Source organism: Bartonella acomydis (genome assembly GCF_039543025.1).
GTDB lineage: Bacteria > Pseudomonadota > Alphaproteobacteria > Rhizobiales > Rhizobiaceae > Bartonella > Bartonella acomydis.
Genome location: NZ_BAABIY010000012.1, coordinates 1 through 57,671 on the forward strand (window position 1 = coordinate 1; position 57,671 = coordinate 57,671).

The window sequence follows — 57,671 nt, forward strand, 5'->3', positions numbered from 1 at the left end:
TTTTAGAGAGATTTGAGAAGAATTTAGTGACAGCAGAAGAAAAAACGGTCTCTGTTTCACAACATCGCAAAAGGGTTTCTGAATATAAGGCGGTCCTTACATTATAGGATCATTTTCTCATATTTTTGCCAATATACATAACACCAACATACATAACAAATGCGATCTAACTTTATGAAGAATGGTAAATCGATCGTGTTGGCAAATTTCACTAATGCTTCGCTTTGTAAGCGGCAAACCGTGCAAAAGGTCCTTCTGCAAACAAAACATTAAATGTTTTTGCAAACCACCCACCACAAACCATCCACAGACACATAGCCAACTCAAAATTTCACTGCTCGTTTGTTTTTGGCAATCGGGAAAAAATTCACCTTTAAGATGTCACTCAGCCTCACCTTGTGTGAAGCTTTTTTTTATGGAGGAAATTGTGCGAAAAATATCACAAAACGGACTAGCACTCATGAAACAATGGGAAGGATTGCGTTTGAGTGCTTATAAAGACGCCATCGGTATATGGACAATTGGTTATGGACATACAAACAGTGCCGGAAAACCCTTTGTTCACAAAGGTATGGCAATCACTGAACAACAGGCGGAAGATCTTCTTCGCCAAGATTTAAAACAATTTGAAGATGCCGTGGAACAAGCGGTTCAAGTTGCCTTAACGGATGAACAATTCGCGGCATTGGTTTCCTTTTGTTATAATGTAGGAACAACAGCTTTTTGTAACTCAACCCTGTTAAAAAAACTCAATGCCGGTGAATATGAAGCCATACCAACCGAACTCCAGAAATGGACCAAAGCCGGTGGTAAGCGCTTGCAGGGTCTTGTCCACCGGCGTGCAGCAGAAGCAGGGTTGTGGGCGAAAGGCGCTTATGTTTCCTCAAACTACCAAACCGTGGAAAGCAAAGAGCCAACGGGACTTTTCAAAGCAGAAGCATTGGCACCCATTATTGGCTCTTTTTCAGGTCTTGGCGGCTTGTTAGCAGGCAATGGTCCAGTACAATGGGCACTTGCCACCATTATGGTTTTAGCGGCAAGTGCTGGTCTTTTCTTTGTCGCCAAACGTTTTCAGGAGCACCGCTTATGATCTTATGGATGAAAAAAAATTTACTGCTACCAGGTGCGGCTCTTGCCGCTTTTTTTATGGCTTTAGCAAGAGCTTTCAGCTTTGGCAAAAAGGCAGAACAGCAAAAGCAAACAGAAAAAACGCTAAAGACAGCAATAACACGGCTGGAGGTGGAAAATGAAGTTAATCAGAAAAATGATGCTGATGTGCGTACTGAGCTCTCTGACTGGTTGCGTGACCCATAAATATACTTCTTCTTGCATTGGTTGGTTCCCCATTTATCTAGACAAGAGAGATGTTCAGGTCATCAGTTCAAACTTAGCAAGAGAAATCTTAAAGCATAATAAACAGGGTGAACGTTTATGTGGGTGGAAACATGATGAGAAAAAAAACTGAAGAACACACAGAGCTTACAGAAACGGAAAAAGCCATGCTTCAAGAAATGATCATTGCCTATCAAAGTGTGAAAATGATGTCGCGTCTGATGAAGTGGATAGTTTTTTTTCTTTTTTTGCTTCTCCTCGATTTTGCCCGCCTTATGGATGCGCTAGATAATGTTTTCGCACATCTCAAACATTGGTTTTCAAAGCATTAACAATAAATTTTATTGCACTTGGCAATAATTGTGGTTTTTAAAACGCCTGAAAATTGATTTATGAGCGCTTGATTGAAAGCCAATATGTTTTTAATATAGCTATGAGTAGAGTAGTTGCCCTTGTTTCTGGTGTGAGGGCTTCCCAAGAGAAAATAACGATTGGCAGGGGAGATTTCTGAAATGCTAAAATTTGTTACTGTTGTCTCTTTTATTGACAGCTGGCTGTGCTTCTATAAGTGATCGTTCATCGAATTATATTGATCGAAATCTTACAAATGGTGAAGCGAAATTAATTGCCAACGATTTTGTTCGCAATCTCAAAACTTCTTTACCGCTAGCCACAACGATACTTACTTGTAAAAAAAGTAACACAGAAGACAACTTTACACCTTTATTTATCACTCTATTGCAACAGAATGGATATGACTTGATCTCTACAGATCAAGCCCCAAACAGCAAAACAGAGCTATAAATTTAACTTATAAAAGAATGCTAATAGATATAATGTCCTCTGTTTATTATGATGAGGCTGGGGTAACACGTTATTATGTACGTACTTATAACAGATAAAACTCGTTTTCCAGTTTGTCCCAAAGGGATAGACAATGGGGAAATATTGCGATTGAATGAATCCGTAAAGTTTACATATTCAGCCAATAATGACCTTTCATCGAGGTTACCATTTCAATGTTATGGTGACAAACAAAGAGCATTTTCCTGATCATGAATAGTATAACGATAAAGCCATTGAGCACTCCCCTCTTTACGCTTATGAAGGAGTAAGCCGGCACCATCGTTATATTTTCCAGCCCTCAATGTTGCGGCAGCCCTAGCATTAAGATAGTTCAGAAAAGCCAGTTTTAGTCCCTCTTCTATAGTTTTTACCCACACACCAGCCCCACTTTTGACATGCAAGCAAGTGATATTAATTGATACAATATGAGAGGGGTTGTGATGAAAAAACCTTACTATATTTAGGGCTATGATTCAAGTTGAAAAAGATGATTTATCATTATAAATCAATGTTTTGTAGATTTTTGCTTATCCTTCATTTTATCTGTCTCATAGAAAAGATAGAGAATATCTATGCACATTTCAAACAGTGGTTTTCAAAAAATTCGCCGTTTATGCATGATTCGATGAAAAACATTCTTTAAAGCAAGAAAGAGCTTAAGCAAGATATTAAGAAAAGGCGTTAAAAGCGCAAGCCATTTATTTTGCTCCATGACACCACGCACAAAAAAGCTTGAGAAAACTTTTCATGATCTGCAGAAATAAAATTTGTATAGTGTTTTATTTTTTCTATTTATATAGATTTTCGGATTAAAACATGTATAATAAAATATCTATTTAAACAAATAAGGGGTTTATATGAATACAAAATGTTTAATTAAAATGTTTGTTGCGACTTTGATAGCAACCTCTAGCGTACAAGCAGCTGATACTATAATGCCTCCTCAAAAAACAAACTCAAGAGTTACACCGATTATTGCTGCAAGGAATTTTTCTTGGACGGGTCTTTATTTTGGAGGACAAATTGGTAATTTTTCAAGTAAAGACTCTTTAAATTACTCTGAAGATGCAACTGCTGGTAAATGGGGTTGGGTTGATAAAGATTTATTACCTAAACCTTCAGGATTTGTCTTGGGTCTTTATGGAGGCTCTAATGTTGAGCTAGGAAAAAACTTTGTTATCGGTGTTGATACGGATATGATATGGTCTGGCAAAGCACGTAAAAAAGATACAAAAACCGATGACGGAGAAGAAATTGCAAATGACAATGATCTAAATTCTATTAACGCGGTCTTTAAAGAAGCTGATATTCCCATTAAGAAGCCTGGTGCTGGTGATGAAACCATCCCCAATATTGGTGATATTGTTGTAAGCAGTGTTACCTTGAAAGAGAAATGGGCTGGTGCAGCACGTGTACGTCTTGGTTTTGCTTCTGATCACGTTATGCCCTATATATCAGGTGGTATTGCCTATGCACAACTGCAATATATTATGTCGCTTTTAGCAAAGTCCCAAGAAGACCAGTTTGTCTTTGCTTCTGGCGATGTATTGAATGAAGCAAAAACGATGATTGGTTATACAATTGGTGGTGGTCTTGATTTTGCCGTAACCAATCATCTTATTTTCCGGACAGAATATCGCTATTCAGATTTTGGTAAGAAGAAGTTTGGTGAGGATAAACTTGAAATTCACCATAAAACGAATAATTTCCGCGTTGGTTTGGCTTATAAATTCTAATTTATGGCAAAACTGCGTTATAAAAAACCCGCTTTGCTGCGGGTTTTTTTATCTATCTGATTACTAAACACCATCCCTCAAGGTGTATAAAGAGATCAATGGATAAAATTTACAGACAAATTTGCACAGTTTTATGGAAAGATAAGCGCCATAGCCTTTTCATTTTTCAGTACAATATTTCCTTATCCCCCTATCCATAGAATAAGCCTATTAAAAATATCACATTGTTTTTTTGAAAAATTGTTTTTATAAATTTTTTTGTCATCAAAAAAATCTGCTTTGGCAAGAAGAGGTTTTAATCACTTCCCAATGGTAGGGTTGTTATGCTTCTCTCCCCTTTGATAAGCTTAAGCAAAAAGCATAAAAACGTAAGGAGAATAACAAAATCTCTTTTTTTCGTTCTGATTGCTTTAAAAAACCGTTTTTACACAATTTTTCAACACGCACAGCTCTACCTCAATGGCAGCACCCCTCCACAAAGCGGCAGAAGGAGCAAATTATTTCACTGCGCTCTTTTTCTTGCTATAGAGGGCGCAGATTTTTCTCGCCAAATGTCAAAAAGAAAGCAATTTTATCCATGACACTTCACCATCATGCAATTTCCGAAAAATGAATTATCTTTACAAATCGATATATGAATTAACTTAAAAAACATTTTTGCTCTCCCCACATTTCAAAAGCAAATCTTGAGCAAATTCTGTTTTGACAATGTTCATTCAATTTTGCTTTTATTCCTCAAAGCAGCGCCAAAAATAGAAAGGTTGTTTTTTCTGTTAACAATTGGAGAGTTCAAAGCCATGGGGATAGCTCCCATCACATTGATGTTTGAACGCTGTTAAGTTCTATATTTGCGTACCTCTCAAAAGAACAGCGCATGAACTAACAAGGCATTGTTTTAATATCGCTGTGCTGTCCTCACGGATTGAAAAGCAATAGAGAGGAAAGAATTAAAAGTGGTACAGTTTTGAAAAGCCATAAAAAAAGCCCCATCGGCCTATTTATCTTTAGGCAAGTTTTTTGACAGATAATGCGGATCATCTATCACGGATTCTTGTTTTCCTCATTACTTTTTAAACCACCTTTTGCATTGCGCTTTTAAGGAGGGCTTCAGATATGAAAATTGTATAGAGAAAACAATGCGTTGTAAATGAAAGATGAGTAATTACAATACCAAAATCAAATAATCTTATAGAAAAGGAATATTGTAGAAAATCGAAAAGTGGTGCGGGTGGTCGGACTCGAACCGACACTCCTCTCGGAACCAGATTTTGAGTCTGGCGCGTCTACCAGTTCCACCACACCCGCACATTATAAATAAGGGATAGAACTACCTAATTACTTTACTGCACTATATGAAGAAGGACAGATTCGTCAACAACAGATTTTTTGTTTTTTAAGAATCTATATGATTTTGAGCTGATTCATTGTATAGAGTTTTCTTCTCTAGAAGATTTTGATTATTTGTTTGATTGGATTTAGAGCAGACAATTTGTAAAGTCTTTACTGATTAGATTTATGAAAGCCCTCATGATATTGAACAGATTAAAGCTTTGGACCATTTCTTTAGCGAATCGGCGTACAGCGCCCTATTGGCTTGGATTTATTGCCTTTATTGAAAGTTCTGTTTTTCCAATTCCAGTAGATATTTTATATATACCCATGGGGCTTGTCCATCCCAAGCGGGTTTATCGTTATGCTTTTATTGCAATGTTTGGTTCTGTTTTAGGAGGTATTGCCGGTTGGTTTATTGGTCACTTTGCCTATGACATTCTTGCCAAACCGATTTTAGAATTCTACGGTAAAGTTGAAAGTTTTGAAGCGCTTAAAAACACTGCAACATTACAATTTTTGGTTATTTTATTAATCACTTCAGGTTTTTTACACCTTCCCCCCATCAAGATTATCACCATTTTAGCAGGGGTCATGGGTATCAATCTTGGGCTTTTTATTGTCACCTGTTTTTTTGCGCGTGGTGCGCGCTTTTATCTTCTCGCATGGCTGATTCAGCGTTTTGGAAAACAAGCTATGGATTTTCTTTACCGGCATTTCAAATGGATTGTCTTGATTGGTTTTTTAAGTCTTCTACTTATTTATGGAATTTTTATCATGTTTGTAAAAAAACACCTCTTATTTTAAGGAACAGCCGCAATGGTAAACACTTTGTCTTCTCAGCACATTTTGCACAAACACATTCGTTGTGAGCCAAGTAGGAAAGAACAAAGTTTATGGGCTTTTTTTCTGGCTTTTTGCCTATCGAGTACGATAGGCCTGGCACTTGCTTTTGAATATATTGGTGGCTATCTTCCGTGTGATTTATGCCTGATTGAACGTTTACCCTATTATGGTGCATTACCCTTTTTGCTTTTAGCAGGGGTTGGGGCATGGTTTTTCCGTATGTCTTCTTGGATACAACTGTTATTTTTTTGTGTTTTTATTTTCATGTCAATCAGTCTCGTTTTAGCAGTTTACCATACAGGTGTTGAATATGGCTTTTGGCCAGCGCCTCCCAGCTGTGGTTTAAGTGCAATAAGCAGAACCACAGATGTCAACCAGCTCTTTAACCAATTAAACAACATCCACCCTCCCGCTTGCTCTGAAGCCAGTTTTCGCTTTCTTTTTCTTTCATTTGCTGGTTGGAATGTCGTTAGCAGTTTCTTTTACATGCTTACCAGTTTGTACATTGCTTCAAAAGGGCTGCTTTCAAACTATAAGACATAAAATCACTCACCCTCCATAGCGCATGGTTTTTCTTAAAATATCCCATAGTGCATAGCCCCCCTCTTGCGTTAAAACCCCAAAGAGTATAAAGATTGCCCTTTTAAGCACGTTCACGAACATTGTCTCCTCTTCCAAGCTTCTCTCTACTTTTCAACGCCCCACTTTTCAATAAATGAAACAGCCTTCTGTTTATTGTAAAATATCCCTATGCTTTCTTTGATGACCCATTTGCAGCTTTCATGTTGTTATCAATGTTTCCCTCCTTTGGCGAGAGAAACAACAAACACAATGAATAGCTATATTTTATGTTTTGCTTCTCTGTACTTATAGGCAATATTTTGATAGAAGGCGGCAGTGGAAAATCTATCGGATAATGGTGAGGGGACCAATAAATATTGAATGGTCAACCATGCCTGAGGATAAAAACACAACGCCTCCCACTCCCTCGCTTACTCCTGTAAATATCTTTCACCTTAAAGCACCGCATATTATGATGGAACATAATCATAGTGCATGGCGGGAACACGGGAAATTAGGAGATATAAATGCTCCTCATCCCCCCTCATATCAAACCTCGCATCAAATCGGCTCCCCGCATCAGACAGGTTTTTTGGTGCGATTTCCCTCATGATTCCATCTTACCTGAATTTTGGAAAAAACGTCCTATTTTAGTGCTCTCTAAAAATGCGAAACTCTATGGAAATGTTACGGTTTTACCATTTTCAACAAAATTCCAATCGAATAATCGAGCAGCTTATACCCTATAATCTCCGATAGAAAATAAAAAGGCATAGATTATCTGCAATGATATCACAACCGTTTCGGTAAGTCGTCTCAGTTGTTCCCATAGTGTTCCAAGACTATCGAAGCAAGAATTTCATTAAATTGTTGCTCTTATGCATAAAATATTTGTCCCGTTTTCACCACTGACTTAATTAAAAAAATAAGCGTATATAGAGAGGCATATACAGCACCAGTAATAGTGGCCACTTCCCCGCAAGGGGAGATAGGAACGAAAGGAGTGGATGCCCACTCCTTTCGTTATTTAACAGCTCCCTTTGATTAAAAAACATCTTTTGGATATTTCTTGAAATATCTTCATACTTACGTGTGATTGCTTCTCACCTTGTATATTTTCTGTTTAAAAGCATCTTTAAATTGAATGCGTAAAACAACCTCTCTGCTGTTAAGCGCATCCCCTTCATCATCCCCTCAACACGAGCACCAACAAAACTTCCCACAGCACACCTCATACCATCACACCAGCCTCACGCACCACCACAGCTCCCGATAGCCAACGCCACATCTCCCCCATCCCCTTTCATTTCCCTCTTCATCAGTGCCACAATTCCCTAGCACCATTCCTTGGCAAAATTCCCAGTATTTCCCTTTTTGGCCGTGTGTTTTCATTGCCTCACACAGTCACGTTTTTCTTGCCAGCTTATTTTGTCTTTATCATCTAAACAGATTTTACTTTCTTGACACTGCAACCTTTTCCCATCAGCGTTGTTCTTTACGTCTCACTGTCTTTTTACAATTTTTTAATTTTAGATTGACATTCACTTTTTTTCTCTTATATCTTTAGAACTATTCTAAAGTGCAAAGGAACAGAAAATGTTGAGATCGTTTTTTTCATTTGTACAACGCAAAGCTCTGTCCTTTCGTTCAGCACAAACAATGGCTATTCGAGCGCTCAAAGCAAAAAAACGCCATGCCACTCTTTATTTAAAATATGCTAAAGCTTTAGCGCCTTATTCTTCCAAGCAAGCCGCAATTTTTACAGCAATGGGCATACGAGAGCTTGAAAATTATAAGCAGCTTTTGTGTCTTTCCTGTAGCAATCGTGGAGGAATGATAGATTCAGCCTGTACGCATCCTACTCTTGCAACAAGTATAACAAGCAAAAAGTTTTATATCAGTTCTCGACCACAGAGCAATTCGCGAAGCAAAACAACAAATCAAACCACGAAAAAGCCCTCGAAAACGCACAGACAGCTGCTTTTAACGTGGATTCAACCTGGTCTTGCCGGCTTAATGGATGGCTCTGTTTCCACCCTTGCCCCCATTTTTGCCGCAGCTTTTGCAACCGGTGACACGCATCAAACCTTTCTGATAGGGCTCTCAGCTTCCGTAGGAGCGGGACTATCAATGGGTTTTACAGAAGCAGCCCATGATGATGGGAAATTATCGGGTCGTGGTTCTCCCTTTAAAAGGGGTCTTGCCAGCGGCATTATGACAACAATAGGGGGATTAGGACACGCACTTCCCTATTTAATCAACTCTTTTTATGTCGCAACGGTGATCGCCTTTATTATTGTTTTTTTCGAGCTATGGGCCATTGTGTGGATTCAAAATAAATTCATGTCAACTCCTTTTTGGCGAGCATCTTTGCAAGTTATCATTGGTGGTGCTCTCGTTTTTGCCACGGGCATTCTTATCGGCAATATTTAAAAGCAGTACTGAAACAACTAGCATGCAACAAACAAACTTCTCATCGTTAATTTTTTTATTATTGCGCTTTAAAACAGCTTACCCTGCTCTTTTGACAAAAACGCAGAGGAAAGATTTTCATTTTTGCTATAAATCTGCTGCATTCTCTGAACTCAATATTCAATAAATTGGTATAAAAAGAATCGCTTTTGGGGACAACCTCTCTCCATAGATGTGTATTGACTTGTGTTACGGACAACATTTGCTAAAGTCATCTATATTCTTGATCTTTCTTCATAGTTTGGAAATATATTTACCATGCCCCACAGCCCAACCAATGCGCCTTTTAACAACCAAGGGAATTCTCCCTCCTCTGCCTTTTCTGGAACCTCACAACCGGTGACTTTATCTGTTGAGATCCTTGCACACGGACAAGGCTTAGAACTCCCACACTATGCCACAACTGGTTCTGCTGGTCTTGATCTACGCGCCGCACTTGCTGAAGAAGAAACGGTTGTCCTTGCACCTGGGCAACGTACCCTTATTCCCACGGGTCTTATTTTTCACCTTTCGCCTGGGTTTGAAGCACAAATACGTCCACGCTCAGGTTTAGCCTTAAAACACGGCATTACATGTTTAAATGCGCCAGGCACCATTGATAGTGATTACCGTGGTGAAGTGAAAGTTCTGCTTATCAATTGTGGTCAAGAAGACTTCTCCATTGAACGCGGCATGCGCATTGCCCAAACGGTCATCGCACCGGTTGTGCAAGTAAATGTCTGTGCCATCGAACCAGATCACAAAGAGAGCACAAGCAACGCGGGAGAGCGCGGCACCGGTGGTTTTGGTTCCACAGGTCACGACTAAACCGCATATTGCGAGAGAAAAAGGACATTTTTTCACAAAAGTGACAGAGATTGATTCCAACGGAGTTTACTTTTTACGCAAGATCTAAAAGCACAATGCATCCATGCACCAACATTTAAGCCACACATCATCACATGCTAGCGCCTAAAACACTAAACCGTGATAAGAAAAACATAAAAACAAAATTCGCTGCATAAGCTGCATAAATTGCGAGAAAGGCATGATCCATAAAACAGCACAGCACTAAGCCGGTTATCGTGCTGGTTGTTTAGAGAAAACTTTGCGCAATGGGATGAGCAAAACACAGGGTCGTTTGACTTTTCCAATTTCCATATAAACAGAAACAAAACTCTTTATAACCAGTATCTTTACTCTAGGGCTTTTGATTCTATGGGAGCAACCGTTTCCATGACAGCACTCTTGGTGTTTACCACATCATTTGTTGTCATCCCACCATCCGTAACAGGCATTCGGGTAGCTTTCTCTCCTGTATTATGACTTGTCGTACCTTTTGCAGCAACATGAACAGATTTTTGCAATCCCATCAGGCCAACTTTGCTATAGCCGGCTGCTCGGATTTGATTGAGCAAATCCACCACAGAGCCATAATCGATTTCGCTATCGGCTTTGAGCAAAATTTTTATTTCTCGATTTTGCTTTGTTTCCTTGAGCAGAGATTCCACAAAAGTTGTTTGGCTTACAAGCTGATCGCCGACATAAAGCGCATGATCTTTTTGCAGAGTGACATAAAGGGGCTCGTCAGGTTGAGGCGTGAGAGGCGCTTGGGTTATAGCAGGAAGTTGCACAGGGATAACCGATGTTGCCAAAGGTGCAGCAACCATAAAAACAATAAGCAACACCAAAACCACATCAATAAAAGGAGTCACATTGATCTCGCTGTGCAATCCACTTTTATCGAGATCAAAATCATCATTCAAACCTGCTTTCATTTTTTATGACTTTTCTGTTGTCTCTGTTTATCGAGTTCACGGCTTAAGAGTCTTTCAAGTGCAGCGGCAATATCGCCCAAATCATTGCGATAACCACTCAAAGCACGCATCAAGCTATTATACATCACCACAGCGGGAATCGCCACAAAAAGCCCGATAGCTGTTGCCAGCAAAGCTTCGGCAATTCCAGGTGCCACCACATCAAGCCTCGTAGTTTGGGACTGAGCAATACCGATAAAAGAATTCATGATTCCCCAAACGGTGGCAAATAGCCCCACAAAGGGAGCAATAGCGCCAATGGTCGCAAGAACAGCGCTTCCATAGGCAACACGGCGCACAGCAGCCAGCAAACAGCGTGACAACAGCGAATGAACGCGCTCTTTTACACCTTCATTCATATCGCGAATATCACGTGCAACCTCACCATCGTCATTGATTTCTTCATAAAAGAAGGGAAATTCATCCGCAACGCTGTGTGCCCCCTTTCCTCCCTGTTGTATTTCCAGCCTTGCACTTGTTCTTTCATAAGCGCTTCCACCAACTCCTTCACTACCGCCAAAATAAACCTGTTGTGTAGACAGATAGACCTCTTTGAGAACTTCCTTCAGAAAAACCACACCAGCTCCTTTGCTTTGTTTCAAACTAGCAGCCAAACGTGTAAGGGTCTGAGCCTTAAGAATTAATTGAAGTTCGTAGCGCACCCTTCGTTTTGCAAGAGTAATTTCGATAATTTTAACAAAAGCAATAGTCCAAGAAACAAGGGAAGCAAGCAACAACAAAACAATCACGGCTTTCACGACAAAATCAGCCGCCATAAACATAGCAAAGGGGGAAAGATCATGCACAGCCAATCCAGCAGATGCAGTCTCTAAGGGTACGGTCTCAGATTCCATTTTTGTCTCACACAGGTCGTGGTTTTCACTTTTTTGTCTTACAGCTGTGTCATCAGCCCCCGTAGCATCATTTTCCCACAACGCCCCGTCCCTGTTAACGTCACTCTGTATTTTTCTTAAAAAATAAAACTTGATAAATCAAGTATAGTTTTATTTCAAAAGCTTTCTCTTTCAAGAGGCATTTTTGAAGAAATTTTCCTTACAAATTTACAAAGCAAATTTACAAAAATTTTATCAGACAAAACAGATTATGTCGCAAAACACCTTAAATAACAAGATGCAGACTGCCTTAAATTTTGATGTCTCATGATAATTTCGCTTCAAACATCATCATGGTGTAGATTTATTTTTTCATAAGCGTAAAGATAGCGCTACACAAGGGTTTTGGCATTATCTTCCTCACGAACCAAACCAATAACCTATAACCAAATAAGATTTATTGTCTCAAAAATACTTTTAAATTGCATAAAAGAGAGGGAACTAAAAAAAGCCTTTGGCGTTATCAAAGCAGTGAAATTTTTACTCTAAAGCAAATGATCACTATGAACACACAAATACTGAGGAATGATGAAATCAAGAGAGGGAAAAGCACCATGGCAAATCATAAAACACCAAAAGATAACAAAATAGCGTCAGAAAAAAATCTCCAAGGACAGTTAGACAAGTTACACAATGAAATTTCAGGAATCACGGAAACATTAACAGATCTTGGTGCAAGCAAATTGAGTGCTGCCAAAAACAAAGCAGAAAAATTGTACAATTCCGCCAAAGAAAACAGCGAAGATATCATGTCTCAAGCCAAAGAAAAGATTGGTGAACTTGAACAAACCATGAATGAATGCGTTCGTAAAAATCCTGGCAAAAGCGTTTTGTTTTCGGCAGGTATTGGTTTTATTCTTGCACAATTATTACGTCGTTAAACAATGCATAAATTTATCGCTCCCCTTTTAAACCATCTTATCGGTGGTGGTTTAAAAAGCACGGTTAAGCAAGTTCGCCTTCAAGCAATTTGCTATGGATTTATGGGCATTTCATTATTTATGTCGCTGCTTTTTCTCTGTATCATTGGTTTTATTGCCCTCTGTTTTGTCATGAAACCGATTGCTGCAGCCAGTGTAATGTTTATTTTTTGGCTTTTTTTTGCAGGCATAGCATATTTCATGAGCCGCATTCTCAATGCGTATCAAAGCTATGAACAACAAAAAAAATCAGAAGAGCAGCGCCATAGACTTATGACCGATGCCACAGTTTCCAGTCTTGTGTTTTTAAGCAAACGTCTTCCTTTTGCCAAATTGAGCATTCCAGTTCTTGGACTTGTAAGCTATTTTTTGTGGAAAAAAGATAAAAAAGACCACCTTTCAGATTAAGATATGCAATTGTGCATCTCTAACCCTCCGCGCGGTGTTTTCTCTCTTCAAGGAAAGAAAACACCTTTTGTTTTGTTGTTTTCCTTCTGTATTCTAGATGTGTTTTGGAACAATCTTAATTTGTCTTGTTTTCATGAAGCAAAGGGGCGCACTTTTCACACATTCTATCATTTTCATTATTCCCCTTCCCGATCACTTGCAAAGACAACAGCTTGGCAAAGCCAATGCGAAAGAAGCAGCAAAACAATTCATTCCCTGCCTTGTCCAAGAAGAGTCCCTCTCATGACTATATTGACTGCCTACTCGCCCGGCTACTTCAATAGCTTCCTCCTTTAAGGAGCAGATTCTTTTATCAGAAACAGCTTTTACCCACTTTTGACCCATTCGTTGGTAGAATTTGTCTTTTTATCGGAGCTTGCTTTGTATCTTTGTCAGATGTTATAAAATCCTCCCTGCAGAGCATAAAAAAACCCGCAAACGCGAAGATTTCTAACCGTATCAGCCCCTTTTTGCAATACAATATGCCCTCAGCACAGAGGGGAACTTAAATGCGATTTACGACACTTTATCAAAGCAGAATAATACATATTGATACAATCCAAGAGAATCGGTTAGAGAGCCCTATTATCATAATGAAGGTTCAAATGAAGAAATTATTATCCATAACGCTTGATGTAATATTGATAGCTTTTTTTCGATATCCACATTATCAAGATATACGCGCGTAGAGAATTTAGAACAGTACGATAAGCTTTACGAAGAATATGTGCGTAAAAATTATCAAACTCAAAAATACCAGCAGAAATTAGCAAAAGCAAAAGAATCGATAGAATATATAAAGTCGTTCATGGGAAGTACTGTAGGCATCCCCCCACGACGAGAGTCCATTTTGGAGGTATTTAATAACATTGCCAAGCAATCCTCCAGAGTTTAATATTTTAAAACATTATCACATCGTGCTTGTTTTTTGTGGAAGCTTTGCTGATTTATGACAAAGTGACAAAACTATGCCCACACTTACCTTTAACGACTTACAAACAAGACTTAAAGATTTTAAATCTCACGGGATGAAATACTACAATAATTGGGATTATATAGAAAACCTTTTCTTCAAGGCAAAATTTGAAACACACTTTAATGATCCAATGTTTGAGTATGCAGAACAATTCCTAGATTCTCCAAATGGCATTAGCAGAAAAGAACAAACTATTCGTACAGAGCAAATGATAATAGAAAATGAGCTCACTCGTTTTAGAAACACAACTTTACTATGTGCTACTGCAAAGGATGTATATCGTGAAATGATGCCCCAAGAAAATGTAAGACCACCCGTGAGATATAGCACTTTTGAAAAATGGCAGCGATATTTAACAAGTTTTTAAACGAACGGTTAAAATGCCTCTCAAAGTGTATTAAGAACTCTTTCTCATGAATTCACAAGAGGGGATCAAGTTTGATCTTCTATAACGAGATATTGTACGCTCGCAGAGAGGTTATACTGTCTAGAGAGGCATTGTGTTTTCTTTCTTGCTTTTTACGCAGATTTATAATGATGTGAGACTCCTCAAGGCACTGTTAAAAATGATTTTTCTTTGAATTTGTCGATACATCATCATAAAGAGCACGAAAACAATTCTAATGCTTCACATTTCCTCGCAACCGGCATCCCCAGGCGCGTCATGATGCGTGATAACTTCACTTATCTCCTGCACTGCAGTATCCAAAATTTCTCGTGCATCACCTTCTGCCATAATGCGAATAACCGGCTCGGTTCCAGAAGCACGGATCACCAATCGTGTATCTTTTCCCAAACGCTGTGTTGCTTGATCTATGACCATTTTGACGGGATTCTTTTTCAGCACATTTTTGTTTTTAACGGTTATATTTTTAAAAATTTGTGGCACAGGTTCAAACCGCTTACACAATTGACTCATAGGGCTTTGACTTTCCTGCATACAAGCCAAGACCTGCAAAGCAGCCACCAATCCATCACCGGTTGTACCAAAATCACTCAAGATAATATGCCCAGAAGCCTCACCACCAACATTATATCCTTTTTGACGCATAGCCTCGACCACATAGCGATCTCCCACATTTGTCCGCACAAGATCCAAACTTTTGCTCTTCAAAAAGCGTTCCAACCCAAGATTTGACATAATGGTTGTGACCACTCCGTTACATTGCAAACATCCTCTTTTATGCCAATTTTCAGCAATGACCGCGATCAACTGATCGCCATCAATGGTTTGTGCTTTTTCATCCACCAAAAGAACACGATCGCCATCCCCATCAAGGGCAATTCCCACATCAGCGCGCACTTCATGTACTTTTTGTTTTAAGGAAGCCAAATCAGTTGATCCACATTTTTGATTAATATTGGTACCATTTGGTGTATCATGAATGGCAAACACCTCAGCGCCCAATTCCCATAGAGCGCGTGGCGCGGCTTTATAAGCAGCACCATTGGCACAATCGACAACGATGCGCAAAGCATCCAAACGAACATCCCGTGGCAAGGTTCGTTTAGCATATTCGATATAACGATAAATATCGCCCTCAACCCGTTTTGCATAACCAATTTCAGCAGCACTGGCTAAAGATTTCGCAAGATCGGTATCGATCAATTGTTCAATTTTTGCTTCCACATCATCGGAAAGCTTAAAACCATCAGGACCAAAAAGTTTAATGCCATTATCATAGAAAGGATTGTGAGAAGCAGAAATCATCACCCCAAGATCCGCGCGCAGAGAACGACAAAGCATCGCCACCGCCGGTGTTGGCACAGGTCCCAACAAAAAAGCCTCCATGCCAGCAGCTGTAAATCCTGAAACCAAAGCATTTTCCAACATATAGCCAGATAACCGGGTGTCCTTACCAATCACCACACGGCGTGATTGGCGTTGTGAACGAAACAAAACCCCTACAGCCATCCCCACTTTCATAGCAAAATCTGGTGTCATGGGAAAAGCATTGGCTTTCCCCCGAATGCCATCTGTACCAAAATATTTTTGTACCATACCTTTTCCTTTATATACGGTTTTTCTCTTGCTGTCCGCTCAAAGCAGAATCCATAAAACTGCAAGTCCCCCATGTGATAAGGTGGCTTACCCGTCCTTCTTTTTGAAATTTTCAAAAAAAATATCTCTACCCAAAATCTATCCTCTAGAACAAATTTCTGTTTCTAGTCATAAGGCACACCCACTCCATCACTTAATCCTCCATTCTGCCTATCCAGCAATATTATCTTCACAGACTTTACACATCCCCTCCCCCACTTTCAATAAAACCAAACAACAACGCTCAAGGCTCTGCTTTCACACCACAAGGGCATACGCACCAAACCTCTCCACACACAGTAAGCACATCATCACCAACGCACTAGCCCTCATTTTTTTCCCCAACCCTCATCGTTTTCCTCATTGTTTGAAAAAGGCGCAAGTCTTAACCTGCGCCTTTTTTAAAAAATTATTTAAAAGCTTTCCCAAAACATCGTCACTCAAGCATCACCAGAAGGCTTATGTTTTCCTTTATCACGCCCTGTAGCACTAGACTTTTTTTCAACCTTAGCTTTACTGGCAGAATGTGTTGCTGCCTTAGTGGTACTTTTTGCGCTTCGCGTTTTTTTTTCCATATCATGAGACTGCGTAACTTGAGACGCAGTCTTACCAGTCTCAGCATCACCGGAAGTTTTTTTCTTTCCAACTTGTGCTTCTTTTTTACTTATCCGTGTTTTATCGGAAGTGATTTTATCAGTCTCTGCTTTATCAACTCTCGCTTCACCAACATCTGCATTCACAACAGTTGATGTATGAGACTCTGCCTTTATTGTTCCCGTCTTAGGCACAGAAGAAGTACGTGGAGAAGCGGTTTCATCTTTTTGGGTTCGTGAAGGCGGCTTTCCAGCAATGACTTCGTTAATTTCAGCTCCCGTTAAAGTTTCATATTCCAATAAACCTTGCGCTAAAGCGAACCATTCTTGTCTTTTTGTTTTTAGAATATTGGTAGCATTTTTATAAGCATCATCAATCAGTTTACGCACTTCCATATCGATCATGCGTGCAGTTTCCTCAGAGACATTTTGTGTTCGTGCCACGGAATGTCCTAAAAAGACCTCATCCTGATTATCACCATAGGCGACATGACCCAGCAGATCAGAAAACCCCCACCGTGTAATCATGGCACGTGCTAATTTTGTTGCTTGTTCAATATCGGAAGAAGCGCCCGATGTGATATTTTCCTTGCCAAATTTTAATTCTTCAGCGACGCGTCCTCCCATCATAATGGCCAGACGAGAAATCATCCAACGATAGCTCATGGAATAACGATCACCTTCAGGCAATTGCATCACCATTCCCAAAGCTCTTCCTCTTGGCACGATTGTTGCCTTATGAACAGGGTCGGCAACAGGCACATTGAGAGCCACGATAGCGTGTCCTGCTTCGTGATAGGCGGTGAGTTCTTTTTCTTCTTGTGTCATAGCGGTTGAACGACGTTCAGCCCCCATCATCACCTTATCTTTAGCATCTTCGAACTCTTGCATTGTCACGACTCGTTTATTGCGGCTAGCTGCCATAAGAGCCGCTTCATTGACAAGATTCATCAAATCAGCACCAGAAAAGCCTGGCGTTCCTCTTGCCAAAATTTTTAAGTCAACATTAGGGGCTAAAGGCACGTTACGGACATGCACTTTTAAGATCTGTTCACGCCCAGAAACATCAGGGTTTGGCACCACCACTTGCCGATCAAAACGCCCTGGCCTTAACAAAGCCGGATCGAGCACATCAGGACGGTTTGTTGCAGCAATAAGAATAATACTTTCATTGGGTTCAAAACCATCCATTTCGACAAGCAGCTGATTTAAGGTCTGTTCACGCTCATCATTTCCGCCTCCAAGTCCCGCCCCACGATGGCGTCCCACAGCATCGATTTCATCGATAAAGATAATACATGGGGCATTTTTTTTCGCCTGTTCGAACATATCGCGTACACGGCTTGCCCCCACACCGACAAACATTTCAACAAAATCTGACCCTGAAATGGTAAAGAATGGCACATTAGCCTCACCAGCCACCGAGCGTGCCAGCAAAGTTTTCCCTGTTCCTGGAGGGCCAACAAGCAAAACACCACGTGGAATACGCCCACCTAAGCGTTGAAATTTTTGTGGTTCCCGTAAAAAATCGACAATTTCTTGCAGATCCTGCTTTGCTTCTTCCACGCCGGCCACATCTTGAAAAGTCACACGGCCCTGTGCTTCGTTAAGCAATTTTGCTTTTGATTTGCCAAATCCCATTGCGCCGCGAGATCCATTTTGCATTTGCCGCATAAAGAAGACCCACGCCCCAACGATAATAATAACAGGCAGCAAGGAAAAGAGCAGATTAAGGAAGATATTATTGCCAGAGCTTTCAGGGATAGCTTTAACATTCACATTTTTGTTTTCCAACTTTTGTATCAAACCTGGATCTCGTGGAGCATAAGTTGAAATGACTCTATGTTCAATGGTTTGTCCTGTTAATTTTTGCCCTTGAATGGTCACAGATTTCAGCTCGTTATTCTCGACCTTTTGTAAAAATTCGGAATAGGAAATCTCTCCCCCTCCAGAACGCTGACTATCTCCATTAAAGAGAGAAAAGGACACAATCAAAATTAAGGCAATGACTCCCCAAATGAGGAGAGAGCGGTAATTGGAATTCATATTCAGTCCACTTAAATTAAATATATATTTTCATATTTCCCCTTAACATATAACCTTGTCTGTCCCTTGCCAAGGGATGAGAGAATGTTTATTGTCTTTTAGAGTGATTTTTCTTTATCTTTTCACCTCAATATTAAAAAAAGGTTCCACAATATTTACAAAAGCGGCATCTTCACGCAAAAAAATCCACTCAAAAGGCGCCATAATGCGTTTCACGATAATATTTTGTTGAAAAACAGCAGAGGTCATCAATTCTGGAATATCATATCCCTGCTCATTTGAGAGCATCAACAAGGATTGCAAAGAGGAAAAATGAGGTTTTTCGAGAGCAAAAGGACTGTTTTTTAAGAAAGATTTTAGCTGTTTTAAACCTGCTGCTCCAACCTTTATAGCACTGGCACCGCAATTGGTAATCTGATAGCGTCCATCCCATAAAAAAGTTATTCCTGGCTCAACAACGGCCTCTTTCATATTTCGCGATTCACGCCAAAGAGCGATTCCACTGCAATTACACTCAATAACAGATCCCGCATAAGTAAAACGCCGCTTTTCTAATGAATGGAAACGAAGTTTTTGCACAAGAGTGATTAATTTTTGCCCAGAAAGCAAATAAGCCCCCCCTCCCATCAACACGGCAAAGAGCCCTACAACGAACGGAAAACCGGGATGCTGCTGCAAGAATGGTACAGGTTTTGCAATAAAACAACGTCCATATTCCACCATAATATCCAGAGCCAAAATCAAATCGGCAATCATTTGAGCCTGTTGACGACGCTTTCCTGTTGCTTCACTTATTTTTTGAGCAATATCAGCAAAATTTTTGGAATGAAGAGATTGACGCACACGCACGCGTTCAAAATTGCAATTTTCATTGCTTGGATCATCAATCCACCTCTCTCCCTTAAAGCGTAAATAAGCACGCAATGTTTGACGATTAACTAAAAGCAGCGGCCGAATCAAACGTATTTTTCGACGCAACACCGCCTCGCGTGCCATACAAGATAATCCACGCGCAGACATTAGCCCATGTTTTTTTTCAGCAATAACATCGTTGTTTTGCGCAAAATTTTCTCCAGCTTCTGTATAATAAACTCCATCACGCATATACTCAAAGGTCTCGCCCCGTAAAGCACTGGCAGGCTCCCACGCACAACTCTCATCATACTCACCCGCGAAGGTCTCTCCTTGCAAATTCTTACTCTTCTTGAGACGCCAAGAACGCATCTGATAGGTTTCTACCTGATCATTGAGCGTATGCCCTGTCATAATAAGCGTTGCACCTTGTTTTTGCGCCTCTTTAAATAAGAGATCATAGCGTGCAATACGAGCACTTGAAACGATATGTGTCTTTGGTTTTTCCCCCTCCCATCGCACAGTAACATGTTGAATGCGATGGGCACGACAAATTTGCGCAACGATTGCAGCTTCTCGTGCGGATTCTTCACGCAATTGATGATCAACAGTGACAGCAATAATTTCTGGAGGGACAGAGAGAGTTTTTAAATGGTCTTTAACTAAAAACAGCAAAGCCAAAGAATCACTCCCCCCAGAGACCGCAAGAATCAACTTTTTACACAGAACAAAATCCGATGTTTTAAAAAGATTGCCAGCTAGTCTCATACACACCGTGAATGACCTTACCTCTTACTTTATAGGTTTACAAAAAACAGCCTCTAAGCTTTTAGGGTGTTTTGCTTTTTTTGCAAAAAGTGCACATGTTTCTTTATTTTGCTCAAGAGCAACCATACTCCTTGCCAATTTCAGCAAAATTTCAGAGGTATAGGCTTTCTTTTTATCTGCATACCATACGTTAAGATAAACTTGCGCTGCCTCATGATAGCGTTTTTGCCCCAACAAAGATTCTGCCAACCAGAACAAAGCATCCTCACCTAAAGGATCTGTTTTATAACGCTGTTGAAAAGCACAAAAGGCTTTTTCAGCTTCCCCATAGTTAGCAGCAAGCAGAGAATCGTAGCCTTTTTTATACAATGTTTTGGCAGAGAACTGAGAGGAATCTTGACCCTGCTGCAGTTTAACACCATCGCTTATTTCATGCGCTTTCTCTAAAAGGTTTTGGGCATTCTGCAAATGATCTTCATGGTCATGGCTTTCCACCTTAGTATCATTTTTCTCGTTGATTGCCTGAAGCTCACCTATCTGGTCTTTTACAGCCGGCAAATTTTCACCCTCTCTAACATTCTCAAAAGCACAAGAATAAACAGAGGAGTCTTTTTTATCAAAAAGCTGATGGAATTGTTTTTGAACAGTTTTCAGATTATTATGTTCAAGCACCGTTCGTATATTATGCAAGAGCTTATCCAAATCATAATCTTTGAACAAAACCTTCTGTTTTTCTAAAATAGATTCTCGGCTTTGCAGCGCTCCCTGAACAGAAAGAGCCGTAGCAGCTTTTTCTCCCGCACTACCTGCTTCTCGTTTCACTGCCTCAGTGGCTTTTTCCGCCACATCGGCTGCTTTTTCTGCGGCACTACCTGCTTCTCGTTTCACTGCCTCAGTGGCTTTTTCCGCCACATCGGCTGCTTTTTCTGCGGCACTACCTGCTTCTCGTTTCACTGCCTCAGTGGCTTTTTCCGCCACATCGGCTGCTTTTTCTGCGGCACTACCTGCTTCTCGTTTCACTGCCTCAGTAGCTTTTTCTGCCATATCGGCTGCTTTTTCTGCAGCACTACCTGCTTCTCGTTTCACTGCTTCAGTAGCTTTTTCTGCCACATCGGCTGCTTTTTCTGCGGCACTACCTGCTTCTCGTTTCACTGCCTCAGTAGCTTTTTCCGCCACATCGGCTGCTTTTTCTGCGGCACTACCTGCTTCTCGTTTCACTGCCTCAGTGGCTTTTTCCGCCACATCGGCTGCTTTTTCTGCGGCACTACCTGCTTCTCGTTTCACTGCCTCAGTAGCTTTTTCCGCCACATCGGCTGCTTTTTCTGCGGCACTACCTGCTTCTCGTTTCACTGCCTCAGTAGCTTTTTCCGCCACATCGGCTGCTTTTTCTGCGGCATGAGAATCCGTATTATCTTTAGAATATTGGCTAAACCAGCGCGCGCCACTTTGAACAGACGAAGCAGAACAGAGCATGAGAACGACCAAGTAAAAGGCAATTCTCCAATTTTTTTTACAACAGATCGACATACATTCCTCCCCTTAGAGCTTTAATTGTTGATATTACTTAAGTGTTGTAACAGCACGTCGATTTTGGTTCCAACAGGAAATATCATCACAAACTGCTACAGGTCTTTCTTTCCCGTAGGAAATCGTTTGAATCCGTTGTGCAGACACACCAAGAGAGATTAAATACTCACGCACAGCAACAGCACGACGCTGTCCCAGTGCCAAATTATATTCACGCGTTCCACGCTCATCAGCATGTCCTTCAATCATAATAGAATAGGAAGGATAACGAAGCAACCATTCTGCTTGACGCATGAGAATAGTTTCAGCATCAGAATCAATGGAAGAAGAATCAAGACTAAAAAAGACGCGATCTCCAACATTCACAGTAAATTCTTGTCCCGAACCTGGAGCTCCCTGATTGAATCCGGCATAATTTAAATAATCACTATTCAAAGCACCGCCACGTCTTTTGTCACAACCAACCAATGCCAATGAGCAAAACAAAACCACGGCGAAATGATGAAGGATAATCTTTGGAATAGAGCGCATTTATTAATTCTCCTTGAACGAGTAAACAGGATACTTTAAAAAACAGATTTTTTCAAAAGCGCTTTTAAGAATAGTTGCAAATTCCTAACGAAGAAAAAATTTTTCCTGACATTTTTATCTGATATTAAATTTTATCTCAACCACTTTACCTTCATGCAGTGCTTCTCAGCACAGAGAAGTTAGGTTTTTAGCGTTAAGCATCTTTTTCTGGATCATCATCCTGACGGCTTTTTTGTAGTGCATTGAGTTTTGCAAAAACTTTATCTGCATCAAAACTCTTATTATGATCATTTTCCTGCAAATCTTCATGAAGATCAACATTTTCTGTGACGGATGCTGGAAGCAGAGATCTATCCCCCTCAACAAAAGCAGGGCGATTTTTTGCTGCACGTTGGAGTTCAAAATCCAAATCAATTTGTGAGCATAGCCCCAATCCTACGGGATCAAAAGGCACCAAGTTCGCACTATTCCAGTGGGTTCTATGGCGAATTTGTTCAATGGTTGCTTTTGTTGTTCCAATTAATCGTGCAATCTGTGCATCTTTCAACTCAGGATGATTTGTCACCAACCATAAGATACCATTTGGACGATCTTGACGTCGAGATAGCGGGATATAGCGCGCACCTTTACGTTTTTTTTCAGGGATGCGCACTCTTGACTCAGAAATTTTCAAGCGCGCATTCTTATCAGCTTCTACCCGAGCGATTTCACTGCGTGTCAATTGTCCAGAATTAATAGGATTAAGACCTTTAATACCATGAGCAGCCTCGCCATCGGCAATAGCCTTCACTTCCAACACATGTAATTTACAAAACTCTGCAATCTGATCAAAAGAAAGAGCAGTGTTATCAACCAGCCAAACAGCTGTAGCTTTGGGCATCAAAAGTTGCGTTGCCATCTCTATACTATCCTCTCACTTCGCCTCTCTTAATGTATTATTGAGGCAGGTTATTGCCCACTCTAGAGCACTGGAGCCTTTATTCTTAAATCTTATATATCAGGTTCTCTTCACCCACTGTTTAATTAAAGCGAGGTATGAAATAAACCACTTTTGCCGTGAAATAAGATCTGTTATAGCCTGTTTTTTGTTGAACGACAAGACATCTCTCTTTTCATGATCATCAACAGAATCTCTTTACCTTTAAAGTGAATTTTCTTATAAAGGGTTTATTTGATCATCTCTTCTTGAGACTTCGGCACGTTTATTCTGGTAAGGTACGTGTTTTATCCCCTAAAATGAGGGACACTACATCCGGAAAAAAGCCCTCAAACTGGAAGGAAAACTATGGCAGGTCACTCACAATTTAAAAATATTATGCACCGTAAAGGGCGTCAAGATGCAATGCGTTCGAAAATATTTTCTAAGCTTGCTCGGGAAATTACCGTTGCAGCCAAACAAGGTGCTCCTGATCCAGCCATGAATCCACGCTTAAGGCTTGCTATTCAAAATGCTAAGGCACAATCGATGCCAAAAGACAATATTGAACGTGCCATAAAAAAAGCCTCAGGGGGTGATGTCGAACATTATGATGAAGTCCGCTATGAAGGCTATGGACCAGGGGGAGTTGCTGTCATAGTTGAAGCTTTAACAGATAACCGCAACCGCACTGCTTCCAATGTACGCGCTGCCTTTACCAAATCAGGTGGAGCACTTGGCGAAACAGGCTCGGTCAGTTTCATGTTTAATCGCATTGGTGAAATCATCTATAAACCGGAAACAGGAACAGCTGACCACATCATGGATGCCGCCATCGAAGCGGGTGCTGATGATGTGCAATCAGAAGAGACCGGACACCACATTACCTGTGCCTTTGAAGACATTGGCGAAGTTTCTAAAATGCTTGAAGCCAAACTTGGCGAAGCAGAATCGATTAAAACCATTTGGAAAGCCTCCACCCTTGCACCCATAGATGAAGAAAAAGCTTTATCCGTTTTACGGCTTATTTCAACATTAGAAGAAGATGATGATGTGCAAAATGTCTATGCCAATTTCGATGTCAGCGATGAAATTTTAGTAAAATTATCGATTTAATCCTTAAAGGCGCTCATCCCTATGTGCCCTTTACCATGAGAGTAGCATCCGTTTGGCGCCATAACAGCACCATAACCTCTCCCTCACAAAAAGACCAAGCCCCACACAATAAGAATGAGGCAAATGGAGTACTTCATACAAACGAAAATATTTTCTGCAAAAAGCATCAAAACGCTTTCAAGAATTTTTTCATAAGATGGGCAAATTTCTGCATCAGTCCAGTCTCTTTTCCTCAAGAAGCAATTTTGCCAAGAAATTTCACCAACGGCAAAACCATAAAAGAAGAGAAATTTGCCTAATTTTTGCTCAATCGCATTCTTTTAATCAGATTATAAAGCCAAAAAAATCAACGTTCTTAAAGCCATAGAGATGATTTTTATGCACAAGAACAGCTACACTTTCCCATTGTTTGATTTTCTTGCACCAATGACTTTTATTGCATATTAAGCAATGGGGACCATGCTGGATCAGAAGCATCATTGGGGGTCGGCAATTGGCGCTCATTTCGTCCCGTAATATCGATTGTATAAAGTTTGGGCCCCATGCCTGGATTTTTGCGAAAAAACATCAGGACACGTCCATTAGGTGCCCAAGTTGGTCCTTCATTGTGAAAACCGGTGGTTAAAATCCGTTCTTCTTGTCCATCAGGGCGCATCACACCGATAGAGAATTGCCCCTCTGATTGCTTTGTAAAAGCGATATAATCCCCACGTGGTGACCAAATAGGTGTAGAATAACTGCCCTCACCGGAAGAAATGCGCCGAATATTGTTACCATCTGCATCCATTGTGTAAATTTGTGGCTTTCCGCTGCGGTCCGATGAAAAGACGATTTGTGTTCCATTAGGTGAATAAGAAGCGGATGTATCAATGGCGGAGGTTGTTGTAAGCCTGGTCATTGTACGTGTACGTAAATCCATCGTGTAAAGATTTGCGCTTCCGTCATTTTGCAACAAACTCATGATCACTTTTTGCCCATCAGAAGAAAAACGCGGCGCAATGGTCATATTGTTAAAGGTCCCGATCAACTCCCTTTGCCCCATTTCAATTTGTTGCAAATAAACATGAGGTATTTGATTGCCCTCATAAGCCATATAGGTAATTTCTTGCCGTTTGGGTGAAAAGCGAGGGGTCAGAATTAATTCACTGCCATCAGACATATAGATCAAATTTGCGCCATCTTGATCCATAATGGCTAAGCGTTTAATACGTGCATTTTGCGGTCCCGTTTCATCTATAAAAACAATCCGTGTATCAAAATAACCACTTTCTCCTGTCATTTCGCTATAGATCTCATCAGCGATCATATGTGCAACCCGTCTCCAACGTTCTGTAGCAGTATAAAAACGCCGACCTTTGAGTTGACGCTGTCCAAAAACATCCCATAAACGAAAATCCACCCTCAATCGCCCATCAGTTTCTCTCATCACTTGCCCGGTCACCAAACCTTGTGCTTTTATTCTTTGCCAACGAGCAAAAGACGGATACCGATTGGGATCAGAGATTTTTTCGAAAAATCTTACCTTATCAAGCGGTAAAAAAAGCCCTGACCGTTCAAGATCGGCTGTAATGACGGCTGCTATTTTAAAACCTATGGAATCATTAGAAATAAAATCAGTAATTGCAATGGGAATGGGATTAAAGTCAGCATGAGAGATTGTACCTTTTAGTTGTGCATGAACCGATGAAAAACTCAAAAGCCACAAACCGCAAGTGACAATAAACCAAGAAAAAAATTTATGTCTCGTCATAGTCATCATGGCATGTATCCTTTATATATTTTTGAGGGTTATTGAGAATAAAATATATTTTTCTCTCATCGTGTTATTTCCTGAAGGGGATCAACATTAAAATCAAAGCCTTGACCCCACAAATCATATTGATCGCGCGGCAGATCCGCATAAGGTTGGCATGAAAAAACAGCTGCATACACCTGCCTTATCATAATAGTTTGTTGGCTCTCTGCTCCACTTAAAGGCTCAATGACAGGCTCTCCCATAACCATTCCTTCACGATTGAGAGTAAATCGCAATCGCACAATCGGACGGTTTTTTAAATCACCACCAAGTGCCACAAGTTTAAGCTTCTGTTGAATACACCCCCCAACCATAGTGACCAATGTTTGTGCCATTTTTGTGATATCGTCAATATTTTTTCTTGCCCCCAAAGCTTCTGGCGTACTGGAACGTTTTGCTCCCCCTCCTTGTGTACGTGCATGATTCAAGAGATTATTTTCCTCCATTGCCAAAATATCTTCAATGGTCTTGTTATTCCTTTGTTGATTTTTTTTACTTCGTGCTTGCGCACTTTGCATTTTCGCTTCTCTGGCTGGTTTTGGTTTAAATTGTGGAAGAAGAGGTCTTTCTGGCAAAACAATTTGACGTTCCTGCGTATGTTTTGTTTCCTGCTCTACAGGCACTTTTTTGAGCGGCGGAACCAATTTTTGTGGTGAGATCACTTGCTTATTTTTGCTCACCTCCTCTGGGGGTTTTTCTACAAACGGCTCTGACATCTCAAAGGGTGGCTTCTCCGGCACAGCCTCTGCTTTTTCCTCTGGTGTCTCTACAGGCTTCTCTGGCACGGCCTCTGCTATCTCCTCTGGTGCCTCTACAGGCTTCTCTGGCACGGCCTCTGCTATCTCCTCTGGTGCCTCTACAGGTGTTACTGTTTTTGTCTCTGCTCGTTCTTGCTTCATCAATTCTTCTGAAGGTTTTTCCGCTGTTTTCTCTTGTCCCCATAGTGAAGCAGCTGTCTCAATGAGCCGAGGTTTTTCTTTTTCTTTAAAAGGCATAAGACTGTCTATTTTTCCTTCTCCAACATGGCGTGCCTCTTCTTTTTCCTGAGGTTTCGTGGCGGGTTTGACAGCGGGAATGGCGCGCACAGGTGCATCTACAGCACCCTGTTGAGAGGAAAGCTCTTCACCCAAAGGTGCAAGAGTGATGGGAATGGCTTCCAACTGTTGTGGTAAAGAAACGGGATTAATGAAGGTAACAGCCCCCCAGACAAGAACAATAACATGGATGACAAGGGATAAAGCCAAACCTCGTTTCATGCTATGATAAAAGTCTTTGTTCATCTCCATGCCTTGCATTTTTCATATTTATTACTCTCTGACTATTTTGCAGACAACATGTGATGGATTATCATCATTTTATTGTGCAAGACTTGCTAAAGCAACTTGTGAAAAGCCTGCTTTTTGCAAATCGGCGAGCAGCTTTAACACTTGTTGATATTCGATTGTTTTAGCAGCACGCACAAAAATACGTTGTTTTTTTTGTGCAGGATCTGTTTCGAATTGGCTTTTGAGTTGTGCAATTAAAGCCTCCGATGTGTCGTAATAATCTTGATTAATGGCAAAACGCCCCTGCGCATCGAGTGAAACGGTGAGTGGTGTTTTTTCCATTTGTACAGGTCCGGCTTGACTATGCGGCAAATCGAGAGGAACACCATTGACCAAAAGTGGCGCAGAAACCATAAAAATAATGAGCAACACCAGCATAACATCCACAAAGGGTGTCACATTAATCTCGCTCATCAATTGACGCCGTGCATGATGCCGTCTGCGTGTTTTTTCTCCAGAAGAAGCAACAGAAACGCCCATAAATATTCCCCTTATGATGATGAATTGGCTGTACGTGTTTCATCAATACGCCGTGAAACAATTGTTGAAAATTCATCGGCAAAATTTTCTATTTGTGCAATAATTTGTGCACTTTCATTAATCAATTTGTTATAAGCAATAACGGCAGGAATTGCTGCAAACAAGCCAATAGCGGTTGCCAAGAGTGCTTCAGCAATACCTGGTGCAACAATCGCCAGCGAAGTATTTTGAGAGGCTGAAATAGAAAGAAACGAACCCATAACCCCCACCACGGTACCAAAAAGACCGATAAAAGGTCCCGCTGATCCAAGAGTTGCAAGAAAGCCTAATTTTGATTCTATTTTTGCGCTTTCACGCCCCAACGTCAAATCCATAGCCTTATCAATTCTACTTTGCAAACTTATTGATGTATGAATTCCTTTTTCAAGGGATTTTTTCCATTCCGACATAGCAGCCATAAAAACGGCTGATATACTGTTGGTGCGCTGGCTTTTACATTCTGCATAAAGATCTTCCAGCGCCTTTCCAGACCAAAAGGTGCGTTCAAATTTTTTTATTTCACGCCGTATTCTCCGATAGGTAAAGATTTTATCAAAAATAATGGCCCAGCTCCATACGGAAGCCAATAGCAACAAAATCATCACAATTTTAACGACGAAACCCGCTTGCATAAACAAATGCAATATCCCAATCATCTCTGGATTCGTGAGCTCTACCTGCGGCATAGTTTTGTTCCTCTAAACGACAAGGTTTATTTCTGAAATGGAATAAAGCAGATTGTTTTATAGTTTCTAAATTTATAAAAATAATTTCACTCTCTCTTTCGCCAAGGTTATCTATACAATATAATTTTTTGAACAGAGTACAGTTTTAAAACACAATTGTTGAAAACAGCCCTTTGGGTAAACGACGTGGTTTTCCTTTTTCATTAATAAGAGCAATTTCAACTTTTGCTGTTACCAACATCTTCTCTTCATGAAGAATATATTGTTCCATAACAAAGCGTGCCCCTTGCATACGGTTGATACGTGTTCTAATTGTTAAAAGATAATCGATTTGTGCTGGTCGTGAAAAATTGATATCCATATGACGGACAACAAAAAACAACTTTTCCCCCTCAACACCTGAAGCTAACATTTTGTTATTAAAACCTGTATCGCGTAAAAACTCTGAACGTCCACGTTCAAAGAACTCTAGATAACGTGCGTGATACACCACACCAGAGAAATCTGTATCCGCAACATAAACGCGTACCTGAAAATCATGAAAACCATTTGTATGGTTGCATTTAAAAGATTTTGTTCCAGTCATCTGCCCCATCCATAAAATAAAATTGTCTAAAATCATGCGTTATTGCGTTATGTGAGCAGTTGACTGCGCCTTTGTGGTAAAAAAGTGAAAGTGGGAACATAAAATCCTCATTGCTCCAAATTTTTTCTGTAAATATTGCGCACAGACATTTCCCCATTACAAATATAAATCTCTTTCCATTATAGATATCAAACTATTTTACGGTTTGTGCTTAGGAAGATATCTTAATCCTCTTGCTCATCCCATAAAGTGGGCTGAAGTGTAGGATTGTCCTTTGTGTCGAGCAATTGTGCGCGCTTTTGTGATGAAATCTGGACAGGAGGAGCAGAAAGCCCTAGATGACTCCAAGCTTTTTCTGTTAGCATACGCCCACGAGCGGTGCGTTGTATAAAGCCTTTTTGGAGAAGATAGGGTTCAACAATATCTTCAAGAGCATCACGCGGTTCTGAGAGAGCAGCAGCAATGGTTTCAATACCCACTGGCCCTCCTAAAAAAGTTTCAGCAATCAGTAGCAAATAGCGACGATCAAGTGGATCGAGTCCAAGATGATCCACTTCAAGGCGCAAAAGTGCTTCATCGGCAACTTTACGGTCAATTTTTTCTGCCCGTCGCACCAATGCGAAATCGCAAACCCGCCGTAAAAGCCGTCCGGCAATTCGTGGCGTACCGCGTGCTCGTCGTGCGATTTCATGGGCACCATCTTCACTAATCTGGACAGCAAAAAGCCGTGCATTGCGTTGAACGATATATTCCAATTCTTCTATAGTATAAAAATTGAGACGAATTGGAATGCCAAAACGGTCTCGCAATGGTGTGGTTAAAAGTCCCAAACGGGTGGTTGCCGCCACCAAGGTAAATTTCGCAAGATCAATTTTCACCGAGCGCGCAGCAGGTCCCTCCCCAATGATCAGGTCTAGTTGATAATCCTCCATGGCTGGATAAAGGATTTCTTCAATAGCCGGATTTAAACGGTGAATTTCATCAATAAACAGCACGTCGCGTTCTTCTAGATTGGTCAAGAGAGCAGCTAAATCTCCTGCTTTGGCAATGACCGGTCCTGAGGTTGAGCGAAAATTAACTCCCAATTCTTTAGCCATAATTTGTGAGAGTGTTGTTTTTCCAAGGCCTGGTGGTCCAACAAACAACACATGATCGAGAGCTTCTTGGCGTGCTTTTGCAGCTTCAATAAATATTTTTAAATTGGCCCGCGCTGCTTCTTGTCCAATAAAATCATCGAGAACTTGCGGCCTCAAAGAACGATCTGGATCGTTAGGCAGGGGAGCAGCATCCAAAAGGCGTTGATCTTCATCTTTGTGCATTGTAACCTTTTATTCAAGTAGGAGGAGAAAGCAATTTAAGACTATGGCGAATAAGCAGTGCGGCAGAAAGCGTTTCGCCTTCAAGAGCGTTCATCGCTAAAGCAAGAGCCTGCGCTGCTTTCTCTCGTTCAAAACCGAGCTTGAGCAAAGCAGAAAGTGCTTCATTTGTAGGTTGATTTGTCACCTCCAAATGAGGAACAGCAGAACTACGAAGCGCGTTTTCGTTAAAAGGAAGCGTTTTGCTTTTTAGTTCGCGGACAATTCTTTCACTGACTTTTTTACCAACGCCTGGAGCACGACTGATCATTGCAACATCGTTGAGAGCAATTACTTGTGCCAATTCATCTGACGAAAAAGTGCCCAAAATTGCCAAGGCCACCTTAGCCCCCACACCAGGAACATTTTGCAGCATGCAAAACCATTCTTGTTCAACTCTTGTTGCAAAACCAAAAAGGCGAATGGCTTCTTCACGCACATGAGTTTCAATAAAAAGACTTAACGCCTCTCCAACAGCTGGTAAAGAAGAACGTAGCCGATTTGACACAAAAACAACATAACTCACCCCATGAACATCAACAAGAATATGATCATCAAAGATATGTTCAAGAGTCCCTTTCAATTTTCCAATCATGCTGTAATTCCAATCATATCACAACCTTTATAGGATAAGATTTATTGACACCCTTACAGCACACAGGCAAACAAAGAGCAAACACCTCCGCCCCACCACTGTTATCAAATTCAGCACGTAGCAGCAAAATCTTTATTATCATACCATAAACAGCAAAGCTGTATTGAAAAAAACTCTGTAATTTGTCGTTCATGCCATAACCTTTAAACGATGAGAGAAACTAGTACGGTGCATGCTGTGGCATAGAGCAAGCGCAAGCGCATCAGCTGCATCACTGCTATCAAATTCAGCCCGTGGCAGCAAAACCTTTACCATCATATGAATTTGTTCTTTATCGCCATGTCCAACACCAATAACAGATTTTTTGACTTTATTTGGAGCATATTCAAAAACGGGAAGATTTCCTTGTGCAGGAACCAGTAGAGCAATAGCACGCGCTTGTCCAAGTTTTAGCGTTGCTGTAGCATCTTTATTAACAAACACATGTTCCACGGCGGCTTCATGGGGCATAAATTGATGGACAATCTCTGAAAGTCCTCTGTAGAGCTGGCATAACCGAGAAGCAAGATCACAGCGTACATCAGAAGAAAGCGTTCCCGCTGCCACAAATTGAAAGCGATTACCGGAGAGATCGATAACACCCCACCCTGTACGCCGTAATCCGGGATCAATACCTATAATACGAATCGTCTCTGCCATAATTTTTAGTTTATACAGTTTTTCTGCGCTTTAAAAGATATGAGAAGGCTAAGAAAACAAAGCAAACACACCGCAAAATGCAGCAAAATGGCTGAAATGCGTCTTAAGAAATGCGCACATAACAAAGGAACAAGCAATGTGCTGGCAAATTTTCCCAGTAAATTTTCTAAGAATGCCTAAATGCTGTTTTCAGCAATTCGATTTGTTTGCCTACTGGATTATCTTCTTCCAAAACATCAGCAGAACCATTTTCCTTGCCAATACGCATATATTGCATACGTGCCTCCAAACGCAATGAGCGCGCAACAAAGTAGCGGAAAAGTTCTGGTAACTCTTGCCAATGGGCATTTTCCGATTGCAAGGTTGGTGTATGAAGCGAGACTTTAGCGAGTTCTTTTTGTATTTGTTCTAGTGTCATTTCTCCTTCGCGCTCGGCACGAAGTAAGAGGAGTTGAGAAGCAATTTGCATCAACCTTGTGCTTAAATACATAGCTTCCTTGGCATAGATTGCAGAAATTTCTGTTGAAAAAGAACGCGCTGCAAATTTCCCTTCTGTATCAATATAAGTCGCAGTTTCTTCAATCAACGCCATTGTTTCTTCATAAAGGCGGTTAAAAGCATTTTCGAAAGCATCATGTTCGATCATGATAATGGGTTCATCATAAGGACGTTTATATACGCTCACGCTTTTATACTCCAAATATCAACACAAAAATTACAACACTCAACGAAATGATAATTAAAAAGTTTCTTTATCTCAAAAAGTTTCTTTTAATCTAGCTTGTGTAGAATGCTTTTTTAAATTGAGTACCTCTTTTAAAACTCTCATGCAACGCGCTTTTTATACTAAGGTTAACGTCTCAAAATCCTAAATGTTACGAACAAAAAGATCTACTTGAGGAAAACCGTTGCACAGATCGACGCTTTTCCCAATAATAGGCGATAGCAAATTGCAGAGCAATACCACTTATGATCAAGAGACTATCGGAAAAAAACGTTGCTGTCATCACTGTTTTTAAAATTTGTCCCAACATAGCGAAAACAGTGCCTGTCATAAAAACGGGGAGACTATGTTTGCCTAAAATTGCTAAAGGATTTTTCTTGGAGACATAAAACCAATTATGCAAGCGTGGCAAACAAAGGATCACGGTTGCCATTGCAAGAATATGGAACAAGCGCGGCAAACTTAAAAAGCTTTTATTAAAATTAAGCAAAGGAGAAGACCAGCCAAGCCAGCCCAAAACTCCCCACCAATTCAAACGCACCCATAACAAGGACAGCACAAGATAGAAAACTGCCACCACAACGACAAAAGGCTGAAAAGCGATGCTTTTTCCTTGTTTGAGAGATACAGTGCTGGTGAATCCTATGACAAATAACAATTGCCAAGACAAAGGATTTAGAAACCACTGTCCCTGTATGGGGTAAGAAGGGGGCGCAATTTCATAAAATCCGCAAACCAAATAGAGCATAAACGAGCCCAAAAGCAGCAGCCCTTTATGTTTAGCGCTGCAATAAAGAACAAAAGGAGCAAACAGCATCAAGACCATATAAAGTGGCAAAATATTATTATAACCCAATTGATGCCCCAAGCTTAAGCTATGCAAAAATGCCGTGAGTGGTTGGCTAACAAACAGCCCTATGTTGTTCATCGATAACAATTTTTCTTCCCGCCATAATAAAAAGGCAGCAAAAAAAAGGCTTAAAGTGACAAAGGTGGTAAAAAGATAGGCGCCATAAAGCTGCAAAGCTCTGTAGCAAAGTTTACGCACAATGAAAGAAAACGATTTGTATTGTAAACGCGCATGGAAACTGAGTCCAAGAGAGACGCCTGAAAGCAAAACAAACACCTCCGCTGAATCTGAAAAACCGAAATTTCTATGGGTGATAGATTCATAGAGGGTTCCGGGAATATGATTGATGAAAATCGTCAATAAAGCGAAAGAACGAAAAACATCAATACGTGTATCACGATCCACAAGATGGGTATTATGGTTTAAAACGCTTTGGTAACCCATCAATGAACCCTTAAAAATCACAAAAACAATCGTTTATTTTAGCAAAGAACCTTTATAAAATGAAGCTTTAATTATAAGAGTCAAATTTCTTTATTGAAGAGTTGAGGATTTTTGTATGACAAAACAAGAGAATAAATTGGTTGTTTCCCCTTCTTTTCCTCAATTGGTTTTGACATTAGACGTTCGGCGCACCATCATGCCTGCTTTTTTACAGCCAATTTTACAAACAAAGTCTTTTGCATGCGTGATTGTTTATGACTCTAAAACGGGTGATGAAGCTTTTTTACAAAAACAAGCGCAAACTTACGTACAAGATATTCAAAACCATGGCGCAGCTCTGCTCATTGCTGGTGACAGCCGCATTGCAGGGCGTATCAAGGCTGATGGTTTGCATATAGAGAATGATCTTAATGCTCTTGTTCAAGAGCATCCTCAAAAAAAGGAACAAAAGATCATCGGCTTTGGCAATATCCGTAATCGCCATAATGCCATGGTTGCAGGAGAAGCCGGTGTTGACTATTTATTCTTTGGCAAACTCGGCGCTGATAAAAAGCCGCATCCGCATCCACGCAATTTGCAACTGGCAGAATGGTGGGCAGAGATCATGGAAATCCCCGCCATTATCCAAGCAGGCAGCGACTTTGCAAACTTTGATGAAGTGCTAAAGACGGCCTGTGAATTTATCGCCGTGGAAGAAGTCGTCTTTGGAAACAACAATCCCTTGCCGCTTCTTAAAATGATGCAAGAAAAATGTAAAAACACACCCTTGTAATATGGGGGGAAAACATCAAAACAACATACACGCAGAACACACAATCCCTCACCTAACTTGTACTAAGCCAACAAGAATACATGCAACAAACAGGCAAGAGACGATTTTGTGAAAAATTATAAACAGACCGAAGACACAAGATATCCAAACCTATAATGGTGTCATTCCAGCATCATGAGAGGCTTTTTCCTTCACCATAATTTCACATCTGCATACAAAGAAGAGAACAAGCCGTTTTTCTATCTTACGTTAAGAATGGTTTTAGACGTCCCATAAAAATTTGAGAGGCAGAAAGCTTTCTTCATTTTTATTGCCAATCCTCTCAAATTACTTTATGAATGAAAGGGTGTTTTGGTCGCATACGCACCGACCAATAGGGCTCTAAAACCCAAAACCTAAACATGAATTTACCCTGCTTTGCAGGTATCCCGGAATTCCGGGAGATTTTGCTATGTCCAAGCGCTTACCAGCACTAAAAGCAAAATGCTGATTTAGGTTCAGTTTTAGACTCCCGGAATACCAATGCGAGGGCGCTCGCAATCAGCGGGAGGGGGAAATGCAAGGTAAAAATCCTCATAACGACATTTTCATTGGTAAAAAAATTCGCTTGAGACGAAACATGCTGAAAATGACTCAAAAAGCCTTAGGTCAACATTTAGGCGTAAGCTTTCAACAAATTCAAAAATATGAAAAAGGCTTAAATCGTGTGAGTGCCGGACACCTGCAGGAAATTGCTGATATTCTTAATGTCCCCATAGCCTTTTTCTATGCCAATACCTCCACAAAACAATATACGCCCCACTCTCATGATGACATCATCTCCAGCAGAGAGGAATATCTGCTACTCAAAAGATTTAGAGTCCTCACGACAGTAAGACGCAGAGCAATTTTACAATTGCTCTGTGATCCTAATGAAAGCTTTTAAACATCATGCATGCCCCACAGACTTTATTCACCCTAAAGGCTCTGTGCATCTGCATGCATGACTCAATTAAAGCAGCTCCCTTTACGAGTATGTTTTAATGACATTAAAAATGCTCCAATTCCCCTAAAACAAGGCTGTGTTCATTTTTATTGCCAATCTTCTCAAATTACTTTATGAATAAAAGTGTGTTTTGGTCGCATACGCACCGACCAATAGGGAAAACAAGCCCGAAACCTCGATACATAAAAATTACCCCACTTATGTGGGCATCCCGGGATTCCGGGAGATTTTGCTATGTCCAAGTGCTTACCAGCACTAAAAGCAAAATGCTGATTCGAGGTCAGTACTTGTTACTCCCGGAATACCAATGCGAGGGCGCTCGCAACCGGCGGGAGGGGGAAATGCAAGGTAAAAATCCTTATAACAACATTTTCATTGGTAAAAAAATTCGCTTGAGACGAAACATGCTGAAAATGTCTCAAAAAACATTAGGTCAACATTTAGGGGTCAGCTTTCAACAAATTCAAAAATATGAAAAAGGCTTAAATCGTGTGAGTGCCGGACGCCTGCAGGAAATTGCTGATCTTTTAAATGTCCCCATAGCCTTTTTCTATGCCAATACCTCGACAAAACAACATGCACCCGCTTCTCATGATGACATCATCTCCAGCAGAGAGGAATATCTGCTGCTCAAAAGATTTAGAGTTCTAACCTCTGTAAAACGCAAAGCAATTTTACAATTGCTCTGTGAACAAAATGAAAGCTTTTAAACACCATGCACACGCCCCCAAAACTCTGATCACCCTAAAGGCTATGTGCATCTGCATACATCACACATTCTTGAAAAACATCTCCCAAAGAGCAGCGCTTAAAAATTTATTGGGTAAATCTGGAAGAGTACCATGCAATTTTTATTTGTCTGTTACACATAAGTTTTCAGTCTTATGAAAAATAATAACAGTTCTTTAAACAATGTATAAATATTGATGAATAAACACTTGATGAGGTAACGATATGTAGTAGTATAACGATAGAAAAATTGTTTTTCTTATCTCGTGTGAAAGCTTCCTAAGAGAAAGTAAAAATAAAAAGGGGAATGAAGATGTTAAAATATTTATTTCTGCCACCACTTGTGTTGGCAGCTGGTTGTGCATCTGTAGGGGTTTACTCATCAAATTATGTTGGTCAAGGTATTACGAAGAATACTGCAAAATTCATTGCTAATGATTATATTAGCAGTATTAAAAGACCTTTACCACCAGCGACAACAACAATTCTTATAAAGAAAAGTAATACAGCAGACAATTTTACGCCTTTATTTGTCGATTTGTTGCGGCGAACTGGATATAAGGTGATTGATACAGATCAACCCCAAAAGCAGAAAAACATGGGGGTGGCTTTGTTTTACACACTAACACCAAAGGCTGATGGACGTATAATTTCTGTTCTTCAGTATGATTGGCTTGGAGAACCAAGTTATTATCTACGTATTTATCAGAATAAATAAACCCGCTCTTTGAAGATGGGCATTCTCTCTCTTTCAGCTGTAAAGATTGAAAAATTTTTATGAGAAACAAAGAGATTTACATCTCATCTTAACGACTTTAACAAGTGCTCCTACACCCGAAATGTTGGAAGCACTTAGCCTTTAAAAGGCATGTCTCTTAAAGGTGAACTTACAAAATACCATTCTATAGGTAAATAGAAATTGGCATGTTCTTTTTCGCTTTATGCAACGAGCACAGTAGTAAACAGAGATGATAAAAGCCTCACATTTGTTCAAGAGCAAAGCGATTTTACAACTTGAAATGATAAAAGAAAAATGTGAGAATTCTTGAATATGATGAGGAGAAAACATCCATGAGAAAAAAAAGCATAAGACTGCTTATCGTGGGGGTGTTTTGTTTTATAAGTGCTATTACTGATGCAAATTCCAGTAAAATGGCTGAAGAATTCTCCTATCTTGAACGTTCTTTGAATACGATTCAATCCCCGTCAAAGACGCAAGAACCTTTCCATCCCTTACAAGCTGGAGAATATGATCAAGCCTATGACTATTACATCCAAGGCTATTATCTGAAAGCTTTTCGTGAAGCACTGCAACGCGCTGAACAAAATGATCCCTTTGCCCAAACTCTGCTTGCGCGAATTTACATGGAAGGATGCGCCGTTCCCATAGATGGCGCACGTGCCGCTTTGTGGTTTGGGCGTGCCGCAAAACAAGGCGAACCCCAAGCGCAATTGCGCTATGGTCTCATGTTATTTGATGGCAATTTTATTTCCCAAAACCAAGAATTGGGGGAACAATTTATTCGTAAAGCTGTAGATGCTGGCGTTAAAGAAGCCTATTTTTATTATGGAGAATTGCTGCTTTACAAAGTCGCACAGGAAAAGCAAATTCTTGCTGGCGTTAGCGCACCAAATCGCGAAAATGAAGCAATCGAACAAGCCTTAAAATGGTTTTTAAAAGGTGCTGCCCTTGGTGATTCCGAAGCTGCTTTTGCTGCAGCAAAAATTCTCTCGTTAGGAACCCTCACACGCCCCAAAGATGATAACAACGCACGCAAACTCATGGAAGTTGCAGCACAAAACAAACATTCCCCGGCGCAAATTTTGTTGGCACAATGGCTCATACAAGGTCGTGGTGGAGAAACAGATTACCCACGTGCTTTTCATTTACTCCTCAGCAATGCCAGCAATATGATAGCCCCAGCACAGGTTTCTCTTGCCAGACTTTATCGCGATGGCATAGGCACAAAAAGCGATATGATAAAGGCAGCAGCATGGTATATGCTGGCACAGCAAGCACACATCCAAGCACCTGATCTTGAACTTATGCTTGAGGGATTAGATAAAACACAACTGGAAAAAGCGCGCAAAGAAGCAGCAAATCTCCTTACGGTTTTTTAAAACGCCCCTCCACCAGCACAGATTTCTTTTAAAAATCCTATCAAGCAGCACCTTATCGAACGAGAACTTTATCGTGATGAAAGGCACAACAAGCAAGAGGATAAAGAGAGCTCTCTCTATTTTCTTGCTATGCAAACAGCGCCTGATCTTGATGTTTGCAGGCTGATACAAAACACAATTGGCAAAAGTGAACAAAAAGCAAGAATGATATTCTTTGCTTCTCAAAGAGGTCAAATCCCCCAAAGTTGCAAAAAATCCCCAAAAAATCTTGAGGCAAATTTTTAAAAAGCTTGCGTCTTAGCGCTTTTTATGGTCTTGCAAAGAATTGAAAAGCAAAAATCTTATAAAAGCTCTTTTTTTGCGATGCTGATTAAGGCTTTTTTTTCTGTAAAACCTCTGAAAAAGTCCCCCTAAACAGGGTCAAGAGCAAAAAAAGATATGCTACAAAGATCATGAAAAAAGCTCACTATAAGACCACAAGGGGTCAAAGACAACAAAAGAGCGCAGATAGCAAGGGATCGTTAGAGGAACAAACACAGAGCTTTTTTTGCAGGAATAGAATTGGATAGAAACGATGAAGATTAATGGCAATGAAATTCGCCCTGGGAATGTAATTGAACATCAAGGCAGCCTATGGGTTGCTGTCAAATGCAACGCTGTAAAACCAGGAAAAGGTGGGGCATTTAACCAAGTTGAAATGAAAAATTTGCTTGATGGTACAAAACTTAATGAACGCTTTCGTGCTGCTGAAACAGTAGAGCGTGTACGCCTTGAACAAAAAGATTTTACCTTTCTTTATCAACAAGGTAATGCTCTTGTCTTTATGGATTCGGAATCCTATGAACAATTGGAATTGCAAAAGGATTTTGTTGGTGACCGTGCTGCCTTTCTCCAAGATGGCATGACTGTCACAGTTGAGCTTTATCAAGAAAAGCCCATTGGCATATCGCTGCCGGATCAAGTTGTGGTAACGATTGCCGAAGCTGATCCTGCCATCAAAGGACAAACGGTGACCTCCTCTTATAAACCTGCCATTCTTGAAAATGGCATTCGTATTCTTGTTCCACCCTTTATAAATGCTGGGGAACGTGTCATTGTCGACACCAACGAGTTGATTTATTTGCGTCGTGCAAATGATAAAGGATAAATAAAGGAAGAAACATGGCCCATTCTGCAATCATGAATGTCATGGTGCAAGCTGCGATGAAAGCAGGACGCTCTCTCGTGCGTGATTACGGTGAAGTGCAAAATTTGCAAGTATCTTTGAAAGGGCCAGCCGATTATGTCAGCCAAGCAGATCGTAAAGCGGAAAAAATTATTTTTAATGAATTAAGCAAAGCACGCCCCAAATTTGGTTTTTTAATGGAAGAATCTGAGGAAATCATTGGTGAAGATTCCCAACATCGTTTTATTGTTGACCCTTTAGATGGCACTACCAATTTTCTCCATGGCATTCCTTTTTTTGCTATCTCCATTGCTTTAGAGAGTCAGGGAAAGATTGTTGCCGGTGTCATTTATAATCCGGTGGGAGATGAACTTTTTACCGCTGAACGCGGTGGTGGCGCTTTTTTTAATGATAGGCGTTGCCGCGTTTCTGCACGGCGCAGATTAGAAGATTGTGTCATTGCCACGGGCATGCCTCATTTTGGTCGCCCAGGTCATGGAACCTATCTCATTGAACTGCGCAATGTGATGGCGGAAGTTTCTGGACTTCGCCGTTTTGGTGCTGCAGCCCTTGATTTAGCCTATGTTGCTGCTGGCCGCACCGATGGCTTTTGGGAAGACAATCTGCAAATTTGGGATATGGCTGCTGGAATCTTGATGGTTCGTGAAGCCGGTGGTTTTGTCACCGATAAAGAAGGCGGCAACGATATCTTCCGCAAAAAGAACATCATCGCTGGCAATGAACACATTCGCACCAAGTTAGAAAGAGTTCTCAAAAAAGGCATTTAGACCTTATCGCCTTTTTTAAAAGCCTCTTCAAACCTCCCGCCGCAAAGAGGCAATAACAAGCCAATATTATTAACGCTGTTTTTTAACTTCCCCTGCAAACACGTGAGCAAACGAAAAACACAACAAAACGCTTCAAGAAGCAACAATCATACCAAAAACAAGCCCCCTAATCTTCTTAAGAAATCATCCGTACACAGTGTAAAAGACGGACTGCAAACACCTCTTCTCTCTGCTAAGAGCTGCCGCATATGCCTCTCAAGAGTTTTTACTACTACAGAGTGCCAGAGATTCTAGCAAATTATTGCACTTCCCCCTTCATTTAAGCATTATCTCAGATAGTCTATAAAATGCTCACGAGATTTGTAGTAACAAAAATCCTTGTTCTCAAAAATCGCCTCCTGCATTTCTTTCTTAACCTTTTCTCGATCCTCTTTAATAGCTTCTTCCAATTTCTTTAGCTGTTCCTCACCGAAGATGATTTCTAATTTTGCCCTTAGATATCTTCTTTCAACGAGCTTCTCCCAAAAGATTAACCTATTATCACATTTCTCATTTGCTGCTTGCATCCATTCTCTAACGCCTAATTTGTAAGCTTTTTCAAATGTTGGAATCTCTTTAGCAACACATAAGCCCTTTTTCTTTTCCTTATCTCTCTCTTTACAAGTATTGATTACATCTTCAACTGTCGAATAATGGTAATCCTTATCAAAGGCAATATATCCCTCTTTCACCGTATCAATAAGCATCTTATAGTAAATGAAAGTTTTTCTTGCCGCTTTATAAGCACTGGAAATATCATACAATAATGAGAGAAGCTCTCTTTTACAAATGCATAGTAATTCAGAATCCCCCGGCATATTATAATACCAGCACGGCAGTATTTCTTCTAGCGTTTCATATTCCGTATATTTAGGTAGGTCTTCATAATAGATTTCCATAGATGCTAGCTCTTTATAGCACCCTGAAGCTTTATCTTTTTGTTGTTGTTCGTATTCCGCTGTAATCATATCATCAACTACATATAAACACCAATAAAGCGACAGCATTGTATGTTTATATCGCTTTTTTTCGTAAGAGGATCTACAAACTTTTGCAGAGAGAGCCTATTTTCTCTCATCAATCGTATTGCTTTTAAATAAGTTTCCCTAAAAGTTATTATGAACGCATTTATTTTTTTGATATGCTCAGCAGTGAATTCTTTTGTCAGCGCCTCACCATACAAAAGCTACGCATTTCCATATCCTTGCATACAAATATCTTTTACCATCAAAGGCCATGGTCCACTGGATTTAGAAGGTGGCCACTGTTTAGGACTTTTTATCTCCAGCACCCCCCTTTCCCAATGTCTTACTTCTTGGTTCCATTTTTTAATCCATTCTTTCGGTATTCTTCGCGTTTTTTGAAACAGTCTTTGTTCTTCTTGTGCAATAATATTTTGATATATTACTATTTCTCGACCACATAATTGCTCAAATTGTTTACTTAATTGCTTTTCCTGATGATCTGCTAACCAAAGATTATAGATTATACTTCCTGCTATGAATATTCCCCCTATAACTATGATAGCTTCACCCATTCTTGCTCTCTTTTATGCTCACCGACCTTTCTTATCGATTCCTCGATATTATATCATTATGTGTATATCTGTTCATAATAATCTATATATTCTATTTTATAAAAATAATATACAAAATATAGATGTTTTTATTGATAAAATAAAACAATTTGTATTTTTATACTGCTTTGGTGATTGATGCACTTTGAAAGAAAAGCCAGCACTCAACCTTGCTAAGCCTGCTTAAAAAGAGTGCTGTTTATTGCTCTTAAAAAGACGACTCTTTATCAAGAGCTTTTATTCGGGTGAAAATTGCAATTTAGCAAGGTATGCATAAACGCCATTTTTTGCCACAAGTTCTGCATGGGTTCCTTCTTCCACAAGGACGCCTTTATCCATTACAAGAATACGATCCGCTTTTAAAATTGTTGCCAAACGGTGCGCGATCACCAATGTTGTGCGGTTTTGCATCAGCCCTTCTAAGGCTTTTTGCACGAGTTTTTCACTTTTTGCATCTAAAGCAGATGTCGCTTCATCGAGCAGCAGCAGGGGAGCATTTCTTAAAATTGCCCGCGCAATACCAACGCGTTGTTTTTGCCCACCAGAAAGCATAGTGCCGCGCTCTCCCACTTCTGTATCCAAACCTTTTGGTAAAGCTTCAATAAATTCAAGGGCATTGGCAGCTTTAGCAGCGGCAATCACTTGTTTTTCCGTGACATTTTCAGTACCGAAAATAATATTATCGCGCAGCGTGCCATCAAAAATGGCAACATCTTGAGGAACATAAGAGATTGCACCACGTAAATCTTGTAAAGTAAGGCGATCAATCTCCACGCCATCCAGACGGATTTTCCCACTTTCTGGATCATAAAAACGCAGAATTAAAGAAAAAAGTGTGCTTTTCCCCGCCCCTGAAGCGCCAACAAAAGCAACGGTTTCACCCGCTTTAATAGAAAAGGAAAGGGCGCGTAAAACCTTCCTTTGTGGTCTAGAGGCATAAGTAAAATTAACCTTGTCAAAAACAAGTGCACCTTGAACGGGTTTTGCGAAAGAGACAGGCTTTTGTGGCGCTAAAATTTCGGGCTGTTCTTGCAACAATTCGGCCAATCGTTCAGCAGCACCTGCTGCTTGGATTAATTCAGCCCCTAATTCTGACAATTGCGCAAAAGTTGAGGCTCCAAAAACGGCATAGAGAACAAATTGACCTAAAGTTCCTGCTGTCATAGTGCCATTCAAAACATCTCGAGAGCCAATCCATAAAACAGCAACCACACTGCTAAAAACCAAAAAAATGGCAAAACCGGTAAAAAAGGAACGCAAGATCACAGAAGCACGCGCTGTTTGAAAAGCGTGTTCAATCAATTGCGAAAAACGTGTCGCAACAAATTTTTCAGCGGTAAATGCTTGCACTGTGCGAATAGCGCTGACCTGTTCGGTAGCCAAAGCATTGGCATCTGCGACACGATCTTGTGCCACACGTGTGCGTGTACGAACCCTGCGCCCAAAAAACACTAGGGGAATTGCTACAAAAGGTATAGCAAGTAGCACCAGAGCAGATAATTTGGCATTCGTGATAACCATCATCACGATTGCCCCCACCACCACAATGAGATGACGCAAAGCCGTAGAAGCGGTTGAACCAACGGCTAGTTTTATTTGTGTTGTATCGGTGAGGAGCCTTGAGACAAGTTCACCAGAATGAGACTTATCAAAAAAAGCAGGGGAAAGTTTCATAATATGGTTAAAAACATCACGGCGTAAATCGGCAACAATCCGTTCTCCCAAGGTAATGACACAATAATAGCGGCAAGCCGAAGCAAGCGCGAGCAGCAAAGCCAAAGCAAACAAAATAAAGAAATAAAAATTGATATGACCATGATTTGAAGTGGAAAAACCATGATCAAACATTTTGCCGATAGCAACAGGCAAAGCGAGCGTGACAAGAGCCGCAACAGCCAAAGCGATAAAAGCAAAGATAAACAACCAGCGATAACGCACAAGATAAGGACCGAAAGTTACAAGCGAAGAGAATGAAGATTTCTTTGCTGAAGGCTTTGCAGATTTTTTTAAATGATTGAGGAAATTCATAAGGTTTCTCTCCACTCTATGAGGTTGTCTATAATACTTGACGCAAGGATATATCTTGAACACTTGTTTTTTGATACATGCTCAGTTATAGAAAGACTACTTTAATCAATTTATCAAAAAGACAAAGGAAGTGCACTTAAAAAGTGAAAAAGTGTCATTTCACTCTATAGACGTAAAAGGTTTGACGCATGAAAGCGAATATTCATCCCGACTATCATAAAATTACCGTTGTTCTGACGGATGGTAGCAAATATACAACGCGCTCCACTTGGGGAAAAGAAGGGGATATCCTGAATTTGGATATCGATCCAAGAACTCATCCAGCCTGGACAGGTGGTTCTCAAACACTTGTAGACCGTGGTGGTCGTGTTTCTAAATTTAAAAATCGTTTTGGTAATCTTGGCATGTAACAACTTCTTTTGGGTTGTGAATAGCACTAGAACCGATCAGATTCTTGAAAACAGTGAAAGCAATGAGATGTCCCACTTGACCGTGGGGCTTTTTATTTATTGATAAAAATAACAACGGATGGTGCTTGTGTCATGCATCACAAAACAAAAAAGCTTTTAATCCCCTCCTCTAAAAACAACACGTGCTTCAAACAATCCTTTAAAACACCGCAGTTAAAAAAGCTCGTGTTCCCTCAAAGCAGCGGATGATTGAATGCGCACCCGAAGATCCATCCATCAATACTTCTGATTCAACAATGGGCACTCTCCCCACTTGCTCACATAAAGCTGTGTCCATAAAATCCCTTTCTTAAGTACAAGACTTCTCCTGCTCTTTTGTCCATTGTCAAAAGCGCAGCCAGATGGTTCATGCGGACACGATGATGAAAAGCTTTTTGAGCAACAGCAATATTTTCATGTCTACCAGCCCATGCCTTTAAGGCAGCTGCTTGCAATGCGCACCCGAAGATCCATCCATCAATACTTCTGATTCAACAATGGGCACTCTCCCCACTTGCTCATATAAAGCTGTGTCCATAAAATCCCTTTCTTAAGTACAAGACTTCTCCTGCTCTTTTGTCCATTGTCCCAAGGCAGCCAGATGGTTCATGCGGACACGATGATGAAAAGCTTTTTGAGCAACAGCAATATTTTCATGTCTACCAGCCCATGCCTTTAAGGCAGCTGCTTGCAATGCGCGCCCGTAAGAAAAGGTCAATTTCCAAGGTAATGTTCCCAAACTATTCATGGCAGACAAATGGGCTGTTGCTTCCTGATCAGATTGTCCCCCAGAAAGGAAAGCAATTCCTGGAACAGCAGCCGGCACAGTTTGTTTCAGCACCTGAACTGTCTTTTCCGCCACCTCTTCAACAGAAGCTTGGCGTGCATCTTTTCCGTCAATTACCATATTAGGCTTTAAAATCATCCCCTCTAAAACAACACGTGCTTCAAACAATTCTTGAAACACCGCAGTTAAAACAGCCTGTGTTACCTCAAAGCAGCGGGTGATTGAATGCGTGCGCGAAGATCCATCCATCAATACTTCTGGTTCAACAATGGGCACAATCTTGAGCTCTTGACACAAAGCAGCATAACGCGCAAGAGCCTGTGCATTTTGCCTGATCGCCCCTCTTGTTGGCAGCGTGTGTGCATCAATGGCAATCACCGCACGCCATTTCGCAAAACGTGCTCCCAAAGCATAATAATCTTTCAATCGCTCACGCAGCCCATCTAATCCTTCTGTAATTGTTTCACCAGGAAAAGCTGCCAAGGGTTTAGCCCCGGTATCGACTTTAATCCCTGGCAAAGCACCCGCATCACGAATAATATCTGTCAACATTTGTCCAGACTCTGCCTTTTGGCGAATAGTTTCATCAAATAAGATGACACCAGAAATGGCACTCTCCATAGCTTCTTTTGCACTAAACAGCATTTCACGATAAGCACGGCGATTATCCTCATGACATTCCACCCCAATGCTGTCAAAACGTTTGCCAATTGTCGCAGTACTTTCATCGGCTGCCAAAATACCCTTACCCGCACGCACCAGCGCAAGTGCTATATCTTCAAGACGTTCATTCATAGAAAATTCCTCTTTATTTTGTCTTATTTTTAACATGAGCAATATGATCATCATCTCTCACACGCCCCATGGCTATACAGCTTACTTTTTCTTCAAAGAGAAGCTTTAAGCCTGCATGAGAGCAAGAATACCAGGAAGCATTTTACCTTCCATCCATTCTAAAAAAGCACCTCCTGCGGTTGAAAGATAAGTAAAATCATCAGCAACACCAGCATGGTTGAGTGCAAAAACCGTATCTCCCCCTCCAGCAATTGAAACCAATTTTCCTGACCGGCTACGTTCTGCTGCATGACGTGCCACTGCTATTGTTCCCTGATCAAAGGGCGGCATTTCAAAAACACCAAGGGGACCATTCCAAACAAGGGTAGAAGCCTCATCAATGACCGCATTGATATGGGTGATAGAGCGTGTACCAATATCGAGAATCATACCATCTTCAGGAATATCTCCAATATCATAGAAACGGTGCGATGCATCTTTTTCAAAACGAAATACAACGATTGCATCCACAGGAAGCAAAATCTCACATTGGCACGCACGTGCTTTCTCAATAATCTTTTTTACTGTTTCCATCAGCGCATGTTCACACAATGACTTGCCAACAGACACACCTTGCGCAGCTAAAAAACTGTTTGCCATCCCCCCACCAATCACCAAATGATCAACCTTTTCAACCAAATGGTTGAGCACAAACAGCTTACTAGAAACCTTTGCACCTCCAACAATTGCAATAACTGGATGCGTTGGATTGCCGAGTCCTTTTTCTAACGCTTGCAATTCTTCCTGCAACGAGCGCCCCGCATAAGAAGGCAACAAATGTGTTATACCCTCCACCGAAGCATGGGCACGATGAGAGACGGAAAAAGCATCATTTACATAGAGATCGCCATTATGGGCAAGAGCCTCAGCAAAAGCACAATCATTCTTCTCTTCACCAAGGTGAAAACGAACATTTTCAAGCAGCAAAACACCACCATCTTGCAAATCATCCACTGCTCTCTTTACTGCACTACCAATACAATCTTCTACAAAAACCACCGGCTGATTGATAATTTTTTCCAGCACTTGCACAAGGGGACGCAGAGAAAACTCTGGCTCCAGTTGCCCCTTAGGGCGCCCGCAATGGGAAAGAAGAATAAGCTTAGCACCACGCTTTTGCAGTTCAACAAGTGTTTTTTTATGTCGTTGAAGGCGCGTTGCATCACAAACTTTGCCCAGCGCCATGGGCACGTTAAAATCCACTCGCACAAGAACACGTTTTCCCATGACATCAACATCATCAAGTGTACGAAATCCCATAACTGCTCTCTCTCTTCACTTTCCGTTGTTTTAAACAAAAGGCATTACCTCACTTAATTTATCGCAGCCAATCCCCTCAAAGAAAGCCAGCTAACACTCTCTCAAGCATAAGATAAAACACCTCACACAAGCTATCATTAATTCCACAAAAGCCCATTGGCTGATGTCTCTTGTTGTTTTAAACAAAACATACTATCCTCACCTTTTCTCCATGCAAATTTTTTTTGCTTAAAAGCAAACGAGAAATACGCGGTCATATTTTCTAAAATTTTGTCTTGTTCAAAAACGCCCCCCTGCAAATTCTATTCTTTCATGGGGTTTTAAAAACCACATCTCACTGTAAAAATACCAACACACGATCATGCACGCAAAACAACTTTTCTCAACTGCACAAAGACAATTTTTATACGTTTTTTCAAAGAGAATATACTTTGATTTTTTTATCATAAAACTTGTCTTTCTAATATAAAAAAGGACCCGAAGGTCCTTGATTTAAAGTGCTTTAGCAAAAGCTACTGCTGTATCACTCATGCGGTTTGAAAAGCCCCATTCATTATCGTACCAAACCAAAACACGACAAAGGCGACCATCGATAACCTTTGTTTGATCATTATGGAAAATGGCTGAATGTGGATTATGATTAAAATCACAACTCACAAGCTTTTCCTCTGTCGTATCTAAAATTCCCTTGAGAGAACTTCGTGCGGCAATGCAAATGGCACTATTAATTTCTTCAATCGTTGTGGAACGCTTAGCAGTAAATGTCAAATCCACCACGGAAACATTTGGAGTTGGAACGCGAATTGACACCCCATCGAGCAATCCTTTTAATTCTGGCAAAACCAAGCCCACAGCCTTTGCAGCTCCTGTTGAGGTAGGGATCATAGAAAGAGCTGCCGCACGTGCCCGATAAAGGTCACGATGCAAGGTATCCAACACCGGTTGATCGCCGGTATAAGAATGGATTGTCGTCATAAAACCATTTTCAATACCAACAGTGTTATGCAAAACTTGTGCAACAGGCGCTAAACAGTTTGTTGTACAAGAAGCATTGGAAACCACGAGGTGCTCTTTGCTTAAAGCTTGATGGTTTACTCCATAAACCACGGTAAGATCTGCACCCTCAGAGGGGGCAGAAATAAGAACACGCTTTGCCCCCGCATCCAAGTGGGCACTTGCTTTATCACGTGCTGTAAAAATTCCGGTACATTCCAAAGCAATATCAATATCCAAAGCTTTCCATGGCAAGTTTGCGGGATCACGCTCTGCCAACACCTTTATCACATTGCCCCCCATATCAATGGCATCACCCACCACCTTCACATCACCTGGAAAACGCCCATGAACGGAATCATAGCGCAACAAATGGGCATTTGTTTCCACCGATCCCAAATCATTAAGAGCTACAACTTCAATATCTTTTCGTCCACTTTCCACAATGGCACGTAAAATATTGCGTCCAATACGACCAAACCCATTAATTGCAACACGAACCGTCATTTTTTATCCTCATCGTTTGAAAGCACAACCTCTGGGCATTGTTTCCATCAACCCCAAATCATTAACAACCAATATTTCAATCAACCTCTTCTCTGACAGTTGAAGAGAAAATATTGTAGCCAATATGACCCAGGCCCTTTCCTTGTTAAAGCACAAGAATTATTTTCCCCTATTGATTTTTTCAAGTTCTTTTTCGACGATAGCAATCACATTCTCACAAGTGATACCAAAATGTGTATAAAGTGCATCACTTGTGCCACTGGCACCAAAACCTTCCATACCGATAAAGATTCCATCACAACCAATAAAACGCTGCCATCCTTGCCCGATAGCTGCTTCAAGAGCAATTTTAATGGGTGCATCACCAATGAGAGCACGTTGATAAGAAAGAGATTGCTGATCAAAGAATTCAAAACAAGGCACAGAAACCACACGGGTTGGGATGCCCTTTTCTTCTAACAGCGCATGTGCTTGTACCGCGATTTGTAATTCTGAGCCAGAAGCAAACAGAGTGACCTTTGCATCATCACTGGCGGTGAGCAATTCGTAAGCACCAAGCATACAGAGGTTTTCTTTCTCATATTCTTGACGCAACAGCGGTAAATTTTGCCGACTCAAAGCCAAAGTAGAAGGTGTCGCACGTGCTTTCAAAGCCAATTGCCAGCATTCGACTGTTTCCATAGCATCAGCGGGGCGAAACACGAAATGGTTGGGCATTGCACGCAAAGAAGCCAAATGCTCAACGGGTTGATGAGTTGGCCCATCCTCTCCAAGACCAATGGAATCATGGGTCATGACATAAATCACACGCAATCCCATAAGAGAAGAAAGACGCATGGCAGGACGCATATAGTCAGAAAAGCATAAAAAGGTTCCCCCATAAGGAATAAAACCGCCATGAAGGGCAAGACCATTCATCACGGCTCCCATAGCATGTTCACGAATTCCATAATGCAGATAGCGCCCTGAAAAATCTTCAGCAGAAATAGCCTTCATCTGACTGCTTTTTGTATTATTAGAGCCGGTCAAATCAGCAGAACCACCAATGGTCTCAACAACGACCTCATTGATAACCTCAAGCGCCATTTCCGAAGCTTTACGGGTAGCAACCTTAGGGCGCTCTTCAATGAGCTTCTGCTTATAAGCATCGATAGCGCCGTCAAATCCGCCCAACAGATTGCCCCGCATCAATCTTTCAAACTCTACACGTTCTGATACGGAAAGAGCAGCAAATTTTTCTTCCCACTTTTGGCGCTTTTTAGCAGCATTAAGACCAGCCAAACGCCAATTATCGAGAATATCAGCAGGAATAACAAAAGGCTCCGCCTCCCAACCCAAAGCAATACGGGTTTCAGTAATTTCCCGTGCTCCCAAAGGGGAACCATGAACTTTATTGCTTCCCGCTTTATTTGGTGCTCCAAAACCAATGGTTGTTTTACAAGCAATCAAGGTTGGCTTATCAGAGTTTTGCGCTTCTTCAATGGCATGTGCAATTGCTGCTTGACTATGTCCATCAACTTTATGTGTATTCCAACCAGATGCTTTAAAACGCGCTATCTGATCTGTACTATCAGCAAGAGAAATTTCTCCATCGATAGAAATATTATTATCATCCCACAACACAATAAGCTTATTGAGTTTTAAATGCCCAGCCAAGGAAAGTGCTTCTTGAGAAATGCCTTCCATCAAGCACCCATCACCAACCAACGCATAAGTATAATGATTAATGAGATTGCCAAAACGGGCATTTTGTAGGCGCTCAGCAATTGCCATCCCCACGGCGTTTGCCAAACCCTGCCCAAGGGGTCCAGTGGTGGTTTCAATGCCAGCAGCGTGCCCATATTCTGGATGCCCAGCAAGCTTTGCCCCTAATTGGCGAAAATTTTTGAGATCTTCAAGAGAGATATCTTCATAACCGGACAAATAGAGTAAAGCGTATAGCAACATCGACCCATGCCCAGCCGATAAGACAAAGCGATCACGATCTGGCCAATGCGGATTTTTTGGATCATGGGCAAAAAACTTTGTATAAAGAACGGTAGCAATATCGGCAGCGCCCATTGGCAAACCGGGATGACCAGAATTTGCTTTTTCAATCGCATCAATGGCAAGAAAACGAATAGCATTAGCCATCTGATTCTGTTGTTTAGTATTTGTCATAAATGATAAACCATTTCATTAAACAGGTTATTTATTGCTTTTTGCGTATTCTCTTATTTTAAGAAATACTTTTTCGTCCTCAGAGTAAGATTTTTTACCACGTAAGTAATTAATACGTTTTCCTTACACATCCTTGTTAACCTAATCATTTATGCCAATACTTTCAAAAAATCCAGCTTTTAATTAACTTTTAATAAACCTGTATTTTCTGCCTTGCTTGCTAAAATATTCTACATATTTAAAAATAAAATTCACGAAAGAAAAGAAAATGATTGATTCGTTTTTGTATAAAAAACTGTTATAAAGGGACAATCATCCAAAGGATAGAAATATCATGAATCAAGAAACTACGGTTCTCCCACATGCTTTAGAGCAATTAGAAAAAGCACTAAGAACCTTAGAAATCACTATTATAAACCGCAATGCGGTTATTGATAAAAACAATGAATGGGAAGAAGAAATACAACGCATGAATGCTGATCGTAGCCTTCTTGCCCAAACGCTTGACAAAGCAGAAGCCCAAGTTGAGCGGCTAGAAGCTGCAAACAAAGAAGTCTCCAAACGTTTGATTAAAGCGATGGAAACGATTCGTGCCGTCATTGATAGATAAAAGGTTTGGATATATGGAAACTGTTTCTGTCACCATTGATGGTAAAGTTTATCGCATGGCTTGCAACAAAGGGCAAGAGGAGCATCTTATTGAACTGGCGGGGCGCTTAGATCAGTATATCACACATTTGAAGAAAAATTTTGGTGAAATTGGCGACCATCGTTTATCGGTGATGGCCGGTATTATGATTATCGATGAAATGGAGGAAATACAACGAGAAAATAAAAAACTACAAGAAGATTACCAGAATCTTTTACGGCTACATCATGAAAGAGATCGTACCATGGGGAGAATTGTACGAAACACCACAGAACGTATTGAAAAACTCACCAATCAATTGCTTCAAGATAACCAAACCAGCCTTGATGTTCAAGAACAAGAAAATTTATAAAGACACATCAATCTTGATACTAACCAGCAACACAAATCTCAAAAAAAACGGCATACTAACAAAATGATAAAAGCCTGTTATAGATTACAAGAGCAGCAAATAAGAAAATAGTCCCCCCAAAGCAGTATTTGTATTTTCTACAAACGCCTGCTTATCCATCAAAAAGCCCCATCAATCAATAGATCAGGCAAAATCCTCCCCCTACTCTACAGGCAATGAAGAGCCCAACACCATCCTTCCTTTTTCCTGTTATCTTCTGCTGTCAATTTTGCTTCCCACACAGGTGCTACCCACACAAAACCAAGCGCAGCGCTACTTGCACGATTAAGTGATAAGGCAATAATGGGTCTTTTTAGGCGCTCCTGTAAAATACCCACCCACCCGTAGTGCCTGAAGCGATGTAAGCTAACAATGGCTGCTACCAACTATTTCAGCACTATCGTACAAGCGAGAGAAATGCTCCCCATTTCCGTTGATTCCGAGAAAAGATTGCCCCAACCTGAACCGCATAGGTGTGATCTTATTCGATGTAGGGAGCAATGTGATCTATTATCAGCTCGTCTTCTTCAGGATTAAAGACCAGAAGCAGCTGCAGACAACATCAATGCATTATAACTAACAGCACTGAGCGCATAAAAACTGTATGAACATGCAAAACCTCTGCCCACCTCAAACAACTGACAAACACCATGCTATCCAAAACATAAAGAACACAATGTAAACGTTTTTGTTAAAGACCCTTTGTTCCATCTTGAGAAACCGTAGCAATACGCAAGAGGTTTGTTGCACCGGGCGTACCAAGGGGTACACCTGCTGTTACAAGGAATTTGTCTCCTGCTTGGCAAAAGCCTTCTCGAAAAGCAATTGCTGCCGCACGATCCACCATATCCTCCAAATCGCGTGCATCATCAGTTACCACACAATGTAGGCCCCAAACCAAAGCCAAACGGCGTGCTGTTTGCACAATAGGTGATAATGCAATAATGGGCCTGTTTGGGCGCTCCCGTGAGGCACGCAAACCGCTAGTCCCTGAAGCAGTGTAAGCAACGATAGCGGCACATGCAAGTGTTTCAGCAATCTGTCGGGCAGCCAGAGAAATGGCATCGGTTCCCGTTGACTGGGGTGCAGGATGCACTGCCCCAACCTGAGCCGCATAGGTATGATCTTGTTCAATGAAGCGAGCAATGCGATCCATCATCAGTACTGCTTCTTCAGGATAAAGACCCATAGCAGATTCAGCAGACAACATCACAGCATCACTGCCTGCATACACGGCTGTAGCGACATCAGAAACTTCTGCGCGTGTTGGCACAGGAGCAGTTATCATCGATTCGAGCATTTGTGTTGCCACCACCACGGGTTTTCCAGCTAAACGGCAAGCTTTGATCAACTCTATCTGCAATGCGGGAATCTTTTCCAAGGGCATTTCCACACCAAGATCTCCGCGTGCAATCATAATACCATCACAGACCTCAATAATCTTTTCTATGTGCTCTAAGGCTTGAGGTTTTTCGATTTTAGCCATCAACGACACTTTGTTTTTCGTCAATTGACGCACCGCCATAATATCTTCTGGACGTTGAATAAAAGAAAGAGCCACCCAATCCACAGGTTGTTGCAAAACAGCCTGCAAATCAGCCTTATCCTTTTGTGTTATCGAACCAAAAGGCAAAACGGTATTGGGAAAACTGACACCTTTTCGATCAGAAATACGGCTTCCAGCGATCACACAGCACTCAACCAAATGCCCCTCACACAGCTGTGCACGCAGTTTCAACTTTCCATCATCAATCAACAGAAGATCCCCTGGTTTCACAGCCGCTAACACATCCCCGTGGGGGAAATAAACACGCTGTGCATCGCCTGGCTCATCACGATTGTCTAAAGTAAAGCTCTGCCCCACACGCAAATCCTCGTACCCTTTCGCAAAATGGCCAATACGCAATTTTGGTCCTTGAAGATCCACCAAAATACCGATGGGTCGTTGCACGATTTTTTCAACCTCGCGTATATGTGAAACCAACCCCGCCATTGTTTCATGGTCCGTGTGACTCATATTAAGGCGAAAAACATCTGCTCCCGCCCTAAAAAGCTTTTTAATCATCGCAAAAGAAAAAGAAGAAGGACCAAGAGTGGCAATAATTTTTACTTTACGAGCACGTTTCACGGTCGCGTTCCCTCTGAAAGAGAAGGAGAATTAACAACCGAATCCCCCAACAAAGACTCCTCAGTTAACTGCACCATCCAACTGCTTTGATTCCCCGTATCAATTTCCTTAAACTCGGCCTTTTGATAACCTCGAGGAAAACAATCGTGAACCCCTTGAATAGTAAATTGGCTATCTTGCACGCACATGGTTATAGAACCTGCCCAGTTTCTTTTTTTCTGTACACCTTCCGCATAAAAATAATAAAATCGTGAAGAAAGTGGCCCTTCAATTAAAGTTTTACACCCTGTTTCTGGTACCACCCACCACCCCTCACTCACCCAGCCTGAAAGTGTACGATAGCCAAGGGCAACACCAACGGACTGTTGGGTGGTATTACAAACTCTAAAATCAGCTTTTGCCAAAACAACACATGAGCACGACAGCAGAATGCTCACAAGAAAAATCTTCAGTTTCTTCTCTCTTCCCCCTTTTTGTTTTTTGACAACCACAAGACCTCCTTTATCATGCAAGTGATCAAAACAAAGCATACAGCCCTTTTTTTTTAAAAAAACCTTTCAATTTATAGAGGTGTATTTTTATCCTTTTTTACTTCTTAGTGTTTTTTTATCAATGCATATATTTTAAAATTTTACAAAATATTTAAAGTCGATTTGTAAAAAAACGATACAGCTTGATTGACTTCGTGTTTTTCAAGCTTTTTCAACAAAAATTTATCGCTGACAAAAACAGCTTACAATATAAAGTCCGGAGAAAAATGCAATGAACACAGTAACTGATGAAACACATTCTATATCCGTAAACCAATTGCGCGCTTTTATCGAACGTATTGAACGATTAGAAGAAGAGAAAAAAACCATTTCTGAGGATATTAAAGAAGTCTATGCTGAGCTTAAAGGTTCTGGTTTTGATAGTAAAGCTGTTCGAAGCATTATACGGTTGCGTAAAAAAGAAGAACATGAACGCATGGAAGAAGAAGCTATCATCCAGCTTTACAAAGAAGCCCTTGGCATGAGTTAAAGTCTTTTCCCATCTTCTCAAACAGGAAGAAGAGAATGAATCATGCAGAGAAACTTATGCTAAAAATACGCAGTGTATGTCATTTGTAACAAAAGTCATTTGTGACGAGAAGCAACATGTTGCTTTAAGGGGGGGGGAAGCTCCCATGCCAAACAAAGCACAGAGGATACCAGCACAAGATACCATCATGTTGCTAATTTACGCACTTGTTTTAAAGCACCCATCTTAAAAGAAACATCTCTTAACAAGTGCTTTGCCTATTTCATACCAACACACGTAAAGTGCTCCTTGAAAAGCTTGTAAATAATCTCGTGAAAATTATAAGATTAAAGCCATGAAGCAATTTTTACGCTTGATGAACATACTCTCCCATGGTGTGTAACTTTTCCTCCTTATTCTATAGCCCTTCCATACCCTTTAGGCTAAAGCGAATGCCTTTAACAAAAGGCCCTGGTTAATTTCCTCGCCTTTTGTAATGAATTTTCTTAGAAAGAAACATAAGAGAGATGAAGAAAACATATTTCTATGGGGAGAGGACGATAACGATAACAACAAAACGCACAATTTTCACCTTGATCAGTTTAGAAGATGCCGCGGCACTCTCTTCCTATTAGCTGCGCAATGAAAACCATCTCCACCCCTTTGAACCGGTAAGATCTGCTGATAACCATACTCTAACAGCTTGGAAAACACCCGCAAAGGCTTTTGTGCATGAAAGTACAACAAGGAGGTGCCTATCGCCTTGACATCTTCCACGCATTCACTCTCTTTGTACAACAATGCAAATTCCAACCCACATTTTTGCGTGGGATTCTTTCAGTGCAAACACATATCTTATAAAGATGAAGATAAAGTCTTATAAAGATGAAGATAAAGAGAATCTCGTAAGAGATTAACACTAAAACGTTTTATAATTGTCTGCACTCACTCTTTTCACGCAACAATTCAAGTTCTAACCACTTTTCTTCTTTGCTCACGCAATTTTTTTTCTTCTCTTCTAACGTTATTGATAAACGCTCAAAACGCTGCCTATCGTTGCAATAGAGTGCAGGATCAGAGAGTTCTTGTTCAATTTTTTTGATTTCATCCTGCAAAACAGCGATTTGTTCAGGTAACTTTTCCAGCGTATAAACCTGTTTATAAGAGAGTTTGTGCGGCTTTTTTTTCTCCTGCTCCATAAAGATACGTTTTGTTGACACGTTGGGATTTTCATCCTCACATGCATGAGAACTTGTGGACACTTTACGCTCTGGTAATGCCTTATCTTTGCGCTTTAACAATGCAGCTTGCTTGTTTTGTGCAATCATATCACTATAACCGCCAGCATATAAAATCCAATGCCCATCGCCTTGAGGCGCCAACATATGGGTCACGGTACGATCTAAAAAGTCTCTATCATGGCTTACCAATAATACTGTTCCAGCAAAATCGGCGATAAATTCTTGTAACAAATCCAATGTTTCCATATCCAAATCATTGGTTGGTTCATCAAGAATCAAAAAATTTGCCGGCTGCGAAAGCAACTTGGCAAGCATCAGGCGGGCTCTTTCTCCCCCTGAGAATTCCTTGAGTGGTGTCCGTGCTTGTTCTGGTAAAAACAAAAAATCTTTCATATAAGAAACCACATGGCGCTCTTGCCCGTTAATTACGAGAGTATCACCCCGCCCTCCTGTGAGATAATGTACTAAAGTTTCTTCTTCATTGAGAATACGCTGTTGATCAAGCAATGCCATGGAAAGATTATATCCATGCCGCACTGTTCCACTATCCACCGCTTCCTGCCCAATTAAAGTGGAAAGCAGTGTTGTTTTTCCAATACCATTAGGCCCCACCAAACCGATTCGATCACCACGGTGAATACGCAAAGAAAAATCTTTGACAATAACACGCTCACCATAGGATTTTGAAATTTGCTTTGCTTCCAATACCAATTGACCAGAATCATGACTTTTAGCAGCGCTCAACAGTACATTTCCCGGTTGCCCTTTATAGGTTTGATGACGCAACCGCAATTCTTTTAGCTCTCCCAGACGACGTACATTGCGTTTACGCCGAGCGCTCACCCCATAGCGCAACCATTGTTCTTCGCGGACAATCTGTCGTCCTAATTTATGTTGCTCGAGTGCTTCTTCCTGCAACGCCTTATCACGCCAATTTTCAAACTCCGA

General features: G+C 40.8%; 58 protein-coding genes, 1 tRNA gene and 3 pseudogenes (1 of these 62 running past the window's edge). 27 read left to right on the plus strand and 35 right to left on the minus strand.

The window, feature by feature from the left end; all coding sequences use genetic code 11:
• The 5 genes and pseudogenes from ABD909_RS01835 to ABD909_RS01855 all read left to right on the plus strand — a co-directional run.
• Positions 1-107 (plus strand): annotated as a pseudogene (locus ABD909_RS01835) (YopJ/AvrA family T3SS effector serine/threonine acetyltransferase); the annotation flags it as partial.
• Between the two features lie 320 nt (positions 108-427).
• A complete protein-coding gene (locus ABD909_RS01840; RefSeq protein WP_345096264.1) occupies positions 428-1,090 on the plus strand; it encodes a lysozyme in 663 nt (220 codons plus the stop codon).
• Positions 1,087-1,314: a hypothetical protein gene (locus ABD909_RS01845; protein ID WP_345096265.1), complete on the plus strand. Its 228-nt coding sequence runs from the start codon at positions 1,087-1,089 to the stop codon at positions 1,312-1,314. The genes ABD909_RS01840 and ABD909_RS01845 overlap by 4 nt, the downstream gene beginning before the upstream one ends.
• A gap of 131 nt (positions 1,315-1,445) precedes the next feature.
• Positions 1,446-1,664, plus strand: coding sequence for a hypothetical protein (locus tag ABD909_RS01850; protein WP_345096266.1), 219 nt, complete (start codon positions 1,446-1,448; stop codon positions 1,662-1,664).
• Positions 1,665-1,854: 190 nt separating this feature from the next.
• Positions 1,855-2,136 (plus strand): hypothetical protein, encoded by a 282-nt coding sequence (locus ABD909_RS01855; protein ID WP_345096267.1) that lies wholly within the window; start codon positions 1,855-1,857, stop codon positions 2,134-2,136.
• Positions 2,137-2,354: 218 nt separating this feature from the next.
• Here ABD909_RS01855 and ABD909_RS01860 read toward each other — a convergent pair whose 3' ends face one another.
• Positions 2,355-2,555: a DUF4102 domain-containing protein gene (locus tag ABD909_RS01860; RefSeq protein ID WP_425547932.1), complete on the minus strand. Its 201-nt coding sequence runs from the start codon at positions 2,553-2,555 to the stop codon at positions 2,355-2,357.
• Between the two features lie 480 nt (positions 2,556-3,035).
• On the opposite strand from ABD909_RS01860, the gene ABD909_RS01865 reads away from it, so the two are divergent.
• Positions 3,036-3,914, plus strand: a complete 879-nt coding sequence (locus tag ABD909_RS01865; RefSeq protein WP_345096268.1) for an outer membrane protein — start codon at positions 3,036-3,038, stop codon at positions 3,912-3,914.
• Positions 3,915-5,134: 1,220 nt separating this feature from the next.
• On the opposite strand, the gene ABD909_RS01870 is transcribed toward ABD909_RS01865, so the two are convergent.
• A tRNA-Leu gene (locus tag ABD909_RS01870) sits at positions 5,135-5,219 on the minus strand.
• A 222-nt stretch (positions 5,220-5,441) separates the two neighbouring features.
• Here ABD909_RS01870 and ABD909_RS01875 point away from each other — a divergent pair.
• The 5 genes and pseudogenes from ABD909_RS01875 to dut all read left to right on the plus strand — a co-directional run bounded on the left by ABD909_RS01875 (position 5,442) and on the right by dut (position 9,929).
• Positions 5,442-6,050 carry a YqaA family protein gene (locus ABD909_RS01875; RefSeq protein ID WP_345096269.1) on the plus strand — a complete coding sequence of 203 codons (609 nt, stop codon included), beginning with the start codon at positions 5,442-5,444 and terminating at the stop codon, positions 6,048-6,050.
• A 12-nt stretch (positions 6,051-6,062) separates the two neighbouring features.
• Entirely contained in the window at positions 6,063-6,632 is a 570-nt protein-coding gene (locus ABD909_RS01880) for a disulfide bond formation protein B (RefSeq protein WP_345096270.1), read from the plus strand.
• Between the two features lie 409 nt (positions 6,633-7,041).
• Positions 7,042-7,562: pseudogene (locus tag ABD909_RS01885) on the plus strand (type II toxin-antitoxin system PemK/MazF family toxin).
• A 684-nt stretch (positions 7,563-8,246) separates the two neighbouring features.
• Positions 8,247-9,083, plus strand: coding sequence for a VIT1/CCC1 transporter family protein (locus ABD909_RS01890; protein WP_345096271.1), 837 nt, complete (start codon positions 8,247-8,249; stop codon positions 9,081-9,083).
• Between the two features lie 297 nt (positions 9,084-9,380).
• Entirely contained in the window at positions 9,381-9,929 is a 549-nt protein-coding gene (gene dut, locus ABD909_RS01895) for a dUTP diphosphatase (RefSeq protein WP_345096272.1), read from the plus strand.
• Between the two features lie 368 nt (positions 9,930-10,297).
• Here dut and ABD909_RS01900 read toward each other — a convergent pair whose 3' ends face one another.
• Both ABD909_RS01900 and ABD909_RS01905 read right to left on the minus strand, forming a co-directional pair.
• Positions 10,298-10,879 carry a biopolymer transporter ExbD gene (locus ABD909_RS01900; RefSeq protein ID WP_345096273.1) on the minus strand — a complete coding sequence of 194 codons (582 nt, stop codon included), beginning with the start codon at positions 10,877-10,879 and terminating at the stop codon, positions 10,298-10,300.
• Positions 10,876-11,772 carry a MotA/TolQ/ExbB proton channel family protein gene (locus ABD909_RS01905; RefSeq protein ID WP_345096573.1) on the minus strand — a complete coding sequence of 299 codons (897 nt, stop codon included), beginning with the start codon at positions 11,770-11,772 and terminating at the stop codon, positions 10,876-10,878. The genes ABD909_RS01900 and ABD909_RS01905 overlap by 4 nt, the downstream gene beginning before the upstream one ends.
• Positions 11,773-12,365: 593 nt before the next feature.
• On the opposite strand from ABD909_RS01905, the gene ABD909_RS01910 reads away from it, so the two are divergent.
• The 4 genes from ABD909_RS01910 (at position 12,366) to ABD909_RS01925 (ending at position 14,521) form a co-directional block, all read left to right on the plus strand.
• Entirely contained in the window at positions 12,366-12,692 is a 327-nt protein-coding gene (locus ABD909_RS01910) for an ElaB/YgaM/YqjD family protein (protein ID WP_345096274.1), read from the plus strand.
• 3 nt (positions 12,693-12,695) lie between these two features.
• On the plus strand, positions 12,696-13,139 hold the full coding sequence (locus ABD909_RS01915) for a hypothetical protein (RefSeq protein ID WP_345096275.1): 444 nt from the start codon (positions 12,696-12,698) through the stop codon (positions 13,137-13,139).
• A gap of 133 nt (positions 13,140-13,272) precedes the next feature.
• Positions 13,273-13,425, plus strand: coding sequence for a hypothetical protein (locus ABD909_RS01920; protein ID WP_345096276.1), 153 nt, complete (start codon positions 13,273-13,275; stop codon positions 13,423-13,425).
• A 721-nt stretch (positions 13,426-14,146) separates the two neighbouring features.
• Complete coding sequence (locus tag ABD909_RS01925) at positions 14,147-14,521, plus strand: hypothetical protein (protein WP_345096277.1); 375 nt, start codon at positions 14,147-14,149, stop codon at positions 14,519-14,521.
• Positions 14,522-14,782: 261 nt separating this feature from the next.
• On the opposite strand, the gene glmM is transcribed toward ABD909_RS01925, so the two are convergent.
• From glmM to ABD909_RS01955, 6 genes are all read right to left on the minus strand, one after another.
• Positions 14,783-16,156: a phosphoglucosamine mutase gene (gene glmM, locus ABD909_RS01930; RefSeq protein ID WP_345096278.1), complete on the minus strand. Its 1,374-nt coding sequence runs from the start codon at positions 16,154-16,156 to the stop codon at positions 14,783-14,785.
• A 479-nt stretch (positions 16,157-16,635) separates the two neighbouring features.
• A complete protein-coding gene (ftsH, locus tag ABD909_RS01935; protein ID WP_345096279.1) occupies positions 16,636-18,834 on the minus strand; it encodes an ATP-dependent zinc metalloprotease FtsH in 2,199 nt (732 codons plus the stop codon).
• A gap of 114 nt (positions 18,835-18,948) precedes the next feature.
• Positions 18,949-20,460, minus strand: a complete 1,512-nt coding sequence (gene tilS / locus ABD909_RS01940; RefSeq protein ID WP_345096280.1) for a tRNA lysidine(34) synthetase TilS — start codon at positions 20,458-20,460, stop codon at positions 18,949-18,951.
• An 18-nt stretch (positions 20,461-20,478) separates the two neighbouring features.
• Complete coding sequence (locus ABD909_RS01945) at positions 20,479-21,981, minus strand: tol-pal system YbgF family protein (RefSeq protein WP_345096281.1); 1,503 nt, start codon at positions 21,979-21,981, stop codon at positions 20,479-20,481.
• Between the two features lie 33 nt (positions 21,982-22,014).
• Entirely contained in the window at positions 22,015-22,512 is a 498-nt protein-coding gene (pal, locus tag ABD909_RS01950; RefSeq protein ID WP_345096282.1) for a peptidoglycan-associated lipoprotein Pal, read from the minus strand.
• Between the two features lie 193 nt (positions 22,513-22,705).
• Positions 22,706-23,410: a DUF1013 domain-containing protein gene (locus ABD909_RS01955; RefSeq protein WP_345096283.1), complete on the minus strand. Its 705-nt coding sequence runs from the start codon at positions 23,408-23,410 to the stop codon at positions 22,706-22,708.
• A 387-nt stretch (positions 23,411-23,797) separates the two neighbouring features.
• Here ABD909_RS01955 and ABD909_RS01960 point away from each other — a divergent pair, with 387 nt between their 5' ends.
• Complete coding sequence (locus ABD909_RS01960; RefSeq protein WP_345096284.1) at positions 23,798-24,544, plus strand: YebC/PmpR family DNA-binding transcriptional regulator; 747 nt, start codon at positions 23,798-23,800, stop codon at positions 24,542-24,544.
• A 433-nt stretch (positions 24,545-24,977) separates the two neighbouring features.
• Here ABD909_RS01960 and tolB read toward each other — a convergent pair whose 3' ends face one another.
• The 11 genes from tolB to ABD909_RS02015 form a co-directional block, all read right to left on the minus strand.
• Positions 24,978-26,300 carry a Tol-Pal system beta propeller repeat protein TolB gene (tolB, locus tag ABD909_RS01965; protein WP_345096574.1) on the minus strand — a complete coding sequence of 441 codons (1,323 nt, stop codon included), beginning with the start codon at positions 26,298-26,300 and terminating at the stop codon, positions 24,978-24,980.
• 59 nt (positions 26,301-26,359) lie between these two features.
• Positions 26,360-27,619 carry a cell envelope biogenesis protein TolA gene (locus tag ABD909_RS01970; RefSeq protein WP_345096285.1) on the minus strand — a complete coding sequence of 420 codons (1,260 nt, stop codon included), beginning with the start codon at positions 27,617-27,619 and terminating at the stop codon, positions 26,360-26,362.
• Between the two features lie 75 nt (positions 27,620-27,694).
• Positions 27,695-28,144, minus strand: coding sequence for a protein TolR (tolR, locus tag ABD909_RS01975; RefSeq protein WP_345096286.1), 450 nt, complete (start codon positions 28,142-28,144; stop codon positions 27,695-27,697).
• 11 nt (positions 28,145-28,155) lie between these two features.
• Complete coding sequence (tolQ, locus tag ABD909_RS01980) at positions 28,156-28,869, minus strand: protein TolQ (RefSeq protein WP_345096287.1); 714 nt, start codon at positions 28,867-28,869, stop codon at positions 28,156-28,158.
• A 145-nt stretch (positions 28,870-29,014) separates the two neighbouring features.
• Positions 29,015-29,455 (minus strand): tol-pal system-associated acyl-CoA thioesterase, encoded by a 441-nt coding sequence (gene ybgC / locus ABD909_RS01985; RefSeq protein WP_345096288.1) that lies wholly within the window; start codon positions 29,453-29,455, stop codon positions 29,015-29,017.
• A 224-nt stretch (positions 29,456-29,679) separates the two neighbouring features.
• Entirely contained in the window at positions 29,680-30,774 is a 1,095-nt protein-coding gene (gene ruvB / locus ABD909_RS01990) for a Holliday junction branch migration DNA helicase RuvB (protein WP_345096289.1), read from the minus strand.
• Between the two features lie 13 nt (positions 30,775-30,787).
• Positions 30,788-31,405, minus strand: a complete 618-nt coding sequence (gene ruvA, locus ABD909_RS01995; RefSeq protein ID WP_345096290.1) for a Holliday junction branch migration protein RuvA — start codon at positions 31,403-31,405, stop codon at positions 30,788-30,790.
• Positions 31,406-31,418: 13 nt separating this feature from the next.
• Positions 31,419-31,598, minus strand: a complete 180-nt coding sequence (locus tag ABD909_RS02000) for a hypothetical protein (protein ID WP_345096291.1) — start codon at positions 31,596-31,598, stop codon at positions 31,419-31,421.
• Positions 31,595-32,104, minus strand: a complete 510-nt coding sequence (gene ruvC / locus ABD909_RS02005; protein WP_345096292.1) for a crossover junction endodeoxyribonuclease RuvC — start codon at positions 32,102-32,104, stop codon at positions 31,595-31,597. The genes ABD909_RS02000 and ruvC overlap by 4 nt, the downstream gene beginning before the upstream one ends.
• A 166-nt stretch (positions 32,105-32,270) precedes the next feature.
• The gene (locus ABD909_RS02010) at positions 32,271-32,789 is read right to left on the minus strand and encodes a DUF1465 family protein (protein ID WP_345096293.1); all 519 of its coding nucleotides are present in this window, start codon (positions 32,787-32,789) and stop codon (positions 32,271-32,273) included.
• A 190-nt stretch (positions 32,790-32,979) separates the two neighbouring features.
• Positions 32,980-34,122, minus strand: a complete 1,143-nt coding sequence (locus ABD909_RS02015) for an OpgC family protein (RefSeq protein ID WP_345096294.1) — start codon at positions 34,120-34,122, stop codon at positions 32,980-32,982.
• Between the two features lie 115 nt (positions 34,123-34,237).
• Here ABD909_RS02015 and ABD909_RS02020 point away from each other — a divergent pair, with 115 nt between their 5' ends.
• The 7 genes from ABD909_RS02020 to ABD909_RS02050 all read left to right on the plus strand — a co-directional run bounded on the left by ABD909_RS02020 (position 34,238) and on the right by ABD909_RS02050 (position 40,682).
• Positions 34,238-34,894 (plus strand): thiamine phosphate synthase, encoded by a 657-nt coding sequence (locus ABD909_RS02020; RefSeq protein ID WP_345096295.1) that lies wholly within the window; start codon positions 34,238-34,240, stop codon positions 34,892-34,894.
• Between the two features lie 556 nt (positions 34,895-35,450).
• Positions 35,451-35,819 (plus strand): helix-turn-helix domain-containing protein, encoded by a 369-nt coding sequence (locus ABD909_RS02025; RefSeq protein WP_345096296.1) that lies wholly within the window; start codon positions 35,451-35,453, stop codon positions 35,817-35,819.
• 401 nt (positions 35,820-36,220) lie between these two features.
• Entirely contained in the window at positions 36,221-36,589 is a 369-nt protein-coding gene (locus tag ABD909_RS02030) for a helix-turn-helix domain-containing protein (protein ID WP_345096297.1), read from the plus strand.
• A gap of 332 nt (positions 36,590-36,921) precedes the next feature.
• Positions 36,922-37,326: a hypothetical protein gene (locus tag ABD909_RS02035; protein WP_345096298.1), complete on the plus strand. Its 405-nt coding sequence runs from the start codon at positions 36,922-36,924 to the stop codon at positions 37,324-37,326.
• 353 nt (positions 37,327-37,679) lie between these two features.
• Positions 37,680-38,729, plus strand: a complete 1,050-nt coding sequence (locus tag ABD909_RS02040) for a tetratricopeptide repeat protein (RefSeq protein WP_345096299.1) — start codon at positions 37,680-37,682, stop codon at positions 38,727-38,729.
• Positions 38,730-39,303: 574 nt separating this feature from the next.
• A complete protein-coding gene (gene efp, locus ABD909_RS02045; RefSeq protein ID WP_345096300.1) occupies positions 39,304-39,876 on the plus strand; it encodes an elongation factor P in 573 nt (190 codons plus the stop codon).
• Positions 39,877-39,890: 14 nt separating this feature from the next.
• On the plus strand, positions 39,891-40,682 hold the full coding sequence (locus tag ABD909_RS02050; protein ID WP_345096301.1) for an inositol monophosphatase family protein: 792 nt from the start codon (positions 39,891-39,893) through the stop codon (positions 40,680-40,682).
• A 326-nt stretch (positions 40,683-41,008) separates the two neighbouring features.
• Here ABD909_RS02050 and ABD909_RS02055 read toward each other — a convergent pair whose 3' ends face one another.
• The 3 genes from ABD909_RS02055 to ABD909_RS02065 form a co-directional block, all read right to left on the minus strand.
• The gene (locus tag ABD909_RS02055) at positions 41,009-41,689 is read right to left on the minus strand and encodes a hypothetical protein (RefSeq protein ID WP_345096302.1); all 681 of its coding nucleotides are present in this window, start codon (positions 41,687-41,689) and stop codon (positions 41,009-41,011) included.
• 218 nt (positions 41,690-41,907) lie between these two features.
• Positions 41,908-42,258, minus strand: a complete 351-nt coding sequence (locus ABD909_RS02060; RefSeq protein ID WP_345096303.1) for a hypothetical protein — start codon at positions 42,256-42,258, stop codon at positions 41,908-41,910.
• Positions 42,259-42,534: 276 nt separating this feature from the next.
• Entirely contained in the window at positions 42,535-44,325 is a 1,791-nt protein-coding gene (locus tag ABD909_RS02065; protein ID WP_345096304.1) for an ABC transporter transmembrane domain-containing protein, read from the minus strand.
• 188 nt (positions 44,326-44,513) lie between these two features.
• Here ABD909_RS02065 and rpmE point away from each other — a divergent pair, with 188 nt between their 5' ends.
• Complete coding sequence (gene rpmE / locus ABD909_RS02070; protein WP_345096305.1) at positions 44,514-44,735, plus strand: 50S ribosomal protein L31; 222 nt, start codon at positions 44,514-44,516, stop codon at positions 44,733-44,735.
• A 165-nt stretch (positions 44,736-44,900) separates the two neighbouring features.
• Here rpmE and ABD909_RS02075 read toward each other — a convergent pair.
• The 6 genes and pseudogenes from ABD909_RS02075 to tkt all read right to left on the minus strand — a co-directional run.
• Positions 44,901-45,063, minus strand: a pseudogene (locus ABD909_RS02075) (class I fructose-bisphosphate aldolase); the annotation flags it as partial.
• Positions 45,053-45,229: a class I fructose-bisphosphate aldolase gene (locus ABD909_RS02080; protein WP_425547914.1), complete on the minus strand. Its 177-nt coding sequence runs from the start codon at positions 45,227-45,229 to the stop codon at positions 45,053-45,055. The pseudogene ABD909_RS02075 and the gene ABD909_RS02080, both read right to left, overlap by 11 nt.
• Before the next feature lie 95 nt (positions 45,230-45,324).
• Positions 45,325-46,356, minus strand: coding sequence for a class I fructose-bisphosphate aldolase (locus ABD909_RS02085; protein ID WP_345096306.1), 1,032 nt, complete (start codon positions 46,354-46,356; stop codon positions 45,325-45,327).
• Between the two features lie 105 nt (positions 46,357-46,461).
• A complete protein-coding gene (locus ABD909_RS02090; RefSeq protein WP_345096307.1) occupies positions 46,462-47,655 on the minus strand; it encodes a phosphoglycerate kinase in 1,194 nt (397 codons plus the stop codon).
• Positions 47,656-48,147: 492 nt separating this feature from the next.
• A complete protein-coding gene (gap, locus tag ABD909_RS02095; protein WP_345096308.1) occupies positions 48,148-49,155 on the minus strand; it encodes a type I glyceraldehyde-3-phosphate dehydrogenase in 1,008 nt (335 codons plus the stop codon).
• 159 nt (positions 49,156-49,314) lie between these two features.
• Complete coding sequence (gene tkt, locus ABD909_RS02100; protein WP_345096309.1) at positions 49,315-51,315, minus strand: transketolase; 2,001 nt, start codon at positions 51,313-51,315, stop codon at positions 49,315-49,317.
• A gap of 334 nt (positions 51,316-51,649) precedes the next feature.
• Here tkt and ABD909_RS02105 point away from each other — a divergent pair, with 334 nt between their 5' ends.
• Positions 51,650-51,925 carry a DUF4164 domain-containing protein gene (locus tag ABD909_RS02105; RefSeq protein ID WP_345096310.1) on the plus strand — a complete coding sequence of 92 codons (276 nt, stop codon included), beginning with the start codon at positions 51,650-51,652 and terminating at the stop codon, positions 51,923-51,925.
• 13 nt (positions 51,926-51,938) lie between these two features.
• Positions 51,939-52,316 (plus strand): cell division protein ZapA, encoded by a 378-nt coding sequence (locus tag ABD909_RS02110; RefSeq protein WP_345096311.1) that lies wholly within the window; start codon positions 51,939-51,941, stop codon positions 52,314-52,316.
• Positions 52,317-52,522: 206 nt separating this feature from the next.
• On the opposite strand, the gene ABD909_RS02115 is transcribed toward ABD909_RS02110, so the two are convergent.
• The 3 genes from ABD909_RS02115 to ABD909_RS02125 form a co-directional block, all read right to left on the minus strand.
• Complete coding sequence (locus tag ABD909_RS02115; RefSeq protein WP_345096312.1) at positions 52,523-52,741, minus strand: hypothetical protein; 219 nt, start codon at positions 52,739-52,741, stop codon at positions 52,523-52,525.
• Between the two features lie 305 nt (positions 52,742-53,046).
• The gene (gene pyk / locus ABD909_RS02120) at positions 53,047-54,483 is read right to left on the minus strand and encodes a pyruvate kinase (protein WP_345096313.1); all 1,437 of its coding nucleotides are present in this window, start codon (positions 54,481-54,483) and stop codon (positions 53,047-53,049) included.
• Positions 54,480-55,013, minus strand: a complete 534-nt coding sequence (locus ABD909_RS02125) for a DUF1036 domain-containing protein (protein ID WP_345096314.1) — start codon at positions 55,011-55,013, stop codon at positions 54,480-54,482. The genes pyk and ABD909_RS02125 overlap by 4 nt, the downstream gene beginning before the upstream one ends.
• Positions 55,014-55,245: 232 nt before the next feature.
• On the opposite strand from ABD909_RS02125, the gene ABD909_RS02130 reads away from it, so the two are divergent.
• The gene (locus ABD909_RS02130) at positions 55,246-55,503 is read left to right on the plus strand and encodes a DUF2312 domain-containing protein (protein WP_345096315.1); all 258 of its coding nucleotides are present in this window, start codon (positions 55,246-55,248) and stop codon (positions 55,501-55,503) included.
• A gap of 610 nt (positions 55,504-56,113) precedes the next feature.
• Here ABD909_RS02130 and ABD909_RS08585 read toward each other — a convergent pair.
• Both ABD909_RS08585 and ABD909_RS02140 read right to left on the minus strand, forming a co-directional pair.
• Positions 56,114-56,263, minus strand: a complete 150-nt coding sequence (locus ABD909_RS08585) for a hypothetical protein (protein ID WP_425547916.1) — start codon at positions 56,261-56,263, stop codon at positions 56,114-56,116.
• A 148-nt stretch (positions 56,264-56,411) separates the two neighbouring features.
• Positions 56,412-57,671: the 3' portion of an ABC-F family ATP-binding cassette domain-containing protein gene (locus ABD909_RS02140; protein WP_345096575.1), read on the minus strand. Its footprint extends 603 nt past the window's final position; 1,260 of the gene's 1,863 nt are visible here — the last part of the coding sequence; its start codon lies beyond the right edge, outside the window; it ends in the stop codon at positions 56,412-56,414.

Coding starts and splice junctions, on each gene's coding strand:
- ABD909_RS01845 (WP_345096265.1), top strand. CDS start 1,087: ATGATCTTATGGATGAAAAAAAATTTACTGCTACCAGGTGCGGCTCTT.
- ABD909_RS01850 (WP_345096266.1), top strand. CDS start 1,446: ATGATGAGAAAAAAAACTGAAGAACACACAGAGCTTACAGAAACGGAA.
- ABD909_RS01865 (WP_345096268.1), top strand. CDS start 3,036: ATGAATACAAAATGTTTAATTAAAATGTTTGTTGCGACTTTGATAGCA.
- ABD909_RS01875 (WP_345096269.1), top strand. CDS start 5,442: ATGATATTGAACAGATTAAAGCTTTGGACCATTTCTTTAGCGAATCGG.
- ABD909_RS01880 (WP_345096270.1), top strand. CDS start 6,063: ATGGTAAACACTTTGTCTTCTCAGCACATTTTGCACAAACACATTCGT.
- ABD909_RS01890 (WP_345096271.1), top strand. CDS start 8,247: ATGTTGAGATCGTTTTTTTCATTTGTACAACGCAAAGCTCTGTCCTTT.
- dut (WP_345096272.1), top strand. CDS start 9,381: ATGCCCCACAGCCCAACCAATGCGCCTTTTAACAACCAAGGGAATTCT.
- ABD909_RS01900 (WP_345096273.1), bottom strand. CDS start 10,879: ATGAAAGCAGGTTTGAATGATGATTTTGATCTCGATAAAAGTGGATTG.
- ABD909_RS01905 (WP_345096573.1), bottom strand. CDS start 11,772: ATGGAATCTGAGACCGTACCCTTAGAGACTGCATCTGCTGGATTGGCT.
- ABD909_RS01910 (WP_345096274.1), top strand. CDS start 12,366: ATGGCAAATCATAAAACACCAAAAGATAACAAAATAGCGTCAGAAAAA.
- ABD909_RS01915 (WP_345096275.1), top strand. CDS start 12,696: ATGCATAAATTTATCGCTCCCCTTTTAAACCATCTTATCGGTGGTGGT.
- ABD909_RS01920 (WP_345096276.1), top strand. CDS start 13,273: ATGAAGCAAAGGGGCGCACTTTTCACACATTCTATCATTTTCATTATT.
- ABD909_RS01925 (WP_345096277.1), top strand. CDS start 14,147: ATGCCCACACTTACCTTTAACGACTTACAAACAAGACTTAAAGATTTT.
- glmM (WP_345096278.1), bottom strand. CDS start 16,156: ATGGTACAAAAATATTTTGGTACAGATGGCATTCGGGGGAAAGCCAAT.
- ftsH (WP_345096279.1), bottom strand. CDS start 18,834: ATGAATTCCAATTACCGCTCTCTCCTCATTTGGGGAGTCATTGCCTTA.
- ABD909_RS01945 (WP_345096281.1), bottom strand. CDS start 21,981: ATGTCGATCTGTTGTAAAAAAAATTGGAGAATTGCCTTTTACTTGGTC.
- pal (WP_345096282.1), bottom strand. CDS start 22,512: ATGCGCTCTATTCCAAAGATTATCCTTCATCATTTCGCCGTGGTTTTG.
- ABD909_RS01955 (WP_345096283.1), bottom strand. CDS start 23,410: ATGGCAACGCAACTTTTGATGCCCAAAGCTACAGCTGTTTGGCTGGTT.
- ABD909_RS01960 (WP_345096284.1), top strand. CDS start 23,798: ATGGCAGGTCACTCACAATTTAAAAATATTATGCACCGTAAAGGGCGT.
- tolB (WP_345096574.1), bottom strand. CDS start 26,300: ATGACTATGACGAGACATAAATTTTTTTCTTGGTTTATTGTCACTTGC.
- ABD909_RS01970 (WP_345096285.1), bottom strand. CDS start 27,619: ATGAACAAAGACTTTTATCATAGCATGAAACGAGGTTTGGCTTTATCC.
- tolR (WP_345096286.1), bottom strand. CDS start 28,144: ATGGGCGTTTCTGTTGCTTCTTCTGGAGAAAAAACACGCAGACGGCAT.
- tolQ (WP_345096287.1), bottom strand. CDS start 28,869: ATGCCGCAGGTAGAGCTCACGAATCCAGAGATGATTGGGATATTGCAT.
- ybgC (WP_345096288.1), bottom strand. CDS start 29,455: ATGACTGGAACAAAATCTTTTAAATGCAACCATACAAATGGTTTTCAT.
- ruvB (WP_345096289.1), bottom strand. CDS start 30,774: ATGCACAAAGATGAAGATCAACGCCTTTTGGATGCTGCTCCCCTGCCT.
- ruvA (WP_345096290.1), bottom strand. CDS start 31,405: ATGATTGGAAAATTGAAAGGGACTCTTGAACATATCTTTGATGATCAT.
- ABD909_RS02000 (WP_345096291.1), bottom strand. CDS start 31,598: ATGAACGACAAATTACAGAGTTTTTTTCAATACAGCTTTGCTGTTTAT.
- ruvC (WP_345096292.1), bottom strand. CDS start 32,104: ATGGCAGAGACGATTCGTATTATAGGTATTGATCCCGGATTACGGCGT.
- ABD909_RS02015 (WP_345096294.1), bottom strand. CDS start 34,122: ATGGGTTACCAAAGCGTTTTAAACCATAATACCCATCTTGTGGATCGT.
- ABD909_RS02020 (WP_345096295.1), top strand. CDS start 34,238: ATGACAAAACAAGAGAATAAATTGGTTGTTTCCCCTTCTTTTCCTCAA.
- ABD909_RS02025 (WP_345096296.1), top strand. CDS start 35,451: ATGCAAGGTAAAAATCCTCATAACGACATTTTCATTGGTAAAAAAATT.
- ABD909_RS02030 (WP_345096297.1), top strand. CDS start 36,221: ATGCAAGGTAAAAATCCTTATAACAACATTTTCATTGGTAAAAAAATT.
- ABD909_RS02035 (WP_345096298.1), top strand. CDS start 36,922: ATGTTAAAATATTTATTTCTGCCACCACTTGTGTTGGCAGCTGGTTGT.
- ABD909_RS02040 (WP_345096299.1), top strand. CDS start 37,680: ATGAGAAAAAAAAGCATAAGACTGCTTATCGTGGGGGTGTTTTGTTTT.
- efp (WP_345096300.1), top strand. CDS start 39,304: ATGAAGATTAATGGCAATGAAATTCGCCCTGGGAATGTAATTGAACAT.
- ABD909_RS02050 (WP_345096301.1), top strand. CDS start 39,891: ATGGCCCATTCTGCAATCATGAATGTCATGGTGCAAGCTGCGATGAAA.
- ABD909_RS02055 (WP_345096302.1), bottom strand. CDS start 41,689: ATGATTACAGCGGAATACGAACAACAACAAAAAGATAAAGCTTCAGGG.
- ABD909_RS02060 (WP_345096303.1), bottom strand. CDS start 42,258: ATGGGTGAAGCTATCATAGTTATAGGGGGAATATTCATAGCAGGAAGT.
- ABD909_RS02065 (WP_345096304.1), bottom strand. CDS start 44,325: ATGAATTTCCTCAATCATTTAAAAAAATCTGCAAAGCCTTCAGCAAAG.
- rpmE (WP_345096305.1), top strand. CDS start 44,514: ATGAAAGCGAATATTCATCCCGACTATCATAAAATTACCGTTGTTCTG.
- ABD909_RS02085 (WP_345096306.1), bottom strand. CDS start 46,356: ATGAATGAACGTCTTGAAGATATAGCACTTGCGCTGGTGCGTGCGGGT.
- ABD909_RS02090 (WP_345096307.1), bottom strand. CDS start 47,655: ATGGGATTTCGTACACTTGATGATGTTGATGTCATGGGAAAACGTGTT.
- gap (WP_345096308.1), bottom strand. CDS start 49,155: ATGACGGTTCGTGTTGCAATTAATGGGTTTGGTCGTATTGGACGCAAT.
- tkt (WP_345096309.1), bottom strand. CDS start 51,315: ATGACAAATACTAAACAACAGAATCAGATGGCTAATGCTATTCGTTTT.
- ABD909_RS02105 (WP_345096310.1), top strand. CDS start 51,650: ATGAATCAAGAAACTACGGTTCTCCCACATGCTTTAGAGCAATTAGAA.
- ABD909_RS02110 (WP_345096311.1), top strand. CDS start 51,939: ATGGAAACTGTTTCTGTCACCATTGATGGTAAAGTTTATCGCATGGCT.
- ABD909_RS02125 (WP_345096314.1), bottom strand. CDS start 55,013: ATGCTTTGTTTTGATCACTTGCATGATAAAGGAGGTCTTGTGGTTGTC.
- ABD909_RS02130 (WP_345096315.1), top strand. CDS start 55,246: ATGAACACAGTAACTGATGAAACACATTCTATATCCGTAAACCAATTG.
- ABD909_RS08585 (WP_425547916.1), bottom strand. CDS start 56,263: ATGCGTGGAAGATGTCAAGGCGATAGGCACCTCCTTGTTGTACTTTCA.